Annotated in this window: 49 protein-coding genes (1 of these 49 cut by a window edge); 18 read left to right on the top strand and 31 right to left on the bottom strand. The window is 62.8% G+C overall.

The window, feature by feature from the left end:
* Window positions 1–312: 312 nt before the first annotated feature.
* Window positions 313–873, top strand: coding sequence for a type 1 glutamine amidotransferase domain-containing protein (locus tag J2858_RS13980; RefSeq protein ID WP_210105418.1), 561 nt, complete (start codon window positions 313–315; stop codon window positions 871–873).
* Window positions 874–971: 98 nt separating this feature from the next.
* Here J2858_RS13980 and J2858_RS13975 read toward each other — a convergent pair whose 3' ends face one another.
* The 3 genes from J2858_RS13975 to J2858_RS13965 form a co-directional block, all read right to left on the bottom strand.
* Window positions 972–2042, bottom strand: coding sequence for a DNA topoisomerase IB (locus tag J2858_RS13975; protein WP_210105417.1), 1071 nt, complete (start codon window positions 2040–2042; stop codon window positions 972–974).
* A gap of 66 nt (window positions 2043–2108) precedes the next feature.
* Window positions 2109–3803, bottom strand: a complete 1695-nt coding sequence (locus J2858_RS13970) for a sensor histidine kinase (RefSeq protein WP_210105416.1) — start codon at window positions 3801–3803, stop codon at window positions 2109–2111.
* Window positions 3804–4035: 232 nt separating this feature from the next.
* The gene (locus tag J2858_RS13965) at window positions 4036–4269 is read right to left on the bottom strand and encodes a hypothetical protein (protein ID WP_210105415.1); all 234 of its coding nucleotides are present in this window, start codon (window positions 4267–4269) and stop codon (window positions 4036–4038) included.
* A gap of 248 nt (window positions 4270–4517) precedes the next feature.
* Here J2858_RS13965 and J2858_RS13960 point away from each other — a divergent pair, with 248 nt between their 5' ends.
* On the top strand, window positions 4518–5579 hold the full coding sequence (locus tag J2858_RS13960; protein WP_245366073.1) for a LacI family transcriptional regulator: 1062 nt from the start codon (window positions 4518–4520) through the stop codon (window positions 5577–5579).
* A 42-nt stretch (window positions 5580–5621) separates the two neighbouring features.
* On the opposite strand, the gene J2858_RS13955 is transcribed toward J2858_RS13960, so the two are convergent.
* The 5 genes from J2858_RS13955 to J2858_RS13935 all read right to left on the bottom strand — a co-directional run bounded on the left by J2858_RS13955 (window position 5622) and on the right by J2858_RS13935 (window position 12163).
* Window positions 5622–7127, bottom strand: coding sequence for a tripartite tricarboxylate transporter permease (locus tag J2858_RS13955; protein ID WP_210105414.1), 1506 nt, complete (start codon window positions 7125–7127; stop codon window positions 5622–5624).
* Window positions 7128–7136: 9 nt separating this feature from the next.
* The gene (locus tag J2858_RS13950; RefSeq protein WP_210105413.1) at window positions 7137–7598 is read right to left on the bottom strand and encodes a tripartite tricarboxylate transporter TctB family protein; all 462 of its coding nucleotides are present in this window, start codon (window positions 7596–7598) and stop codon (window positions 7137–7139) included.
* 184 nt (window positions 7599–7782) lie between these two features.
* Window positions 7783–8766: a tripartite tricarboxylate transporter substrate-binding protein gene (locus tag J2858_RS13945; protein WP_210105412.1), complete on the bottom strand. Its 984-nt coding sequence runs from the start codon at window positions 8764–8766 to the stop codon at window positions 7783–7785.
* Window positions 8767–8976: 210 nt separating this feature from the next.
* Window positions 8977–10341, bottom strand: a complete 1365-nt coding sequence (locus J2858_RS13940) for a sigma-54-dependent transcriptional regulator (RefSeq protein ID WP_210105411.1) — start codon at window positions 10339–10341, stop codon at window positions 8977–8979.
* A gap of 10 nt (window positions 10342–10351) precedes the next feature.
* Window positions 10352–12163, bottom strand: coding sequence for a sensor histidine kinase (locus J2858_RS13935; protein WP_432443355.1), 1812 nt, complete (start codon window positions 12161–12163; stop codon window positions 10352–10354).
* Between the two features lie 366 nt (window positions 12164–12529).
* Between J2858_RS13935 and J2858_RS13930 the strand changes: the two genes are divergently transcribed.
* Window positions 12530–12739, top strand: coding sequence for a hypothetical protein (locus J2858_RS13930; protein WP_210105410.1), 210 nt, complete (start codon window positions 12530–12532; stop codon window positions 12737–12739).
* A 69-nt stretch (window positions 12740–12808) separates the two neighbouring features.
* Here J2858_RS13930 and J2858_RS13925 read toward each other — a convergent pair whose 3' ends face one another.
* Window positions 12809–13315: a ferritin-like domain-containing protein gene (locus J2858_RS13925; protein WP_210105409.1), complete on the bottom strand. Its 507-nt coding sequence runs from the start codon at window positions 13313–13315 to the stop codon at window positions 12809–12811.
* Window positions 13316–13496: 181 nt separating this feature from the next.
* Between J2858_RS13925 and J2858_RS13920 the strand changes: the two genes are divergently transcribed.
* Complete coding sequence (locus J2858_RS13920) at window positions 13497–13652, top strand: hypothetical protein (protein ID WP_210105408.1); 156 nt, start codon at window positions 13497–13499, stop codon at window positions 13650–13652.
* A 126-nt stretch (window positions 13653–13778) separates the two neighbouring features.
* The gene (locus J2858_RS13915) at window positions 13779–15314 is read left to right on the top strand and encodes a phospholipase D-like domain-containing protein (RefSeq protein ID WP_348635490.1); all 1536 of its coding nucleotides are present in this window, start codon (window positions 13779–13781) and stop codon (window positions 15312–15314) included.
* Here J2858_RS13915 and J2858_RS13910 read toward each other — a convergent pair.
* Window positions 15288–16235 (bottom strand): lysylphosphatidylglycerol synthase domain-containing protein, encoded by a 948-nt coding sequence (locus J2858_RS13910; RefSeq protein ID WP_210105407.1) that lies wholly within the window; start codon window positions 16233–16235, stop codon window positions 15288–15290. The genes J2858_RS13915 and J2858_RS13910 overlap by 27 nt on opposite strands.
* Before the next feature lie 95 nt (window positions 16236–16330).
* Here J2858_RS13910 and J2858_RS13905 point away from each other — a divergent pair, with 95 nt between their 5' ends.
* The 3 genes from J2858_RS13905 to cydB all read left to right on the top strand — a co-directional run bounded on the left by J2858_RS13905 (window position 16331) and on the right by cydB (window position 19747).
* Window positions 16331–17086 (top strand): endonuclease/exonuclease/phosphatase family protein, encoded by a 756-nt coding sequence (locus tag J2858_RS13905; RefSeq protein ID WP_210105406.1) that lies wholly within the window; start codon window positions 16331–16333, stop codon window positions 17084–17086.
* 215 nt (window positions 17087–17301) lie between these two features.
* Window positions 17302–18753 (top strand): cytochrome ubiquinol oxidase subunit I, encoded by a 1452-nt coding sequence (locus tag J2858_RS13900; RefSeq protein ID WP_210105405.1) that lies wholly within the window; start codon window positions 17302–17304, stop codon window positions 18751–18753.
* Entirely contained in the window at window positions 18743–19747 is a 1005-nt protein-coding gene (gene cydB / locus J2858_RS13895; protein WP_210105404.1) for a cytochrome d ubiquinol oxidase subunit II, read from the top strand. Before J2858_RS13900 ends, cydB begins: the two co-directional genes overlap by 11 nt.
* A 133-nt stretch (window positions 19748–19880) precedes the next feature.
* Here the strand turns inward: cydB and J2858_RS13890 are convergent, their stop codons facing one another.
* Window positions 19881–20471, bottom strand: a complete 591-nt coding sequence (locus tag J2858_RS13890) for a helix-turn-helix domain-containing protein (protein ID WP_210105403.1) — start codon at window positions 20469–20471, stop codon at window positions 19881–19883.
* Window positions 20472–20575: 104 nt separating this feature from the next.
* Here J2858_RS13890 and J2858_RS13885 point away from each other — a divergent pair, with 104 nt between their 5' ends.
* On the top strand, window positions 20576–21937 hold the full coding sequence (locus J2858_RS13885; protein WP_210105402.1) for an LLM class flavin-dependent oxidoreductase: 1362 nt from the start codon (window positions 20576–20578) through the stop codon (window positions 21935–21937).
* A gap of 127 nt (window positions 21938–22064) precedes the next feature.
* On the opposite strand, the gene J2858_RS13880 is transcribed toward J2858_RS13885, so the two are convergent.
* The 4 genes from J2858_RS13880 to J2858_RS13865 all read right to left on the bottom strand — a co-directional run bounded on the left by J2858_RS13880 (window position 22065) and on the right by J2858_RS13865 (window position 25276).
* A complete protein-coding gene (locus J2858_RS13880; protein WP_210105401.1) occupies window positions 22065–22877 on the bottom strand; it encodes an ABC transporter permease subunit in 813 nt (270 codons plus the stop codon).
* The gene (locus tag J2858_RS13875; RefSeq protein WP_210105400.1) at window positions 22877–23596 is read right to left on the bottom strand and encodes an ABC transporter permease; all 720 of its coding nucleotides are present in this window, start codon (window positions 23594–23596) and stop codon (window positions 22877–22879) included. Before J2858_RS13875 ends, J2858_RS13880 begins: the two co-directional genes overlap by 1 nt.
* A gap of 82 nt (window positions 23597–23678) precedes the next feature.
* Window positions 23679–24461 (bottom strand): transporter substrate-binding domain-containing protein, encoded by a 783-nt coding sequence (locus J2858_RS13870; RefSeq protein ID WP_210105399.1) that lies wholly within the window; start codon window positions 24459–24461, stop codon window positions 23679–23681.
* Between the two features lie 41 nt (window positions 24462–24502).
* On the bottom strand, window positions 24503–25276 hold the full coding sequence (locus J2858_RS13865) for an ABC transporter ATP-binding protein (protein WP_210105398.1): 774 nt from the start codon (window positions 25274–25276) through the stop codon (window positions 24503–24505).
* Window positions 25277–25485: 209 nt separating this feature from the next.
* Between J2858_RS13865 and J2858_RS13860 the strand changes: the two genes are divergently transcribed.
* The 3 genes from J2858_RS13860 to J2858_RS13850 are packed head-to-tail and all read left to right on the top strand — an operon-like array spanning window position 25486 to window position 28208.
* On the top strand, window positions 25486–26340 hold the full coding sequence (locus J2858_RS13860; protein ID WP_245366071.1) for a dimethylarginine dimethylaminohydrolase family protein: 855 nt from the start codon (window positions 25486–25488) through the stop codon (window positions 26338–26340).
* Window positions 26337–26978, top strand: coding sequence for a TetR family transcriptional regulator C-terminal domain-containing protein (locus tag J2858_RS13855; RefSeq protein WP_210105396.1), 642 nt, complete (start codon window positions 26337–26339; stop codon window positions 26976–26978). Before J2858_RS13860 ends, J2858_RS13855 begins: the two co-directional genes overlap by 4 nt.
* Window positions 26979–26993: 15 nt before the next feature.
* The gene (locus J2858_RS13850; protein WP_210105395.1) at window positions 26994–28208 is read left to right on the top strand and encodes a pyridoxal phosphate-dependent aminotransferase; all 1215 of its coding nucleotides are present in this window, start codon (window positions 26994–26996) and stop codon (window positions 28206–28208) included.
* A gap of 53 nt (window positions 28209–28261) precedes the next feature.
* Here J2858_RS13850 and J2858_RS13845 read toward each other — a convergent pair whose 3' ends face one another.
* The 6 genes from J2858_RS13845 to J2858_RS13820 form a co-directional block, all read right to left on the bottom strand.
* Window positions 28262–28945, bottom strand: a complete 684-nt coding sequence (locus J2858_RS13845; protein WP_432443354.1) for an ABC transporter ATP-binding protein — start codon at window positions 28943–28945, stop codon at window positions 28262–28264.
* Window positions 28945–29694 carry an ABC transporter ATP-binding protein gene (locus J2858_RS13840; protein WP_210105394.1) on the bottom strand — a complete coding sequence of 250 codons (750 nt, stop codon included), beginning with the start codon at window positions 29692–29694 and terminating at the stop codon, window positions 28945–28947. The genes J2858_RS13845 and J2858_RS13840 overlap by 1 nt, the downstream gene beginning before the upstream one ends.
* Window positions 29687–30658: a branched-chain amino acid ABC transporter permease gene (locus tag J2858_RS13835; protein WP_210105393.1), complete on the bottom strand. Its 972-nt coding sequence runs from the start codon at window positions 30656–30658 to the stop codon at window positions 29687–29689. The genes J2858_RS13840 and J2858_RS13835 overlap by 8 nt, the downstream gene beginning before the upstream one ends.
* 11 nt (window positions 30659–30669) lie before the next feature.
* Entirely contained in the window at window positions 30670–31590 is a 921-nt protein-coding gene (locus J2858_RS13830) for a branched-chain amino acid ABC transporter permease (RefSeq protein ID WP_210105392.1), read from the bottom strand.
* Between the two features lie 9 nt (window positions 31591–31599).
* Window positions 31600–32736: an ABC transporter substrate-binding protein gene (locus J2858_RS13825; RefSeq protein ID WP_210105391.1), complete on the bottom strand. Its 1137-nt coding sequence runs from the start codon at window positions 32734–32736 to the stop codon at window positions 31600–31602.
* A 163-nt stretch (window positions 32737–32899) separates the two neighbouring features.
* A complete protein-coding gene (locus J2858_RS13820) occupies window positions 32900–34528 on the bottom strand; it encodes an AMP-binding protein (RefSeq protein WP_210105390.1) in 1629 nt (542 codons plus the stop codon).
* 390 nt (window positions 34529–34918) lie between these two features.
* On the opposite strand from J2858_RS13820, the gene J2858_RS13815 reads away from it, so the two are divergent.
* Both J2858_RS13815 and J2858_RS13810 read left to right on the top strand, forming a co-directional pair.
* Window positions 34919–36694 carry an ABC transporter ATP-binding protein/permease gene (locus tag J2858_RS13815; RefSeq protein ID WP_210105389.1) on the top strand — a complete coding sequence of 592 codons (1776 nt, stop codon included), beginning with the start codon at window positions 34919–34921 and terminating at the stop codon, window positions 36692–36694.
* Window positions 36695–36835: 141 nt separating this feature from the next.
* The gene (locus J2858_RS13810) at window positions 36836–38701 is read left to right on the top strand and encodes a putative bifunctional diguanylate cyclase/phosphodiesterase (protein ID WP_210105388.1); all 1866 of its coding nucleotides are present in this window, start codon (window positions 36836–36838) and stop codon (window positions 38699–38701) included.
* 117 nt (window positions 38702–38818) lie between these two features.
* On the opposite strand, the gene J2858_RS13805 is transcribed toward J2858_RS13810, so the two are convergent.
* Window positions 38819–40723 (bottom strand): hybrid sensor histidine kinase/response regulator, encoded by a 1905-nt coding sequence (locus J2858_RS13805; protein WP_210105387.1) that lies wholly within the window; start codon window positions 40721–40723, stop codon window positions 38819–38821.
* Between the two features lie 43 nt (window positions 40724–40766).
* Window positions 40767–41519, bottom strand: coding sequence for a Crp/Fnr family transcriptional regulator (locus tag J2858_RS13800; protein ID WP_210105386.1), 753 nt, complete (start codon window positions 41517–41519; stop codon window positions 40767–40769).
* A gap of 125 nt (window positions 41520–41644) precedes the next feature.
* Here J2858_RS13800 and J2858_RS13795 point away from each other — a divergent pair, with 125 nt between their 5' ends.
* Window positions 41645–42376, top strand: a complete 732-nt coding sequence (locus J2858_RS13795) for a response regulator (protein ID WP_210105385.1) — start codon at window positions 41645–41647, stop codon at window positions 42374–42376.
* A gap of 15 nt (window positions 42377–42391) precedes the next feature.
* On the opposite strand, the gene J2858_RS13790 is transcribed toward J2858_RS13795, so the two are convergent.
* The 4 genes from J2858_RS13790 to J2858_RS13775 all read right to left on the bottom strand — a co-directional run bounded on the left by J2858_RS13790 (window position 42392) and on the right by J2858_RS13775 (window position 47034).
* Window positions 42392–42757, bottom strand: a complete 366-nt coding sequence (locus J2858_RS13790) for a hypothetical protein (RefSeq protein ID WP_210105384.1) — start codon at window positions 42755–42757, stop codon at window positions 42392–42394.
* Between the two features lie 152 nt (window positions 42758–42909).
* Window positions 42910–44691, bottom strand: a complete 1782-nt coding sequence (locus J2858_RS13785; RefSeq protein WP_210105383.1) for an adenine deaminase — start codon at window positions 44689–44691, stop codon at window positions 42910–42912.
* Entirely contained in the window at window positions 44688–45623 is a 936-nt protein-coding gene (locus tag J2858_RS13780) for a nucleoside hydrolase (RefSeq protein ID WP_210105382.1), read from the bottom strand. The genes J2858_RS13785 and J2858_RS13780 overlap by 4 nt, the downstream gene beginning before the upstream one ends.
* A 337-nt stretch (window positions 45624–45960) precedes the next feature.
* Window positions 45961–47034, bottom strand: coding sequence for a LacI family DNA-binding transcriptional regulator (locus tag J2858_RS13775; protein ID WP_210105381.1), 1074 nt, complete (start codon window positions 47032–47034; stop codon window positions 45961–45963).
* Between the two features lie 264 nt (window positions 47035–47298).
* Here J2858_RS13775 and cysG point away from each other — a divergent pair, with 264 nt between their 5' ends.
* Window positions 47299–48804 carry a siroheme synthase CysG gene (gene cysG, locus J2858_RS13770; RefSeq protein ID WP_210105380.1) on the top strand — a complete coding sequence of 502 codons (1506 nt, stop codon included), beginning with the start codon at window positions 47299–47301 and terminating at the stop codon, window positions 48802–48804.
* 9 nt (window positions 48805–48813) lie between these two features.
* Here the strand turns inward: cysG and malQ are convergent, their stop codons facing one another.
* Window positions 48814–50724 (bottom strand): 4-alpha-glucanotransferase, encoded by a 1911-nt coding sequence (gene malQ, locus J2858_RS13765; protein WP_210105379.1) that lies wholly within the window; start codon window positions 50722–50724, stop codon window positions 48814–48816.
* Entirely contained in the window at window positions 50717–52489 is a 1773-nt protein-coding gene (gene treZ / locus J2858_RS13760; RefSeq protein WP_210105378.1) for a malto-oligosyltrehalose trehalohydrolase, read from the bottom strand. Before treZ ends, malQ begins: the two co-directional genes overlap by 8 nt.
* A 323-nt stretch (window positions 52490–52812) precedes the next feature.
* Here treZ and J2858_RS13755 point away from each other — a divergent pair, with 323 nt between their 5' ends.
* Window positions 52813–53556, top strand: coding sequence for a ParA family protein (locus tag J2858_RS13755; RefSeq protein ID WP_210105377.1), 744 nt, complete (start codon window positions 52813–52815; stop codon window positions 53554–53556).
* A gap of 91 nt (window positions 53557–53647) precedes the next feature.
* Here the strand turns inward: J2858_RS13755 and J2858_RS13750 are convergent, their stop codons facing one another.
* Window positions 53648–54400, bottom strand: a complete 753-nt coding sequence (locus J2858_RS13750; RefSeq protein WP_210105376.1) for a hypothetical protein — start codon at window positions 54398–54400, stop codon at window positions 53648–53650.
* 131 nt (window positions 54401–54531) lie between these two features.
* Window positions 54532–55878, bottom strand: coding sequence for an MFS transporter (locus tag J2858_RS13745; RefSeq protein WP_210105375.1), 1347 nt, complete (start codon window positions 55876–55878; stop codon window positions 54532–54534).
* A 335-nt stretch (window positions 55879–56213) separates the two neighbouring features.
* Here J2858_RS13745 and cyoA point away from each other — a divergent pair, with 335 nt between their 5' ends.
* Window positions 56214–57056, top strand: partial view of a ubiquinol oxidase subunit II gene (cyoA, locus tag J2858_RS13740; protein ID WP_210105374.1) — the 5' portion only. 339 nt of this gene lie beyond the right edge of the window; only the first 843 of its 1182 coding nucleotides appear in the window; the start codon lies at window positions 56214–56216; the stop codon falls past the right edge of the window.

Genomic DNA, 57056 nt, shown 5'->3' with positions numbered 1-57056 from the left:
CACCTCGAACCCGGTTCATCGGGAGCGATACACCGGAGGAAGTGAAATGCACAATGTCATCGCCAAACTGAGGGGGCTGATCGGCCTTCGCACGTCAAAGCCCCTGCGTCCTGCTGAACGCGCACCCGACGCATTCCATGTCGTGATGCCGGACAGCGTTAAAATGCCCCTTCCAAGGGCTCCTCGGGAGGAAATGCGCGTGCCCGCCTCTATTAACGGGCGCGACCTCTCGACCGGTCGTCTCTGAGACGGCTGCCATCGACTGAACGCGCCGTCCCTGACGGTTCGAACTGAACGAAAGGACTTAAAATCATGACAGATATCAAATCCGCTCGCATCCTGATCCTCGCCACCGACGGCTACGAGCGCTCCGAGCTTCGGGTTCCGCTCGAAGAGCTGCGCAAGCAGGGCGCCGATGTGAAGATCGCGTCGCTCGAAGCCCGCGACATCAAGAGCTGGGACGAGAAGGACTGGGGCGACAGCGTGCCGGTCGATCTTGTCGTCACCGATGTGAAGGCTGAAGACTATCACGCCCTGGTCATTCCGGGCGGGCAGATCAACCCGGATATCCTGCGCGCAAACGCCGATGCAGTCCGTGTCGTGCGTGACTTCGTCAAGAGCGGCAAGACGGTTGCTGCCATCTGCCACGGCCCGTGGCTGCTGGTGGAAGCCGATGCCCTCCGCGGCCGCAAGGCAACCTCCTTTGCCTCCATCCGCACCGACGTGAAGAATGCCGGCGCCTCCTGGGAAGACAAGGAAGTCGTGGTCGACAAGGGCATCATCACCTCGCGTTCACCGAAGGATCTGCAGGCATTCGTGGCCAAGATCGTCGAGGAAATCGGCGAAGGCATTCACAATCGCCGCGCGGCTTGAGACCACATGCCTCAACCGAAAACTGGCCGCTCCTTCACCCGGGCGGCCTTTCTGCGTTCGGGATCTATCTGCATGAGAAACAATGGCCGGACGAGGCCTTATATCTGCTGAGAGGGTTCAACGATGGCGGCGTTCTTCAGGAAGGAGAGCATCCGCTGTTCGTCGCTCCTGAGGCCTGACAGCTGCGCATCTGCGCGCACAGGATTTTCGACAAGCGCATCGAGCGGACTGGCGTCTTCGGCAAGCTCCAGGATGAGCGGGTGGATATAGCTGTTGCGGCAAACGGTCGGCGTGTTCTGCAGCTCTTCGGAGGCAGCCGTCGTCAGGAGCTTGACCTTGATCCGCTCGCCAGCCTGATGAGCCCGGCGCGCCGCACTGAAGGCTGCAACGCTGCCGCCCCAGGTGCGAAACGTCTTGGCGGAAATCGGCAGGCCGGAGACCTCGGCCAGATAGGCGTTCAGGCGACCCGAATCTACCGCATGCGGCAGCCCGTCCTCGTCGGGAAACGAAAACAGCTGGCGGCCCGGCAGATCGGCGATCTCTTCGAAGATGCGCTGAAGGCGGGGTTGGCGAATGGTATGGCGCACGCGCTTGCCGCCCTTGGCGGTGAACTGCAGCACCACGGCATCATCCATCAGCTTCATGTGCCGCTTCAAAAGGGTGGTTGCGCCATAAGTCTTGTTTTCCTTGGCATAGGCACGGTTTCCCACGCGAAGATGCGTGGCATCAAGAAGAGCGACCAGCGCCGCGATGACGGCTTCCGGATGGTCGAGGCCGATGCCGAGATCCTTCTGCACACGGCGGCGGATGCGGGGCAGCGCCTCGCCGAAGCGGATCAGCTGATCGTATTTCAGCTCGCTGCGGAACAGCTGCCACTCGGCATGATAGCGATATTGCTTGCGACCGCGTGCGTCATAGCCGGTTGCCTGCAGATGGCCGCGCGGATCAAGGCAAATCCAGACATTCTCATAGGCCGGCGGCAGGCCGAGCGACTGGATGCGCTGCTTGTCCGGCCCCGCACAGACAAGCGTGCCATCGGGCATGCGGTAGCAGAAGCCGCGGCCCTTGCGCAGCCGGCGGATCCCGGGGACGGTATCGTTCACATAGGTGAGGCCGATGGTGGCAAGCGCCTCGATGGCCTCATCGGCGGGGGGAGCGGTGACGGTCATATCCATAGCCGCCAAACGCTGAAGACTTGCGTTCGTTCCTGTTGCCTTACGCAGGAAGACAAGAAGTCAACCGGGAACGTCCTTGCCAGGCTCGGCACTACACCGCTCGAAGAGGCGGCGGGGGCCCACAAGGCTCCAGCGGAAGCCGTCCACGGCATAATCGACCTCCACCTGCCCGTTGAAGGAGGCCGCCGCGTGACGCTTGATGATCGTGGTGCCAAAGCCTGTGGCGGCAGGCTCGGCAACCTCCGGACCGCCCGTCTCCTGCCAGGTGACCCGCAGGAACGGCTCGTCCGCGCCCTCCTTCTCGACAGGCGCCCAGGTGAGGTCGACTCGACCTTCCGGCACAGAGAGCGCACCGTATTTGACGGAGTTTGTCGCCAGCTCGTGCAGCACGAGGCCAAGGTTCTGCACCGCCTCGGCGCGCAGGACAAAATCCTCGCCCGACAGTTCGACGCGGTGGCGCGTTTCGGCAAAGATTTCCAGATGCAGCGCCACGACCCGCGTCATCGCGACACCGGCCCATTGCTCCTGCGCCAGCATTTCGATGGATTTTCCAAGCCCCTGCAGGCGCTCGCCGATGGCGCGCTGAAACTCCTCCATGGTAGTGCCGCGCCGCGCCAGCTGGCGCATCATCGCCTGCACCAGCGTCATGATATTCTTCGTGCGATGCACGAGTTCATGCATGACGAGATGCGCGCGGTCTTCCGCTTCGGACCGATCAAACGACGCATTCGACAGCGCAATGGCAATATGGTTCGCTTCCGTGATCCGTGTATTGACCGGAGAGACGATTTCGCCGCGTCCGATGCGATCCGCCATGGCGGCAATCTGGCGGATCGGAACACGCAGCTGGCGGGCGACCGCATAGGCAATGATCAGCCCGACGGCAAGGATGATGAGGCTGCCGGAGATGAGGTAGCGCGAAGCGGTGATGATGCTTTCTTGCGCTGTGGCGATCGGGCCCCAGACCACCACCTTCCAGGGCCAGTCCTGCAGGCGGGCGTAACCATACATTTGTCGGGGCTTGCCGCCGATATCCTCGATCGTGCCGCTGACCCCGCTCATCAAGGCTTGCGTTTCCTTTGCGAATGGCGGCGTCTCCCCAGCGCCGGCGGCCGTTGAGGTCACGATCCGGTTGTGCTGATCGAGAACGGCCACGGACCAGCCGTGAGGCAGGCTTTCGGCGCTGATCAGCCGCTGCAGGTCCTCGGCGTTCTGGGTGAGGACCAGCGCCGCCCCGACATTGGAGAGTTCCGCCGGCAACGGCATCACCACGTTGAACACCCAGCGCCTGGCATTTGCGCCGACGAAGACGGAGGACACCTCGATCCGCTTCGACGAGAGGGCGGATTGCAATCCCTCCTTATCCGCCATCGGGCGCAGGGGTTCGCCGAAATCGGTACGCGTGTTGAGCTTCTGGCTGCCATCGGCATTGGCAAGCACGATGAACCGGGCACTGCTGCGCAGACTGCTGCGGGTTCTTTCGTGGAAGGACTTGAGGTCGCCGGTGGTAAGTTCCGGTGCATTGGCGATCAGCCGCAGCGTGGTGACGGAATCGCGCAACTCCTGTTCGATAGAACGGGCGATGGCACGGGCATCTTCCTGCGTATCGCTGTTCAGAATAGCGCGCTGCTGGCTTTCCAGCTGCAGCATCAGGAAGACGACGAAGGCGACCAATGGCAGGGCGATAACGGCCGACAGAGCGACAAGGTAGAAGCCGATGGAGGCCGTCGGGAAATCGCGCGAAAGCCTGCCCATCGCGCAATCAACCCGGCAGACGTGACGATTGAACGTTCCTGGCCGTGGCCCTCATGCCCTTTCGCCCCCCGCTGCACTGCCGATCCTTATGTTCTAACCGACTTCGCCCTCGGAACCAAGTGATTATGCCCATTGCAGAAACGGATTGGCCGCCCCCTGCCCGGCTGGCTTGTCTAGGTCACGTCGGCCGTTGGGCAGCAGTCTCACCGCCACGTCAACGTCGCGCTCGCGCCTATTCCGGCTTGTGCTGCTTCAGCCCCTCATCATAATGCGGCGACCATTCCTTGCCGATGTGCTGGCCCGGTGGCTCCTTGTGGGCCGTTGCGTCCTCGGAGCCGGTAACGACGGTGGGCTTTGCCGAATCGACACCGCTTGCCTTGCGGTCGCCCTGATTCTTGCCGAACTGCCCCTTGGCGTCCTGCCTTATGGTCGCTGCGTCATTATCCTGGGGAATATCCTTGCGCATCGTCGCCTCCTGCCGGGTTTGTGCGCGCGCAGCGGTTGCTGCATGCCTATTCCCTTATGAACCAATGGTAACAGCGAAGGTTCCAGTTTTGCGGGGCCGGCTGTCGGCTTCATGCGCAAACGGGAGTTGCACCGACCGACCCATGAGCCGTGCCGCCGGCTTGCACGGGCAGAAACGACATGTTCCACCCCCATAAAAAGTATGATTTATATGCCGCCGGGATGAGGAACAGGGATAGCAGGAGGACGATGATGACGCTTGAGGAGACCGGGTGGCCGAAGCGGTTGCCGGGTGCGCGAGCCGCCGCCAGGGGCAGTGGCTCGGAAAAGCCCACGTTGCGCACGATTGCCGAGCTGACCGGGCTTGCCGTCACCACCGTCTCCCGGGCTCTGGCTGGCGCGCCACAGATTGCGCTCGAAACGCGCCTTCGGGTGGCCCGGGTGGCACAGGACATCGGCTATCAGCCCGACAGCGCCGCCCAGCGGCTTCGCACGGGCCGCACGCATGTCATCAGCCTCATTCTCGACCCGCACGAGGAAATCCTCGGCTATGCCACCTCGATGATCGGCGGCTTGTCAAAGGCGCTGCGCGATACGCCCTACCACCTGGTCATCACCCCGCATTTTTCCGATCGTCCGCAGGTCGAACCGGTTCGCCACATCATCCGCAACCGCACGGCGGACGGCGTGATCTTTACCCGCACAGAGCCGCAGGACGAGCGGGTGAAACTGCTTCTGGAAAATGATTTCCCCTTCATCTGCCACGGTCGCACCGAGCTTTCCACGCCGCATCCATATGTCGACTACGACAACCACGCCTTTGCCTACCGCGCCAGCCGCCGGCTGATCGAGAACGGCTGCCGCAAGCTTGCAATCATCCTGCCGCCTTCGCAGTTCACCTTTTCCCGCCACATGCAGGATGGCTTCATGGCCGCCGTGAGCGAGGCAGGGATCGCCTATGAAATCCCTGGCGACATCACCATCGACAGCCGTTCGGCCGCGATCCGTGACTGTTTCTTCGAAGCCTTTGGCAAACGCGACCGCCCGGACGGGGTGATCTGCGGCGGCGAGGTCATTGCCATGGCGGTGATGGCGGCAGCCCATGACCGCAGCCTGACGCTCGGGAGCGACGTGCATGTGGTCACCAAGCAGACATCCGGCCTCTTCGACCAGGTCCGGCCCCGCATTCCGACGATCCGCGAGGATCTCTTGGAGGCGGGCGTGCAACTTGGCACGCTTCTGATGGAACGCATCCTGCGCCAGACGCCGGTTGCAGACCTTCAGCACCTGCAGACGGTGGAGAATTTTTGAAGAAGGCCCCCGTCGCGCGACGGGAGCCTTCCAGCCCGCTTCTCAATCTTCGTCCTGGAACACCACTTCGCGCTTGGCCCGCACGCTCGGCAGCAGCACCACGATCAGCACGCCGAGCGCCAGAGCCAGAAGCGTGGCGCTGATCGGACGGGTGACGAAGGTCGACGGATCGCCGCGCGACAGGATCATGGCGCGCCGCAGGTTTTCCTCCAGAAGCGGCCCCAGCACGAAGCCGAGCAGCAGCGGCGCCGGTTCGCAGCGCAGTTTCACCAGCACGTAGCCGATGAAGCCGAAGAAGGCGACGGCATAGAGATCGAAGACGTTGGAATTGACGCTGTAGACCCCGATGGAGCAGAAGGCCATGATGATCGGGAAAAGCACGTAGTACGGGATCGTCAGCAGCTTCACCCAGAGCCCGATCAGCGGCAGGTTGAGCACCACCAGCATCAGATTGCCGATCCACATGGAGGCAATGATCCCCCAGAACAACGCCGGCTGCTCGGTCGCCACATTGGGCCCCGGCACGATGCCCTGGATGATCATCGCGCCGATCATCAGCGCCATCACCGGATTTGCCGGAATGCCGAGCGTGAGAAGCGGAATGAACGAGGTCTGCGCACCGGCATTGTTGGCCGATTCAGGTCCTGCCACACCGGCGATCGCGCCCTGGCCGAATTCCTGCGGGTTTTTCGAAACGCGCTTTTCCACCGTATAGGAGGCAAAGGCGGCAAGAATTGCACCGCCGCCGGGCAGAATGCCGAGCGCCGATCCGATTGCCGTGCCGCGCAGGACCGGGGCGACCATCTGGCGGAAATCGTCGCGCGTCGGCATGAGGCCGCTCACCTTGGAAATCAGCACCGAGCGGGTCTTTTCATTTTCCAGATTGCGCAGGATTTCGGCAATGCCGAAGACGCCGACGGCGACCGCCACGAAATTCAAGCCATCGGCATATTCGCGGATGCCGAGCGTGAAGCGCGGCGTGCCGGAATAGATATCAGTGCCGACAAGCCCGAGCAGCAGGCCGAGCACGACCATCGCAAGCGCCTTGACGATGGAGCCGGAGGCGAGCGCAATCGAGGAGACGAGGCCGACCACCATCAGCGAGAAATATTCGGCCGCGCCGAACTGCAGCGCAATCGAGGTGAGCGGCGGGGCAAAGACGGCAACCAGGAAGGTCGAGACCGTGCCGGCAAAGAACGAGCCCAAGGCCGCAATGGCAAGTGCGGCTCCGGCGCGCCCCTTGCGCGCCATCTGGTAACCATCGATGGCGGTGACCGCAGACGAGCTTTCACCGGGCATGTTGATGAGGATGGCGGTGGTCGAGCCGCCGTACTGGGCGCCGTAATAGATGCCGGCGAGCATGATCAGCGAAGACACCGGCTCCAGCTGGAACGTGATCGGCAGCAGCATGGCGATGGTTGCCGTGGCACCGATGCCCGGCAGAACGCCGATGAGGGTGCCGAGAAGCACGCCCACCAGGCAGAAGAACAGATTGGCAAGCGAGGTCGCCGTGGAAAAGCCGAGGGCCAGATTGTGAAAGAGTTCCATCGATGCCTCCTAGTAACCGAGCCAGGGGCCAAAACTGCGGAAAGGCAGGCCAAGGCCGTAACTGAAGACGAGCACGGAAAACACTGTGATGGCGGCCGACAGCACAACAGCCATGACCGGCGTCATCCGCGACGAGGCGAAGGAGGCAATGAACGCCGCAAGAAACAGCGCCGGCACGAAGCCGAGCCCGCGCACGGTAAAGCCGAACACGATCGGCGCCGGCAGGATGAAGAGCAGGCCGCGCCAGGCTATGGCGCCGACGCCTTCATGCACGGTGCGCAGAGACTGGATCACGATGATGGCGCCGAGCACGATGAGCGCGCCTGCGAGCAGCAGCGGAAAATATCCCGGCCCCATGCGAAACGCCGTGCCAAGCGTAAGGTCCAGCGACTGCGCGGCAAAAAACAGCCCGAGCGCCACGAAGATCGCGCCACAGAGCGCGTTTGTCCTGTCGATTACTATGGATTTCATGGTGTCCCCGTTGGTCCCCTGGAGATCTGCACGAGAGGTCCGCACTCGGCGCGCCGGCGGGTATGCGCCCGCGGTCACGCGGCCCGGCGCAGTGGGAGCCGGCGTCTCACCGGCTTTCCCACCTCTCAATGTCCTTTGAACGCATGGCCCCTTCCCTCAGGAAAGAGGCCATGCGGCCGGCGTCTCAGTCGGCGTACTGGCCGGCCCCTTCGATGACCGGCTTCCAGCGGGCGATCTCGGTTTCGAGCTTGACCTTCAGCGCAGCCGGCGTCGCGTCGGAAGCCGAAGACGGGGCCGTGCCGAGTTCGGCAAAACGGGCTGCAACGTTCGGATCCTTCAAGGCCACCTGCAGGGCCTTGGACAGCCGTTCCGTAACAGCTGCCGGCGTGCCCTTCGGCGCATAGATGCCGTGCCAGATGCCGACTTCGAAGCCGGCCAGGCCAGCCTCGACCGCCGTCGGTACATCCTTCAGCACATCCAGACGCTTGGGCGAGGTGACCGCATAGGCCTTGATCGTGCCGCCCTGGATCTGCTTGGTGGTGTTGGTGGTCTGGTCGCACATGATATCGACCTGACCGCCGAGAAGGTCGGTCATCGCCGGTCCCGTGCCCTTGTAGGGAACCGTGACAAGCGGCGTCTGGATGGCACTCATGAACAGCATGCCACACAGATGCGAGGCAGCCCCGATCCCCGCATTGGCAACGGTCACCGTATCCTTGTGGGCCTTGGCATACTCGATCAGACCCTTCAGATCCTTGGCTTCCAGATCCTTGCGCGCGACGATTGTCATTGGCACGTCGGTGACGAGACCGACATATTCGAAGGACTTCAGCGTGTCATAGGCAAGCTTGCGATAGAGCGTGGCGCTGGTGGCCATACCGATATGATGCAGAAGTAGCGTGTAGCCATCGGCTTCGGCGCTTGCCACGCGCCCGGCGCCCAGCGTGCCGCCGGCACCGCCGACGTTTTCGATGATGATCTGCTGGCCGAGATCCTTCGACATGGCTTCGGCCACCAGGCGCGAGACCGTATCGGTCGGGCCACCCGCCGAGAAGGGGACGATCATGGTGATCGAACGTTCCGGATAACCAGCCGCCTGAGAGACGGTGGACGACAGGGCAAGAGCGGCAAACGCGGTCGCACAGGCGATAGCCTTGATGATTTTCATCGACATCCTCCTCGAGATGAAATCCGGCCGGTCGCTGACGGCTCCTCCCCCAGCAACCAGATGACGCCATCTGTTCCCGTGCACGGCTTTCATGCAACAACCCGATGAAGGCCGCCGCCCTTCAAACCGCGATACCGCAGTGCGGCATGGGTCGATTTCTTCCCATCGCGGCGTTTTCATGGGTGGATTTCCACCCATCGGCGTCGCCGCTTAGTCTTCCCCCAGCTCCATCAGGCTTTCCGGCGACAGCAGCTTCTTGTCGAGGCCATATTTCTGCATCTTTTCGTAGAGCGTCTTGCGGCTGATTCCGAGCTGTTCGTAGACGGGCCGAAGGGCCCCGCCATGGGCGGCGATGGCACTCGCGATAATATTGCGCTCGAAGGCTGCAACGCGGTCGGAGAGCCTTCCGCTGTCCGGCTTCACCAATGCACCGCCATCGCCCGGGCGCATATCGAGGCCGAGCACAAGCCGGTCGGCGGCATTGCGCAGCTCGCGCACATTGCCCGGCCAGTCACGCTGGGCAACCGAGGCCACCACTTCCTGCGGCACGTCGATATCGTCGCGGCCATAGCGGGCGCAGGCTTCGCGCACCAATTGCAGGAAGAGCAGCGGAATATCCGCCCGGCGCTGGGCAAGCGAGGGCACACGAAGGGTTGCGACATTCAATCGGTAGAGAAGGTCGGCACGAAAGCGGCCGGCCGTCACTTCCGCCTCCAGATCGACCTTGCTGGTGGCGATGAAGCGCACATCGAGACCCACCGTCTCGTTGGAGCCTAGCCGCGTGATCACCCGCTCCTGCAGCACGCGCAGGAACTTTGCCTGCAGGTCGAAAGGCATGGAGCCGATCTCGTCGAGCAGGATCGTGCCTCCCCGGCCATGCTCGAATTTGCCAAAGCGCGGACGAAGCGCACCGGGAAAGGCGCCCGCCTCATGGCCGAACAGCTCGCTTTCGATGAGGTTTTCCGGCAGCGCCGCGCAATTGATGGCGATGAACGGCCGGTTGGCGCGCGCACTCACATCATGCAGCGCCCGCGCGACCACTTCCTTGCCCACACCCGTATCGCCGATCACCAGCGTGTCGGCATCGGCTGCCCCGATGGCGCGGATCTGGTAGCGCAGATCGACCATGCCCTGGGTGCGCCCCGGCAGCCGGCTTTCCAGATCATCGCGCTTGCCGGCCACCGCCCTCAGGCGCCGGTTTTCGAGAACCAGGCCCCGCCGATCAAGCGCGCGGCGGATGACGCCCGAAAGATGCGTCGTGGTGAACGGCTTTTCGATGAAATCATAGGCGCCTTCCCGCATCGCCTTCACAGCCAGCTGCACGTCGCCGTGGCCAGTCACCAGGATGACCGGGATTTCCGCGTCGAGCTCCCGGATCCGCTGCATCAGCGTCATGCCATCGAGGCCCGGCATGCGGATATCGCTCACCACGACGCCGTCAAAGGCATAGCCGATAAGTTCCAGAACGTGGTCGGCACTGGCAAGCGTCTGCACCGAAAGCCCGGACAACTCCAGCGCCTGCGCGGTGGAGCGGCGCAGTTCCTCCTCGTCGTCCACCAGCAAAACCCGCTGCATGCGTCCCAGCCTATCCTTGTGTCCGCTCGCCTGCCGGCTGCAGCCTGATGCGAAACAGCGCCCCGCCCTGGGGGTGATCGCTGACGTCCAGGCTGCCACCGAAGTCCTTGATGATGTTATAGGAGATGGAAAGGCCAAGTCCCAGCCCCTTGCCGACACCCTTGGTGGTGAAGAAGGGATCGAAGATGCGCTCGCGGATGGCCGCCGGCACGCCGGGCCCGTGATCGCGCACGAAAATGGCCACGAGCCCATCTTCCGGCCGAGCGGATATCTCGATCTCCCTCTCCTCCAGCCCTTCCATCGCATCGGCGGCATTGGTGATGATGTTGACGAGCACCTGCTGCAGGCGCACGAAGCCCGCCTCCACTGCAAGATCGGGTGACGACAGATCGACGACGAGCATCGCGTCGGCGGCTTTCAGGCGGGCGGCCACGATGTCCAGCGTGTCCCGGATCACCTCATCGAGCAGCACCGGCCCGAGTTTCTCGTTGGGTTTTCTGGCAAAGTTGCGCAGGTGCCGGGAGATCGACGCCATACGGTCGATGAGCGCCGAGATGCGGCGGATATTGTCGTTCGCCTCCTCCAGACGGCCGCGCTCGATGAGAACGGCGGCACTGTCGGTATAGGTCTTGGCGGCCGCGAGCGGCTGGTTGAACTCGTGCGACAGCGCCGCCGACATCTGGCCGAGCCCGGCAAGCTTGCCGGCCTGGATGAGATCGGCCTGGGTCTGACGCAGCTGCTGTTCGGTGAGACGCCGTTCGGCGATTTCCTCTTCGATGCGCGTATTGACGCGGGCAAGGTCGGCGGTGCGCTCCACCACGCGCCGTTCCAGCTCGCCCTGCGCTTCGGCCTGCAGCATCAGACGCTCGGCAAGACGCTGACGCCGCTGCAGCAGGATGGCAAGGCCAAGCCCGGCCAGGCACAGAAGCAGGAACCCGGCAATCACCACGGTCTGCGCCTGCGCCCGTGCCGATGCCGTATCGGTGAGCACATTCACCGTCCAGCCCGCCTCCGGCATGGCTTGCGACAGCGCCAGATATTCGCGCGTGCCCTGACGTTCAGCGATGCGCACGAGACGGTGGCCTGCCTCCATGACCTCCGTCGAGGGCAGCGGCTTCAGCACCGCATCGGCATAGCGGCGCGATGCGCTCGTGCGTGCCAGCCGTTCGGGTGTCAGCGGCAGCACGGCATTGTAGAGCCATTCCGCCGTGCCCGTCATGAAGATGATGCCTTCCGGATCGGAGACGAAGATGCGTGCGTCACCCCCCACCCAGGACGCCTCGATCATATCGATATCGACCTTGAACACCAGGACACCGAGGATGCGGCCGGAAATTTCGATGGGCGAGGAAAAATAGTAGCCGCGCTTGGCCGATGTGGTGCCGAGCGCATAAAAGCGGGCCTGAGCCCCCTGTGCCGCTTCCTGGAAATACGGCCGGTAGCTGAAATTCTGTCCGATGAAGCTGGTCGGCAATTCGAAATTGCTGGCAGCGATCGTCTGGCCATCCATGGTCATCATGTAGATGTCAGAGGATTTGAGAAGGGCATTGATCTCGCTGAGATAGCGGTTGGTCGCGTGGCGGATCACCACATCGCCCGGATGCTGGATCAGTGCCTCTATGGCCGGCTGGTCTGCAAGAAGCGCCGGCAGTGCCTCGTAGCGACGCAGATGCCCTTCAAGCGCAGAAACGGCCAGACGAAGCGTTGTCGCGCCTTGCGTTTCGGCCTCGCGCAGATAGCGCTTCTTGATGACCTCGCCGCCATAGACGACGAACAGGATGCCGATGAAGAGGATGGCAAGAACCGCCGCCTGTGCCGTCAAGAGCCGCCGGCGCGGTCGCGCGCGGTCCGCGATACCGTCCCCCTCGCCTCGTCGCATCAGACCCGCAAAGGCACCTGCAGGCTCGGCTCGCCCGTTTTCTGCCACCGTTTCCGATCCTCCCACTCTCCCCTTGGGGCAGTTGAGCCGATCTTTAGCGCGCACTCAAGTGCGTCGCGCCGTTTTGCGCGCCGACCGGACGCGCCGCCGTTTCAGCCCGGACACCAAGAGTTCAGACGATCGTGAGAGGGGATCGGTTGCAATGCGCCCGGATGGGCGTAGTCTTGCGATACCGCTGGCCATTGCACGGGGCGCCGGCGGCTGGAAGACGAGCAAAAGCTTTCGCCCTTTATGAAGGAGGTGGCAAACGTGACCATATCGGCTGCTGAAACCACACTCGAACCGCAGGAACTCGCATTTCTGCAGACCTGCTTTGATGTCTTGCGCCGGGAACGCGGCCTGGAGGGCGTGGCTCTCAGCGACAAGCGCGCGGCCGACAATCTGGCTGCCGAAATCATCGAGCTCTATCGCACCGGCATTCGCGATCCCGGTGAACTGACCGCCAAGCTGAGCTCCTGAGAGCCGGCCTGCAGCAAGCCCGCCGCACAGCCTGCCGGCGGGCTTTTCCGTGCACGTTCTTTGAGACGATCAGCGCTTGGCCAGAAGATCCCGTTCGTCGCGCATCAGGTAAAGGCGCGTGACGACATCAAGATGCGTTTCAAGCCAGGCTGCCATCGCCGCCTCCTGCTTGAGGATATTCTCGAACACGCCCACTGCTTCGGTGTCACCCAATTCGTCGGCGGCAGTGAGCAATACCCGGTAGAGCGCGATCTTTGAATGTTCGAAGCCATAGGCCGCCATGGCGATCCGCACCACCTCGTCGGCGGCCAGCATCCCGGTCATGCCCTGCGCCACGGCTGAGAGCCGACCGGCCACGCCCTTCAGCACCGAGCCGCTTCCCGAAGCGCGGTCGAGAAGCCGCAGCAGAACGTCCGCCTGTGCTTCGGTCTGCGTCAGGTGCTCCTGCAGGCGCTCGCGCAATTCCGGATAATTCTCGATGCGGGCGATCTGGGCGCGCAACAGAGCCGATGCCTGAACCTCCAGAGCGTGCGCCTCGCCCAGCCAGGCAATGAAATGGTCGACGGAATGGGCCATCAACAAACTCCTTCAATCTTCGTCAGTCGGCGCCGGTGAAAACCTCAGCCGGAGACAACCTCTCCTGCGGCTTTTGATCCTATCCCAGGATTCAGCCCTTTCCTTGACATAAATGCCGCAACAAAGATGGGAACGATCTCCCGGGCTTGCGGTTCAACAGTCAGCAAACGAGGAGATGATCATGCCAGCCCCGCGCGATCCGAGCGAACAGCCGCCGATGCCGTCCCCCGTCTGGGCTCCCGAGCCGCCGATCCAGGAACCTGAACCGGACCGGTTGCCCGATGAGACGCCCTTGCCAAACCCGGACGAGACGCGCGAGCCGCCAGCACAATTCTAGCGGGCCGGCGCGTGGCGGAACTTTCCGCCGCATTCCTGAAGTTTGATCGATCCGCAACTTGTCGTGCCCCGGACGGGAACCGGCGTGGCACCGGTGCGTTCTGTGCCCAGAGCAGGGATCCAGAAGGTGACGATCGTGGACGCGAGCATGTACAGCGCCGGCCAGAGCCAGACAGCGCAAGGCAACACAGCACAGGGCCAGACATCAAAGACGGCTTCCATCATCCGTCCCGGCCGCAATGCCTGGCGTGAAGCCGTCACAAGCCGCGCCGCCTTTCTTGTCGATGGCGCGGAATATTATCAGCGCCTGGCGCAGGTTCTGGCCAAAGCCGAAAAATCGATCTTCATCGTCGGCTGGGATTTCAATCCGCACATTCGCCTGACGCCGGAAGAGGACGGAAGCCCGACCCTTGGCGAAATTCTGCGCGCGCAGGTGGAGGCCCATGAGGGGCTGATCGTGCGCATTCTCGTCTGGGGCATGGGGCCGATCTATTCCGGCAAAAGCTTCAAGCTCTTCCAGAAAACCGGATGGAACGACCATCCGCGCATCAAGCTGGAATTCGATTTCCGCCATCCGGTCCGTGCCAGCCATCACCAGAAAATGGTGGCGGTGGACGATGCGGTGGCATTTCTCGGCGGCATCGACCTCACCGCCCGCCGCTGGGATGACCGCCGGCACGCCATTCCCAATGCGCTGCGCTGCTCGCCGGACGGCACCTGCTATGGACCGGTGCATGACCTGCAGGCCATTCTGGCCGGTGATGGCGCCGTTCTGGTGGGAGACGCTGCCCGCAAGCGCTGGAAACGCGCAACCGGCGAAGTGCTGAATGCCGATCCCGGCAATCCCGATTCACTCTGGCCGCAGGATCTGGCGCCGTCGCTCACCGATTGCCCGGTGGCACTGGCGCTGACCGAACCGCTTCTGTGGAACGGCAAACGTGGCCGCCGCGAGGCGGTGCAGCTGACACATGATGCGCTTCGCGCGGCACGGCGCCACATCTACCTGGAATCCCAGTATCTGGCCTCCTTTACCGTTGCCCGCACGCTGGCCGAGCGGCTGCAGGAGCCGGACGGCCCCGAGATCGTCATTCTGGTGACGCGGGAATCGCATGGGCTCCTCGAAAAACTGATGATGGGCCACAATCGCAACCGGCTGATCCGCCGCCTGAAGCGGCTGGACCGCTACAATCGGCTGCGTGTGTACTATGCCGTGACGCGGGATGGCGAGGGCAAGGAGACGGAGATTATCGTCCATTCCAAGCTGGTGGTGATTGACGACCGCTTTGTGCGTATCGGTTCCTCCAACCTCAACAACCGCTCGGAAGGGCTCGATACGGAATCCGACATTGCCTTCGAGCCGACGAGCGAAGAGGGCCGCCGGGCGCTGACTGCCTTGCGCGACGATCTGATCGCCGAACATCTGGAGGCAAGCCCTGCCGATATCTCGGCCTCGATTGCCGAGACCGGCTCGCTGATCCGGACCATCGAGCAGTTCAACAGCAGGCCGCGCGGTCTGAGGCCCTTCGTCATTGCAAGCAATGGCGAGACGGAGTCGCTGATCGGCACCTCGCTTGCCGATCCCCGCCGGCCGTTCTGGCCGTTCCGACAGCTGAAGGTCGGCACGCGCTGGGCGCTGTCACGCCTGACGCGCAGCTTCACCTGACGGTTCACGCTCCGGCGCCAGCCGGCGGAAATAGGCTTCCGACACGAGGAAGACCGGCACACCGATCAACAGCGGAATGAAGTAATAGAGCACGCGGAAAGCAACCAGCGCCCCGATCGAGGCGCTGGCGGGCAACAGCATCAGCATGGTTGCCTCCAGCACTCCAAGCCCACCCGGAACATGGCTCAGCATCGCGGCAATCGTTGCCGTCACATAGGACGCTGCCACCTGCAGATAACCGGCATCGGTAAAGGTGGCGAGCAACTGGTGGAGCGCGCCGGCCACACAGCCGAAATTGACGGTGCCGACGGCAATCTGCGCCAGACACATCTTCGTCTGCGGCATTTCCATGCGAAACGAGCGGAATTTGAGCGGCGGTCTCCCCCAGATGGAGCAGACGACATAGGCGACCGGATAGGCAAGAAACAGAAGTCCCAGCCAGAACCGAGCTGCTGGATCGAGATCAAGCATGCCGTCGCCCGTCGGCGGCATGAAGAGAAGGGTGATGGCTGCGAGCATGCTCAGGCCGAGAAGCACGGTTGCCCCGCAAAACAGGATGACCTTGGCCACTTCATCGCCCGAAAGCCCCCAGCGCGTATAGAAACGATAGCGAACCGCACCGCTCGACAGTGCTGCCCCTCCGACATTGTGGCCGATCGAGAGTGCCGTGAAAGACGCAAGTGCCGCACGCCGGAAAGGTTGCGGCCTGCCGACATAGCGCAGCGCCAGCCAGTCGAAGCCGGACAGGCAAAGATAGGAAGCCGCGACAAAAAGCGATGCCGTCACAAGCCGCCAGGGCGGGATCATGGAAAGCGAGCTGCGGATATCCTCAAGACTGTAGCGACTCAGACTTCGATAGACGAGTACGGCTGCAATACAGATGATTGCGGCCACGAGTAGTCGGATGATCTGCCGCGTCACGTCGGCTCCCTCGCTCTTCAGGTGGTTTCGGCCCGACGGCCAAAGTGAGTTTTGCGTTAAGGGAACGAAACGCGCGGATAGGGGTTCCCTGCCTCATGATCGAACCTGTCGAAGATACGGGCCCTGTGGCGCGCCGGACCATCCGCATCCTCAGCTATAATGTTCACAGTTGCGTGGGCACGGATAAACGGCTCGATCCGGGCCGGGTCGCCGACATGATCGCGCAGATTTCGCCCGACATTATCGGTCTGCAGGAACTCGATGTCGGTCGAAAGCGCAGCGGCGGCATTGATCAGGCCGAAGCGATTGCCAGCCTCTTGAAGATGGATTTCCAGTTCCACCCGGCGCTCAGCGTCAAGGAGGAGCGCTATGGCGATGCGCTGCTGACCGCCTTTCCGATGCGTCTTCGCCGCGCCGGCGCGCTTGCCTCGATCGGGGAGCCGCGCGGCGCCATCTGGGCGGACATCGATGTGGACGGCCAGCCCGTGCAGGTGTTCAACACACATCTTGGGCTGCTGCGCCGCGACCGGTTGCGCCAGGCCGAGGAGCTTGTCGGGCCGGGCTGGCTCGGTCACCCGGATGTGCAGGGAAAGCCGACCATCCTCATCGGCGATTTCAACTCGATCCCGTCCTCGGCCCCCTACCGGACACTTGCCGCCCGGATGCAGGATGTGCGCCATCACGCCGGCGGGCTTGCAAAACCGACCTTTCCCTCGCGCTTTCCGCTTCTGAGGCTCGATCACATTTTCGTCTCGGGCGGCCCGCGGATTTTAAACTCCGAAGCGGTGGAAAATCCGCTTGCCCGCCGTGCCTCGGACCATCTTCCGCTTCTGGCCACGGTCGAGATCTGACGCAGAACGGCAAACCGGCCTGCCACAAACAGCAAATTATCCAAGGGCACTTTACGGCGAAGCAACCCCGCCCATTTCATGGGGGTGTGACACTTTGCCTGCATGGATCCGCCCGGCTGCGGCAACGCCACGCATTGTGCAGCGCAGCAGATGCCATGAGACTGCCTTTACCAGCGCCCCGCAGCCACGGGGTCGGACAAAGAGCGAGTGCCCCCATGTTTGACAATTTCGATGCCACGATGCTGGCGCGAATACAGTTCGCCTTCACCGTTTCCTTCCACATCATCTTTCCGGCCTTCTCCATCGGGCTTGCAAGCTATCTTGCCGTGCTGGAGGGCCTGCACCTGTGGACGAAGAAACCCGTCTACATCGAGCTGTTCGACTTCTGGAAAACCATCTTCGCCATGGCCTTCGGCATGGGCGTCGTCTCCGGCATCGTGATGTCCTACCAGTTCGGCACGAACTGGAGCGTGTTTTCCGACAAGGCTGGCCCGGTCATCGGCCCGCTGATGGGCTATGAGGTGCTGTCGGCCTTTTTCCTCGAGGCCGGCTTCCTCGGTGTCATGCTGTTCGGCCGCAAGCGCGTCGGTCCGGCCCTGCATTTCTTTGCAACCCTGATGGTGGCGCTCGGCACGCTGATGTCGGCGATCTGGATCCTGGCGGTCAATTCGTGGATGCAGACGCCGGCGGGCTTTGCCGTCAACGATGTCGGCCAATTCGTGCCGGTGGACTGGTGGGCGGTGATCTTCAACCCGTCCTTCCCCTATCGCTTCGTTCATATGGTGATGGCGGCCTATCTCACCACGGCGCTCGTCGTCGGGGCGGTCGGCGGTTATCACCTGCTGCGCCGCACCGCGCCGCTTCGCGCCGGCACGATGTTTTCCATGGCGATGGGCATGATTTCCGTCGTCGCCCCCCTGCAGATCCTTGCCGGTGACGCACACGGCCTCAACACGCTGGAGCACCAGCCGGTGAAGGTCATGGCGATGGAAGGCCATTATGACAGCCATCCGGATGGCGCACCGCTCATTCTCTTCGGTCTTCCGAACCCGCAGGAGAAGCGGATCGACTATGCGGTCGAGATCCCGAAACTGTCGAGCCTGATCCTCAAGCACGACTTGAACGCACCGCTGTCGGGCCTCGACACGGTGCCGGACGAGCTGGAGCCACCGGTCACCGTGGTCTTCTGGTCCTTCCGCGTCATGGTCGGGCTCGGCTTTGCCATGCTGGGGCTTGGGCTCTGGAGCCTTTATTGTCGGTTCCGCCACACGCTTTACCAGGCAAGCGGGCTGCATCGGCTGGCTGTCGTCATGGGCCCCGCCGGTTTCGTCGCCGTACTCGCCGGCTGGATCACCACGGAAGTCGGCCGCCAGCCCTACACGGTCTATGGCCAGTTGCTGACGGCGCAGTCGATATCGCCGGTTTCGGCACCGGCCGTCGCCTCCTCGCTGATTGCCTTCATCATCGTCTATTTCCTCGTCTTCGGCGCCGGCACATTCTACATCCTGCGGCTGATGGGCAGGCTGCCGCGTGACCCTGACGGCCATCTTGGCCAGGGGCCGATCCGCACGGCCGGCATCACCCCGGCCTCCGGCCTTGCGGACGGTCACGCAGCCCATTCAGTTTCTCATGCCCATTCTCATGGAGGTGCCCGCCATGGCGCTTGATCTTCCCTTCATCTGGGCGGCCATCATTGCCTTTGCGGTGCTGGCCTATGTGATCCTTGACGGTTTCGATCTCGGCGTCGGCATCCTGTTTCCGTTTTTCGATGCCAAGCATGATCGCGATGTGATGATGAACTCGGTAGCGCCCGTCTGGGATGGCAACGAGACCTGGCTGGTGCTCGGCGGTGGAGGCCTGCTTGCCGTCTTTCCGCTGGCCTATGCCACCATCCTGCCGGCCCTTTACGCCCCGCTCATCACCATGCTGCTGGCGCTGATCTTCCGCGGTGTCGCCTTCGAATACCGCTGGCGCTCGAAACCGGCCGAACGGCTTTGGGACGGAGCCTTTGCCGGCGGCTCCACCGTCGCCGCCTTCTGCCAGGGCGTGGCGCTCGGCGCGCTGGTGCAGGGCATTCCGGTCGTAAACCGCGCCTATGCCGGCGGCTGGTGGGACTGGCTGACGCCCTTTTCCATTGCAACCGGCTTTGCGGTTCTCGTCGGCTATGCGCTTCTCGGTGCAACATGGCTGGTGATGCGCACGAGCGGGGATCTTGCCGCGCGTGCCCGGCGCTTTGCCTTTGCAACCGCGCTTCTCACCGTCCTTGCCATGGCATGCGTCAGCCTGTGGACGCCCTTCCTCAAGCCCGATTATCTCGACCGCTGGTTTCGCTATCCGACCGCGATCTTCAGCGTCATCGTCCCGCTTCTGGTGATCGGCTGCCTCATGGTACTGCTGAACGGGCTGAAGACGAAGCATGACAGCCGGCCGTTCCTCGCGGCACTCGGGCTCTTCGTGCTGGCCTATGCCGGCATCGGCATCAGCTTTTATCCCTATATCGTCCCGACGTCGGTCACGATCTGGGATGCCGCAGGGCCCGACAAGAGCCTTGCCTTCCTGCTGGTGGGTGCAGCCGTGCTGGTGCCGGCCATCCTTGCCTATACGGCCTATGCCTATTGGGTGTTTCGCGGCAAGGTGAACCCGGAAGAGGGATATCACTGATGGCATCGAAGATGGCCCGGCAGATCGGCTGGTTCGTCGCACTCTGGGCCGCCGGCGTTCTCAGCGTCGCCCTTGTCGGGCTGATCATCAAGCTGTGGCTTGGGGCGTGAGCCGCCCCGGCCGTCGTGAAGGGTTAACGCCGTGTCAGCGCCACGAGATACCGCGATGGCTCGGCACCCGGATTGAAGAACACGCAGGCGCTGGGCGGACCAAGCTCCAGACAATCCCCCGGCGCCAGATGGTGGAGCGTCTCGCCCTCAGAAAAATCCAGCTGTCCTGACAGAAGCCAGATCTGCTGGCGCTGGAAGGCAAAGGCAGACGCCGGATAGGGAATGCGCACGCCAGCCGGCAGCGTCACCTCGATCAGTTCCAGAAGCCCGCCATTCGGAACCGACACCGCCCGGCGCGTATAGCCGGTTTCCGGGTCGGTCCAGACCGGCTGATCGCTCACCCGCGAGAGGCGGTCGCCGGCGCGCTCGGCAAGCGCCAGCAGCACCGAGAGCGGCAGGCCGAAGGCGCCGGAGAGGCGGCCAAGAACCGTGGCTGTCGGGCTTGCCTCGCAGCGTTCGATCTTGCTGATCATGGCCTTGGAGACACCGGAGCGCTCGGCCAGATCCGACAGCGACCAGCCGCGATTTTCCCGCTCGATCCGCAGGCGCTCGGCAATCGCCTGCCCGCTCAGAATAAAGGCGCCAGACGCTGCCGGAAGATCCTCGCCGCCCATTCTTGCATTTCCTTAAAATCGTCTCTTATAGTGGACGACAGAAATCCTATACGAAACAGCTGGCGGGCTGCAAACCATTTAACCGGGAAAGCCGGAGGGGAATAATGCGCGAAATCCGCTTCAACGCCTTCGACATGAATACGGTCGGCCATATTCAGCAGGGTCTGTGGCGGCACCCGCGCGACCAGTCGTACCGCTACCATGACATCACCTACTGGATGGATTACGCCAAGCGGCTGGAGGAAGGCCTGTTCGACGGCATTTTCCTTGCCGATGTGTCGGGTGTCTACGATGTGCTGGGCGCAAGCGCCGATGCGGCAATCCGGGGAGCGGTGCAGGTGCCGGTCAATGACCCGATGATGCTGGTGCCTGCCATGGCCGCCGTCACCACACATCTCGGCTTCGGGGTGACGGCAAACCTCACCTACGAGCCGCCCTTCCTGTTTGCGCGACGCCTGTCGACGCTCGATCACCTCACACAGGGACGCATCGGCTGGAACATCGTCACCGGCTACCTGGACAGTGCCGCGCGTGCCAACGGTCTTGCGGGCCAGATGGCGCATGACGACCGCTACGATCTGGCCGATGAATACATGGAGATCGTGTATCGCCTGTGGGAGGAAAGCTGGGAGGACGACGCGGTGGTGTTTGACCGGGACGCCGGCCTCTATGCCGACGCCGCCAAGGTTCACAAGATCCACCATCACGGCCGGCAATACAGGCTGGAGGCAATGCATCTCAGCGCCCCCTCGCCGCAGCGCACGCCGGTGCTTTACCAGGCAGGCTCTTCGCCGCGCGGGCGAAAATTTGCCGCAACGCATGCCGAATGCGTCTTCGTCAACGGCCAGAAGATCGACGGCGTAAAGGCGATCGTCGAAGACATCCGCGCAAAGGCGGTCGAGGCCGGCCGAGAGCCGGATGATATCAAAATGTTCATGGGTGCGACCATCGTCACCGGCCGCACCGAAGCCGAGGCGCGCGAAAAGTTCGAGGATTACAGGCGCTATGTCAGTTCGGAGGCTGCCCTTGTGCACGCCGCCGCATCCCTGGGTATCGACTTTTCGAAATACGATCCGGACGAGCCGATCGAGACCGGCAAGAGCAATGCCATCACCTCCAATGTCGAGGCAATAACCCGCGCAGCCGGCCCGCAATGGACACGCCGCAAGCTGCTTCAGCAGATGGTGCTGGGCAGCCGGCAGGCCCCGATGGTGGGTGCCGCCGATGATATTGCCGGGCAGTTGATCGCCTGGAGCGAACAGGCTGGCATTGACGGGTTCAACCTGTCGCGCACCGTCGTTCCGGAATGTTTTGACGACATCATCGATCTGATCGTGCCGATCCTGCAGGAGCGCCAAGCCTACAAGACCCATTATGCTGAAGGCCCGATGCGGCAAAAACTGTTTGGAACGCCGCGCCTGCCGGACCGGCACGTGGGCGCAAGCCACCGCAGGAAGGCGCCCTGACCGGGTGCGGCAGGAAGGCGAGCAGCGCCTCCGCGCTGGCAAATATGCTCCTGGAGCTTCCAGATTGTTTCTGCCGTTCCCGTTGCTGTGGCTGCACCGCCGGAGACCGGCCGCCTGAAATGCGGCGTCAGGCGCCCCTGGTCGGGATACGGTTTTCCAGCTGCCGGAAGGCAAAGACCAGAATGCCGGTGAGGCAGAGATAGATGAGCGCCAGAAGCAGCAGCGGCTCATAGGTCAGGAAGGTTTCCTGGCGCACGCGCGAAATGATGGCGTAGACATCCACCACAGTGACCGTCGCCACAAGCGGGGTCGATTTGAGCTGCAGCACCGTCTCGCCGGTCAGTGTCGGCAGCGCGCGGTGAATGGCGCGCGGCAACCAGATGCGGCGAAACAGCGTGAACGGACCCATGCCATAGGCGCGCGCCGCTTCCAGCTCTCCGCGCGGCACGCCGGCAAAGGCGCCGCGCATCACCTCGCCCTCATAGGCGGCAAAGGAGATCATCAGCGCGGCAAAACCATAGGGCCAGGCCTGGCGCAGATAGGGCCAGAGGAAAGAGGAGCGGATTTCCGGATATTGCGCAAACAGCGAACCGAGCCCGTAATAGAGCAGCCAGAGCTGCAGAAGAAGCGGCGTGCCGCGGATCAGCGTGCAGAAGCCGCTCGCCGCCCAGGCCAGCGGCTTTGGCCCCGTCACCTGCACGAGACCGAGCGGCACGGCAAACAGGAAGCCGACGATCGCCGTTGAAAAGAGCATCAGCAGCGTTTCGCCGATGCCGTAGATCAGCCGTTCCTGATAGCGCGGCAGCCAGTCCCAGCGCATGAACCAGGCCACACAGAACACCAGCACGGCGGCAACCGCCATGAGAAACAGGCGGTGCGGCTCAAACAAGCTGCGCGCTTTCGGAGCCACATAGGTGGCCGGGTTTTGGGCCTCGCTCATCAGGCGCCTCCCTGACGGACAAGGCCGCGGCGGGCGCGTTTTTCCAAAAGGCCGATCAGCAGGTTGGAGAGAAGCGTGACTGCCAGATAAAGCGCACCGGCAGCGAGGAAAAAGGTGAGGTAGGCCTTCGTCGTGCCGGCCGCCTGGCGCGTCACCAGCGTCAGCTCGGCAAAGCCGACGACGGCCAGCAGCGCGGTATCCTTGGTGGCGATCATCCAGAGGTTGGACAGACCCGGCAGCGCATAGGGCAGCATGGCCGGCAGCGTGATGCGCCGCAGCGACAGAAGCGGCGACATGCCATAGGCGCGCGCCGCCTCAAGCTGCCCCTGGGGGACGGACAGGATCGCGCCCCGCAGCACCTCGGTCGAATAGGCCCCCTGCACCACGCCGATGACGAAAATGCCGGCGGCAAGGCCGCTGATATCGACGGACGGCAGCCCGATCAGCGCCGTCAGATGGTTCACCGCATCGGTGCCGGCATAATAGAGAATGAGGATGAGCACGAGTTCCGGCACGCCGCGCACGACGGTCGTATAGACTTCTAGGAGATCGCGCAGGATCGGCCCGCCCCACAGCTTGCCGGCGGCGCCGCCGGTGCCGATGAGGAGGCCAAGCAGATAGCCGCCGAACGCCACCTGCAGCGAGTGGAGAAGACCGGTCAGGAGCACGCCGCCCCAGCCCGGAGACCAGAGCGAGAGAAGTTTGAGAGTGGCGTCCATGAAGAGGCGCTTTCAGAGCCGGAGAGGCACATCCGGCCCGACACGCGAGCGTGAAGGGCCGGACGAACGGATCTCTGTCGGCTTAATTGCCGTAGATGTCGAAGGCGAAATACTTCTTGGAGATCTTGTCGTAGGTGCCATTCGCACGCACGGCCTTGATGGCGGCGTTGAACTTGTCCTTCAGCGCCGTATCTTCCTTGCGAAGGCCGATGCCGATCCCGGTGCCGAGAATTTCCGGGTCGTCCTTCACATTGCCCTTGGATTCGCAGCAGGCCTTGCCCTGCTCGCTGTCGAGGAACGCCTGCAGCGTGATGAGGTCAGCCTGGGTGGCATCGATGCGGCCGGCGGCCAGATCCTGGTTTGCCTCGTCCTGCGTCTGGTATTCCTTGATCTCGGAAACGACCGGCGCAAAATACTTCTTGGCGTAGTCCGCCGAGACGGTGGACACCTGAACGCCGAGGATCTTGCCCTTCAGGCCTTCCGGCGTGGCGGTGAACTTCTCGCTCTTCGGACCGATGACGGTCGCCGGCGTGTTGTAATACTTGTCCGAGAAGGCGATCGTCTTTTCGCGTTCTGCCGTGATCGACATGGAGCCGATGATGGCATCGATCTTCTTGGAGGTCAGCGCCGGAATGATGCCATCCCAGGCAACCGGGGTGACGACGCATTTTTCCTTGGCTTCGGCGCACAGCGCGTCGATGAAGTCGATTTCCCAGCCAACCCACTTGCCGCTCGCATCCGGCGAGGAAAAGGGCGGATAGGGTTCCGCGGCAACGCCGATCTTCAATTCCTGGGCGGCAGCCGAGCCGAAGGCTGCAGCGCTGACGGCAAGCGCAATGGCGGTGGCCTTGAGCAGATCTTTCATGATTTTCCCCTTTCGGTGATGCTTTGCGTTTTTGGTTCTTGTTAGTGGATGGAGCTGATGAACTTCTTCAGGCGCTCCGACTGCGGGTTCTCGAAGATTGCCTCCGGCGAACCCTGCTCCTCGATATGGCCTCCATGCAGGAACACCACATGGTTGGCCACCTGGCGGGCAAAGGCCATTTCATGGGTCACCAGGATCATCGTGCGCTTTTCGCGCGCCAGATCGCCGATGACGGAGAGAACTTCGCCGACCAGCTCGGGATCGAGCGCGGATGTCGGCTCGTCGAAGAGCATCACCAGCGGCTGGATGGCAAGCGCGCGGGCAATGGCTGCACGCTGCTGCTGGCCACCGGACATGAACGCTGGATAGGCGTCACGCTTCTCGTAAAGACCGACGCGGCGAAGCAGCGTCTCGGCGGTTGCAATCGCCTCATCGCGCGGCTGTCCGAGCACATGCACCGGCACTTCGATGACATTCTGCAGAACGGTCATATGCTGCCACAGGTTGAAGCTCTGAAACACCATGCCGAGTTTGGTGCGGATGCGCTGAACCTGACGACGATTGGCCGGCAGCAGGCCACCATGGCCATCCTTCTTCATCTGGATGGTTTCGCCGTGGATGGACACTTCACCGGAGGTCGGCAATTCCAGGAGATTGATGCAACGCAAAAATGTGGATTTGCCCGACCCGCTGCCGCCAATCAGGGCAATCACATCACCCTGATTTGCACTCAGAGACACACCCTTTAAAACCTCAAGCGGACCAAAACGCTTAAAAAGGTTTTTTACTTCAATGGCTTGCGCCGTTTCCGCCATGTTACCTTCACCGCCGGACGTTCATCGCCCGGTCTGCTCTGCCGACTATTCCCCCAGCATGTTGTTCTTCTTGCGCGGTGCTGGCGCCGCATGATCAGGACTTAGTTTTGCACTTGTCTAAAAATTACTCAAGCGTATAATAAGAGCAGTCCAAGGTTTTCATCCCGAACTCATCGAGGTTATTCATGAACGGATACGGCTGCCAGGCCATGTCAACGACGCTTGCGCGCGTGCTGATGCGCCGCCCGGGCGCCAGCCTTCGCGCCGCCAATGCCCGGGAATGGCATTATGGCCCCGGCTTCGAGGCGGAAAAGGCGATTGCACAGCATGCGCAGTTTGCCGGTCTCGTAGCAGCCTCCGGCGCCGAAATTCTCTGGGTGGAAGACGATGGCGACGGGCTTGCCGATTCCATGTTCACGCATGACCCTTCGCTGATGACCGACAAGGGCGCCGTGATCCTGCGCATGGGCAAGGTCTTGCGCGCCGGCGAACCGGCGCTGCATGCCAAGGCCTATCGCGAGGCCGGCATTCCGATCCTCGGCACCATCGAGGCGCCAGGCACGGTGGAAGGCGGCGATTGCGTCTGGGTGGATGACAAGACGCTCGCCGTCGGGCGCGGCGTGCGCAGCAACCAGTCGGGCATCGAACAATTGCAGGCCATTCTCGGCCCGATCGGCGTCACGGTTCTCGGCTATGACCTGCCGCTCTGGCAGGGCGAAGAGGCCTGCCTGCACCTGATGTCGGTGATCAGTCCGCTTTCCGAAACCATGGCGCTCGTCCATGCGCCGCTGATGCCGGCCGCTTTCTATCTGATGCTGAAAGAGCGCGGCTATACGCTGATCCATGCGCCGGAAGCCGATTTTGCCGCCAGCAACGGCCTCAATCTCAACGTGCTGCCGACGAGCCCCGGACAGGTGATCATGGTCGATGGTTTTCCGGCGACCAAGGCTGCCATGGAAGCCCATGGCTGCACCGTGACCACCTTCGAGGCGGATGCGCTCTGCATCGCCTGCGAGGGCGGCCCGACCTGCCTCACCCGCCCGATCCTTCGGCAGGCGGCGTGAACCGGCGGACCTTTCATCGGGCCCCAGAGGCCGAGCGGCGCGAGGATCTGATCAACGCGACGCTCGACTGCATTTCCGAGCTTGGCATCCAGGGTGCCACCGTGCGCCAGATCGCCACCCGCGCCGGCGTGACCGGCGGTCTCATCCGGCATTACTTCGCGAGCAAGGACCTGATGATGCAGGACGCCTATCGCGAGGTGATGCGGATGATGAGCGCGCCCGCATTTGCCGCGGCCGACAGCCCCGGCACGGCGCGTGAAAAGCTGATCCGCTTCATCGTCGGCAACCTGACCCCGCCGGTCACCGATCCGCGCATGCTGTCGCTCTGGGCCGCCTTCATCGGCCATATCCGCGTCGAGCCGGCCTTTGCCGCCATTCACCGCGAAAATTACGTCGCCTTCCTGTCAGTGCTGCAGGATCTGCTGCAGGCCTTTTTCGAGGAACAGGGAAAGCCGCTGGCTGCCGATACCTGCCGCCACCATGCCATTGCATTGAACGGCCTGATCGACGGGTTGTGGCTGGAGGGAACGCTGGTGTCCGACATGTTTGACGACCACGAACTGGCCGATACCGCCATACATTCGGTCGAGCGATTGCTGGGGCTTAACCCCGGCGATCTTGCGACGATCCGCACCTGAACTGGAGAATTTTCCGTGCGCTACGCTTCCATCACCGACCGCCTGGCCGATCTCGGTTCCGGCCGCTGGGCCCTTCATTTGCAGGCCCGCCGCATGAAGGCTGCCGGCGAGCCGATCATCGAACTGACCATCGGCGAGCCGGACCTGCCGCCGGACCCGGAGCTTCTGGCCGAGTGCGCCCGTGCCATGCATGCCGGCCGCACCCGCTATTCCAACGGACGCGGTGAACCGCCGGTCTTGAAGGCATTGGTGGAAAAATATGAAAAGCGCCGCCCCGGCGTCACGGAAAAGAATTTCCTCTGTTTTCCCGGGACGCAAACCGCGCTTTATGCCGTGATGACCGGGCTAGTGGAAGCCGGCGACGGCGTGCTGGTCGGCGATCCGCTTTACGCGACCTACGAGGGCGTGATTGCCTCCACCGGCGCACACTTTATTCCGGTCCCGCTTCGCCCGGAAAACCGCTTCCACATGCAGGCGGAAGATCTGGAGCGGGCGATCACGCCGGAAGCGCGTGTGCTGCTGTTGAACACGCCGCACAACCCGACCGGTGCCGTGCTGACCGAGGCGGAAATTGCCGCCATCGGAAAGATCTGCCGCAAGCACGATCTCTGGATCGTCTGCGACGAGGTCTATGAACAGCTGATCTTCGGCGAGGATTTTGCCTCGCCCTTCGACATGGCCGAGCTTGCCGAGCGTACCATCGTCGTGTCCTCCATTTCCAAATCGCATGCAGCACCCGGCTTTCGCAGCGGCTGGGCGGCAGGCCCGGAGGAATTTTGCGAAAGGTTGCTGCCGGTCTCGGAAACCATGCTGTTTGGTGTGCAGCCCTTCATTTCCGACATGACGGCGCTGGCACTTTCCAAACCGTTTGAGACCGCGGGCATCATGCGGACAAATTACGAGCGCCGGGCCAAGATCGTGCGCGATACACTTACCGGCAGCAATCTCTTGAAGCCGATGATGCCGGAAGGCGGCATGTTCGTGGTGGTGGATGTGACGGCAACGGGCTTGGCCGGCGCCGATTACGCGCTGGAACTGCTGCAGAGCGAAAAGGTCGCCGTCATGCCCGGCTCCTCCTTCGGCCATCAGGCGGCCGGCTTCATCCGCATTTCGCTGACGGTGCCTGACGAGGTGCTGGAAGAGGCCGTGAAGCGCATGGCAAACCTTGCCGGGCGGCTCGCTGCACTGCCGGCAGACCAGAAGGCGACCTCCACCCCACTGGGCGCCTGACGTCCTTTCTCATGAAAGTGCGGCTCTTGCGCCCCGACGCCAGAGCCGCATTTCTACACACCGAGATAACGATCCTGCAGATCCGGCGTCAGCCCGTCCGGCGGCCCGGCCCACACCGTCTTGCCGTTTTCCAGCACGACGCAGCGATCGGCCACCGGCAAAAGTTCCGACAGCGTCTTGTCGACCACCAGGATCGACAGTCCGTCGCCCTTCAGGGTGCGGATCGCCCGCCAGATGTCCTGACGGATGACGGGGGCGAGACCTTCGGTCGCTTCGTCGAGGATCAAGAGGCGCGGATTGGTCATCAGCGCGCGGCCGACCGCCAGCATCTGCTGCTCACCGCCCGACAGTGAGCGCGCCATCTGATCGCGCCGTTCGGCAAGGCGGGGAAAGAGGTCGTTGACCCGCTCCAGCGTCCAGCGGCCCGGCCGTGCAGCGGCAACCAGGTTCTCGTAGACCGTGAGGTTGGGAAAGCAGCGGCGGCCTTCCGGCACAAGCCCGATGCCGAGGCGTGCAACCTTGTGCGGCGGCAGGCGCCCGGTCGCTGCGCCATCAAACAGCACCTCGCCGGATTTCGGCGGCATCAGGTTGCAGATCGATTTGATGGTGGTCGATTTGCCCATGCCGTTACGCCCCATCAGGGCCACGACCTCGCCTTCGGCGATGTGAAGGTTCACGCCGAACAGGGCCTGGCTTGCGCCATAGAAGGTGGCGATATCCTTAACATCGAGCAGCATCAGGCGTGATCTCCAAGATAGGCCTGACGCACGGCCGGATCGTTGCGGATCTCGTTCACCGTGCCGGTCGCGATCACCCGACCGTAGACCAGCACCGAAATCCGGTCGGCCAGCGCAAAGACGGCATCCATGTCATGCTCCACCAGCAGGATCGGCGCCTCCTGGCGCAGGCTGTCGAGAAAGCCGGTCAGCACCTTGGAGCCTTCCGGCCCCATGCCGGCCATCGGCTCGTCGAGCAGGAAGGCCTTCACATCGAGCGCCAGCGCAATGGCGATTTCCAGCTGGCGTTTTTCGCCATGGGACAGTTCGGATGCCGTCACATTGGCACGCGCCGCCAGCCCCACCCGCTCCAGCCGGTCCATGGCGGCATCGGTGAGCGAGCGATCGCGCATCACCGGCTTGAAGAAGGCAAAGCTCGAGCCCTGCCCGGCCTGAACCGCCAGCATGACATTGCGCAGGGCGGAAAATTCACCGGCGAGCGACGAAATCTGAAACGTGCGGCCAAGCCCCAGCCGGGCGCGTTCGGCAACCGGCAGACGGCCAATCTCGCGGCCTGCCAGCGTGATCGTTCCGGAATCGGGCTTCACCGTGCCGCAGATCTGGTGGATCAGGGTCGACTTGCCCGCCCCGTTCGGGCCGATCAGCGCATGGATTTCGCCGGGGTGAAGATCGATGCTGACACCATCGGTCGCCTTCAGCGCGCCAAAGCTCTTGTGGAGGTTCTGGATGGAAAGGACCGGATCAGCCATGACGCACCTTTCCGGCAATGAGCCCAATCAGCCCGCCGCGCGCAAAGAGCACGGTTGCCAGCAGGATGAGGCCGAGGAAGAACTGCCAGCGTTCCGTCAAGCCGCCGAGCAGGTGTTCGAAGATGACATAGAGCGCTGCCCCCGCCACCGGTCCCATCAGTCGGCCGGTGCCGCCCAGAATGATCAGCACGATGAGTTCGCCCGACATGTGCCAGGAGAGCATGGAGGGACTGACGAAGCGGTTGAGATCGGCATAGAGCGCGCCGGCGACCGCCGTCAGCATGGCGGAGAGGACGAAGGCGGTGAGGCGGATCGGCATCGGCGAAATGCCAACGGCTGCCACGCGCACATCGTTCTGGCGCACGGCCTGAAGTGCTGCCCCGAACCGCGACGAACGGATGAGCGCCGACAGCACGATGCCGACCAGAAGCACGCCGTAACAGATCATGAAAAAGTTCATCGGCCGCATGGTGTTGACGCCGGGGAACTGGTTGCGGACGACGATCGACAACCCGTCCTCGCCGCCATAGGCCGGCCAGGACATGGCGAAGTAATAGACCATCTGCGCAAAGGCGAGCGTGATCATGATGAAGTAGACGCCCGACGTGCGAAGGCTGATCACGCCGATGGCAAGCCCCAGAAGCCCGGCTGTCCCCATGGCGACGAGCCAGACGACGAGCATCTGCTTCGAACCGGGCAGGCCGAACAGCATCGGATCGCCGGAAAAGGCATGCGAAGACAGGATGCCGGCCACATAGCCGCCGACGCCGAAGAAGGCCGCATGGCCAAAGGAAACGAGACCACCAAGGCCAAGCGCGATATTGAGCCCGGTTGCAGCAAGCGCGAGGATCGCGATGCGGGTGGCAAGCGTGATGGTGAAAGGCTGGCCGGCGGCCTGCGCGATGTAAGGCACAGCCAGAAGCGCCAAGGCCAGCACGAGATTGAGGATGTTTTCGCGGCTCATCAGAAAACTCCTCATGCCTGCGCCGGAAACAGGCCGCGCGGTTTGACCGCAAGGATGACCGCCATCAGGATATAGATGAGCATGGAGGCAAGCGCCCCGCCGATGAGGCCCGCCTGAGCCGGGGGAACCATCAGCGACAACACCTGCGGCAGAAGCAGCCGGCCCATCGTATCGACGACGCCCACCAGAAGCGCGCCGATGAGAGCCCCCTTGATCGAGCCGATGCCGCCGATGACGATGACGACGAAGGCAAGGATCAGCACCGGTTCACCCATGCCAACCTGCACCGATTGCAGCGCACCGACCATGCCGCCGGCAAAACCCGCAAGAGCCGCGCCGAGAGCAAAGACCAGCGTATAGAGCGTGCGGATATCGACGCCGAGGGCGGCAATCATCTCACGGTCGCTTTCGCCGGCGCGGATGCGCATGCCGAGCCGTGTGCGGGAAATCAGCCCATAAAGGCCAAGGGCAACAAGAGCGCCGGCGAGAATGATGGCCAGCCGGTAGAGCGGATATTGTCCACCACCCGGCAGGGCGACGGCGCCCTCAAGCAGCGGCGGGATATCGAGATAGAGCGGGAACGAGCCGAACAGCCAGCGCATTCCCTCCGAAAAGATCAAGATGAGGGCAAACGTCGCCAGCACCTGATCAAGGTGATCGCGGGCATAGAGCCTGCGGATCACCGTGATTTCGATGAGGGCGCCGGCCGCCGCAGATGCTGCAAGGCTTGCGACAAGGCCAAGCCAGAACGATCCGGTGAAGGCGGCCACGGTTGCGCAGGCAAAGGCACCCACCATGTAGAGCGAGCCATGGGCCAGATTGATCAGGCCCATGACGCCGAAGATCAGCGTCAGCCCGGCGGCCATGAGAAAGAGCATGACGCCGAGCTGAACACCGTTCAGCAGCTGCTCGATTGCAAGCGCAAAGGTCACGAACAGCCCTTACTTCTTGCAGGCCTGGGCGTAGGCATCGCCATGATCGGTGAAGATCTTCTCGATGATCTTGTTGGTCAGCACGCCGCCGTCCTTCACCACTTCCGTCACGTAGATATCCTGGATCGGGTGACGGTTGGTGTTGAACTTGAACTTGCCGCGCGGCGACTGGATGTCGGCCTTCTTCAATTCGGCGGTGAAGGCGGCCGTATCCTTGACGCTTGCCTTGGACGCGGCAGACAGGATCAGCTGGGCCGCATCATAGGCCTGCACGGCATAGATCGACGGCAGGCGGCCATATTCCTTCTCAAAGGCCGGGACGAACTTCTTGTTGGCCTCGTTGTCGAGATCCTTTGCCCACTGGCCCGACGCCTTGGCGCCAAGGGCTGCATCGCCGATGGCCGGCAGCACGTCCTGGCTGAAGGAGAAGCCCGGGCCCATGACCGGGATTTTCACGCCGGACTGCGCATATTGCTTCATGAAGGCAATGCCCATGCCGCCCGGCAGGAAGGCGAAGACGCCATCGGCGCCGGAGGCACGGATCTGGGCGATTTCTGCGGCATAGTCGGTCTGGCCGACCTGGGTATAGACTTCGTTCGCCACAGTGCCCTTGAAGTAGCGCTTGAAGCCGGTCAGCGAATCCTTGCCGGCCGGATAGTTGGGCGCCATGATGAACATCTTCTTGTAGCCCTTGTTGGCATATTCGCCCATGGCTTCATGAAGGTTGTCGTTCTGGTAGGCCGCGTTGAAATAGAGCGGATCGCATTTTTCGCCGGCAAGCGCTGCCGGTGCGGCATTGGTGGACACGTAGATCTTGCCCTGCGCCACGGCGCCCGGCACGACCGCCATCAGAAGGTTCGACCAGACGATGCCGGTCAGGATATCGACGTCTTCGCTCTGGATCATCTTGTCGGCGATCTGCACGGCCAGTTCCGGCTTCTGCGCATCGTCTTCGGTGATCACCGTCACGTCCTTATTGCCAGACTGCTTGATGGCGAGCATGAAGCCGTCGCGCGTATCAAGGCCGAGGCCGGCACCGCCGCCCGACAGCGTGGTGATGAGGCCGATCTTGACCGGCTCTGCCATGGCAAGGCTCGATGCCCCAAGCGACAGCGCAAGGGTGGCGGCTTTCAGGAAAGTCTTCATGTCATGCACTCCCGTTTTTATCTGATGTCCCACGTTTATTCTTGGTCAGGCCCGCTTCTGCGTGCGGGCTTCTGGCATCTGCGCAAAACCCTGGCGGTCTTTTCGCCAAACTTTCACAACCCGGGCAAAACATCCACTGGCTGCAAGGGCAAATTATGCGGTCTTACGCGGCAGAGGCGGATTTCAACCGGAAGCGCTGGATCTTGCCGGATTCGGTTTTCGGCAGCGCCTGCGTAAACACAATCGAGCGCGGATATTTGTAAGGTGCGATGATCGCCTTCACATGGTCCTGCAACAGTTTGGCAAGCGCATCGCAGGCCTGACCATGATCAGTCAGCACCACATGCGCCTCGACGATATGGCCGCGCGCCTCATCCGGCACGCCGATCACGGCGCATTCCAGCACCGCCTCGTGCTTCAGAAGTGCGGCCTCCACCTCGGGTCCGGCGATGTTGTAGCCGGCCGACACGATCATGTCGTCGGAGCGGGCGGCGAAATGGAAATAGCCGTCCTCGTCCTCGAAAAAGCTGTCGCCGGTGAGGTTCCAGCCGTCACGCACATAGTCCTTCTGGCGCTCGTCGGCCATGTAGCGGCAGCCGATCGGCCCCTTGACCGCAAGCCGGCCGATCGTGCCGCGCGGCACCTCGTTCATCGCCTCGTCGACCACCTTGGCCTGGTAGCCGGAGAGCGGCCTGCCGGTACAGGACGGCCTTGCTTCGCCAAGGCGATTGGAGATGAAGATATGCAGCATTTCGGTGGCGCCGATGCCGTCGAGGATCGGAATGCCTGTCTTTTGCGTCCACTCCTCGAACACCGGTCCCGGCAGCGTCTCGCCGGCGGAAACCGCAATGCGCAGGGACGACAGGTTTGCCTTGCCCTCGCCGGAGGCCGCAAGCATCGCCCGATAGGCGGTCGGGGCAGTAAAGCAGATGGTGGCGCGGTAGGTCTCTATGATCTCCATCATCTTCGGGGGCGTCGCATGTTCCAGCAGCGTCGCCGCCGCCCCGAAGCGCAGCGGGAAGATGGCAAGACCGCCAAGGCCGAAGGTGAAGGCCAGCGGCGGCGACCCGACGAAGACATCATCCGGCGTGACGCTCAGCACTTCACGGGCATAGGCATCGGCAATGATCAGCAGGTCGCGGTGAAAATGCATCGTCGCCTTGGCAATGCCCGTGGACCCGGACGTAAAGCCCAGAAGCGCCACATCGTCGCGCCCGGTCTTCACCGCCTCATAGCGCACCGGCTTGTTCAGTGCTGCGCGGTCGAGTTCGGCATCGTGATTGGCCGTGCCGTCGAAACCGATCACCTGGGTGAGATAGCGGCTTTCCTTGGCCACCGCCACCAGCTCGTCCATCAGGCGCGTGTCGCAGAGCGCCATCGAGATTTCGGCCTTGTCGATGGTCTTGGCAAGCTCGCCGGCGCGCAGCATGGGCATGGTGTTGACGACGACGGCGCCGGCCTTGGTGGCCGCCAGCCAGCAGGCCACCATGGCCGGATTGTTGGCCGAGCGGATCAGCACGCGGTTGCCCGGCTTCAACCCGTAGTCCTCAGTCAGCGCCCGCGCGATGCGGTTCGTCCAGTCGGACAGTTCCTTGTAGGTGCGCCGGCGGCCATTGCCGATGAGGGCGGTGTGATCGCCGAAACCTTTTTCCACCATGCGGTCCGTCAGTTCGACCGCAGCGTTCAGATAGTCAGGGTAGTCGAAGCCCTCAAGCAGCAGTTCCGGCCATTGATCCAATGGCGGAAGATTATCCCGGGCAAACGTATCCACATGGCCGGTGGGTCCCAGCATGGCTCTTGTTCCCTTTCGTTCCTCAAACGCTCAAAACCGGTTTCCTCGCCGGTCCAGGCGCCTTTGCGAGGCTGTTTCCGCCTCTTGTTGAGCCAAGAATTGCACCGGAGGTCGCCCGTGGCAAGACAGAAATTTTAAGTTTGTAATAATTTTGGAAACGCACACCGGCCGACGGTCTTCCTGGCCCTTGGTGGCGTCAGGCTCGGGCAATCGAAATGGCAAACAATGGGAAGAGGTCGCTGAAGGCACAGTTTCAGGAAATCTTTCCCGTGCTCCCGCCGTCCGGTAGCAAGGGGGCCGATTTGCAGTATAGCTCTGTTGAAAGACCTCGCCCGACGACACAAAGCTGATCGCGCGGCAGATCGCGCAAGATCACATGCGGAACGAACCATGGCAGCACTGACGGATCAAAACGGCAAGGACCCCTCCGATTTCGAGATCGGCAATGCCAGTTTTCGCTTCGATGCCCAGTTGCGCATGATGATCAGCGCCTTCTGGACGTCGGCGGTGCGCGTGAAAGTGCTGCTGCTCATCGTCGGGCTGCTGGCCGTGATCCTCACCACCGTCTATGGCCAGTATCGCCTCAACCACTGGAACACGCCTTTCTACAATGCACTGGAGCAAAGGGATCTGCCTGCCTTCTTCCAGCAGCTGAAAGTCTTCTTCGTCATTGCCGGATCGCTTCTGGTGCTCAACGTCATACAGGCCCTGCTGAACCAGATGACTGCGCTTTACATGCGGGAGGGCCTGTCGCGTGACCTTGTCGACCAGTGGATGAAGCCGCGCCGGGCGCTGAAGCTCGCCAGCTACGGCAAGATCGGCATCAACCCGGACCAGCGGCTGCACGAGGACGCGCGAAACCTTGCGGAACTGACGACCTCGCTTGCGATCGGCCTTGTCAATTCCACGATTCTTCTGGTGAGTTTCATCGGCGTGCTCTGGGCAATTTCGGCCGATTTCAGCTTTACCATCGACGGAAGGCAGATCGCCATTCCCGGCTACATGGTCTGGGCGGCCCTTCTTTATGCGGCCACCGCCTCCCTCATCAGCAATGTCGTCGGCCGCCATCTGCCCCGCCTCAACACCGAGCGCTATTCCAAGGAAGCGGACATGCGCTTCACGCTGATGCATACCAATGAAAACCTCATGGCCATCACGCTGACCAATGGCGAAGACAGCGAGCGCCAGCGCATCCAGCTGTCGATCAGCGCCGTTCTGGCGGTCATCCGCAAGCTCGCCTTTGCCTATACCAATCTCACATGGATTTCCTCAGGCTTCGGCTGGTTGACCACCATCGCGCCGATCCTCATTGCAGCGCCTGTCTATTTCAGCGGCAGCATTTCCTTCGGCGGGCTGATGATGGCAGTCGGCGCCTTTAACCAGGTGAACACGGCCCTGCGCTGGTATATCGACAATTTCCGCCCGATCGCCGACTGGAAGGCCGCTCTGTACCGGGTCTCCGTGTTTCGCCGCGCCCTGATCGAGTTGGATAAGGCCGAAAGCGACAGTTCGCCGCTCATCCGCCCCTCGCCCACCGGACAAATTATCCTCAAAGACCTGATCCTGCGGGCAGGACCTGCCATGACGGCGACGGAACGCGGTCTGCAGCTTGCCGGTGAAACCGTCATCGAACCCGGCGCGCGGGTCATGATCAATGGCGACCCGAAGGCCAACCGCCACCTGCTTTTCCTGGCCATGGCGGGCCTGTGGCAATGGGGGCAAGGCGAGATCCTGATGCCGCCGCTCGAGGACATCCTGTTCCTGTCGCAGAAAGGTTATTTTCCCGATGCAACGCTGCGCGAGGCCATGACCTATCCGAAAAAAGCCACCGATTATTCCGACGCCGCGATGGTGGCGGCCCTTTCGGAGGTCGGCCTGGAGCGGCTTGCCGGACAGCTCGATACGCGCGATCGCTGGGAGCGCGTGCTGGATGAGGAAGACCAGGCACGGCTGCGGCTGGCCAATGCCCGCCTGATGGCGCCCAAATGGATCATACTTGATGATGCGCTCGAACTTCTGGATACCCCCGCGCAACAGGAGCTGACACAGATTCTGGACACGTTTCAGCACACGGGAATTGTCTATATTGGCCGCTCAGAGGTCTTTTTGACGATAAATCCGACACCTATACATCTTTCGGCATTGCAATCGGCCAAAAATGCGTAATATAGTTGAATTCGAAACAAGTATGACCGATTGCACATCTTCTATAAATCATTAAATATTAGTTAAAATGCACCGGACCACCCATGGTCAAGCCCCGGAGCCATGATGCAACCGACCCGAGACATGGACATGCAACCGCTCATGCAGTCTGAAGCTGGCACGCTCGGTGACAGCCATGGCAGCATGGCGCAGGGCATAGGCCTGTCTGTCGCGTCCTCCAACAGCGGTTTGGAAGAGATCATACCACCCGGTGGCGGGAATGAGCCGATGGCAAAGCGGGTGAGCGGCCAGCAGGAAACGCCGTCTGTCGGCGATGCGGCGCTCATGAATGCGGCAGCCTTTGCCAATGCCACGCACCTTCCGCTCCTGTCGATGGCGACCGCCGGCGTCATCGAGTTCGTCAATGACGCCGCCTTGCAGCTGTTTGGTTACCGCCGTGACGAACTGGTCGGGCAGTCCGTGCTCCTGATCGTTCCGGAGCGCCTGCGGGAGGAATGCCATTACAACCTCACGCGCATGATGGATGTCAGCACCGGGATCCTGAGCGGCAAAATCTTCGAAATACTCGCCTGCGACCGCAACGGCCGAGAATTTCCCCTCGAAGTCACATTGACCGCCTGGGATGCCGACGGGGATCGACATCTCGGCATGGCCGTCGCCGACATTTCCGAGCGGCATCGGCGGCAGGCGCGTCTGACGCGTCTCAAAGACCAGGCCAATCTCACCGGCCTCCACAACAGCCACGGTTTTCAAGAACTCTTGGACGAACGGTGCGAGAGCGGGCATGTCGGTGCGCTCCTCATGCTCGACATCGACGGCCTGCGCGACATTCACGACCATCTGGGGACGCAGGTCCATGAGACGCTGATCCGGAGCATCATCGTGCGTATAAGCCTGCCGCTGGGGCTCCATACGGCACTGGCACAGCTCGCCGCCAATCGCTTTGCCATCCTGCTGCCGCAGCAGGCGCGCGGTGACACCACCCCTCACCTCGCCGGGCAGCTACTCGAGGCGCTGGCAGTTCCCTTCATGATCAACGGCCACCGTCTGCGGGTTATCGGCAGCATCGGCTATGCCCTCGCCTCCGATGAGGTCGATGCGGAAGAACTGGTGGCGCAGGCTGATTTCGCCCTTCTGCACGCCAAGCGATCCGACACACAGAAGGCGCTGGCTTTCGATGCCTCCCTTCAGGCGGTGGCGCAGAACCGGCGTGCCGTCCAACGCGATCTGCTGCGGGCGCTGACGAAGCGCGAATTTGTTCTGCAATACCAACCGCAGGTCAACCTTCGCAATGGCAGCCTTTGCGGCATGGAAGCGCTGATCCGCTGGCAGCATCCCGAGCGCGGCCTGTTGCCACCCGGCGAATTCCTGCCGATGCTGGAGCAAAGCGCCCTGAGCGTCGATGTCGGCTGGTGGGTGCTGGACGAAGCGCTGCGGCAGCTCTCCGAATGGGCGGCCGCCGGCCTGCCGCTGGTGAAGATGAGCGTCAATCTCTTCCCCTCGCAAATCCGTTGCGCCGATCTGGCGGCCGAAGTGGCAGACCTGCTCAATCGCTACCACATCGATCCGGCCTGGCTCGAACTGGAGATTACCGAGACGGCGACGCTCCAGGACGGGGACCAGTCGTTCAAGGTGATCAGCGAGTTGCGGGATCTGGGCGTGGGCATCGCCTTTGACGATTTCGGCACCGGCTATGCGTCCTTGGGCACCCTGCAACGCTATCCGATCACCACGCTCAAGATCGACCGCGGCTTCGTGCGCGATCTCATCACCAAGCAGCGGGATGCTGCCATTACGCGCGCCCTGATCATGCTGAGCAAGGATATCGGGGTTACCACGATCGCCGAAGGCATCGAGACGGCCGAACAGGAAATCACACTCAAGATCATGGGGTGCGATTGCGGCCAGGGCTATCTCTACGGCCGCTCCATGCCACCGTCTGAGATTGCCGCCCAGCTGTCACGCCTTTTGCCGCAACCGGCCCAGCCCGTGGCACGTGCAAGCTGACGGGCCGCTCCGGCACTCCCACGCCGAGGCAGAGACTGTGGCAGACTGCGTGACGGACGCCATGGGGCGCACCGACGCTCGCACTGAGGCTCCCAAAATTTCCAAAAGAGGCTGATTTCAGTCCAGCAAGAGGCGCAGCTGCAAGGCCAGTTCGCGGGCCGTATAGGGCTTTTTAAGCCAGCTGCCATCGGCCGCCAGCTGCTTGCCGGCAATTTCCGGTTCAGCATAGCCGGAGGTGAACAGGATGCGGATCTGCGGATGTCGTTCGCGCACGACCTTGGCGAGCTGGTCACCCGACATGCCGGGCATGGCAATATCGGTAAACATCAGCGCCACGTCGGGATGCGCATCGAGAACGGCAAGCGCCTCGATGCCGTTTGCGGCCTGGTGGACCGTGTAGCCGCTGTTTTCCAGTCGTGCGACCGCGACCCGGCGCACGCGCGGATCGTCTTCCACCACCAGAATGGTTTCCGTGCCGCCCGGAATATCCGGCATAAGGGGCAGCCGGTCTTCGTCCGCCTTCAGCGCCGATGCATCAAGGACGCCAGGCAGGAAAAGCCGGACGCTGGTGCCCTGACCCTGCTCGCTGTAGATCTGGATATGCCCGCCGGACTGGCGCACGAAGCCATAGACCATGCTGAGGCCAAGCCCGGTGCCGGCACCGGTCGATTTGGTGGTGAAGAAGGGCTCGAACGCGCGCTGTTTCACCTCCTCCGTCATGCCGGTTCCGGTATCGGTGACAGCAACGAGGATGTAATCGCCAGCGCGGACCTGCGGATACATCTGCGCATAATCCATGTCGAGATGCACCCGGCTGACGTCTATGGTCAGCTGGCCGCCGCCGGCCATGGCATCGCGGGCATTGAGCGTCAGGTTGAGCAGCGCATTCTGCAATTGCGGACCATCCACCAGCGCTTCGTTGCTGCCGCCGCGGATCGTCGTGCGCAACTCGATGCGGTCACCAATGGTGCGGCGGATAAGTTCGGAAAAGCTCGACACCATCTGGCCGAGATCGGTCATGCGCGGGTTGAGCGGCTGACGGCGCCCAAAGGCCAGCAGTTGCCCTGTAAGCTTGGCACCGTCATCGGCGGCCCCCTGCGCTTCCTTCAGAAGCGTCAGGGTCTTTGGGTCCTGTAGTTTCATCTCAAGCATTTCGAGATTGCCGCTGATGATCGTCAGAAGATTGTTGAAGTCGTGCGCCAGACCGCCGGTCAGCTGGCCGATGGCCTCCATCTTCTGCGCTTGGCGCAGCTCCTCCTCGATGCGGTGACGGCTGGTGAGGTCGCGGATGAAGCCGGTGAAGATGCGCTTGCCATTGGAGACCGCTTCGCCGACGGCAAGTTCCATCGGGAAGGTCGAGCCGTCTTTGCGCAAGCCCTTCACCACGCGGCCGATGCCGATGATGCGGCGCTGGCCGGTGGTCATGTAATGGCGAATGTACCCGTCATGGCCGTCCCGGTCCGGCGATGGCATCAGGATCGACACATTGCGCCCCTCCACCTCCTCCGCGTCATAACCGAAGAGATCTTCTGCCGTGGAGGAAAACGACGTGATGATGCCGGTCTCATCGATCACCACCATGGCTTCCGGCACAGTCTGCAGAATGGACCGGAAATGCGCCTCGCGCACCGCGAGATTTTCCTGGATGGTGGCGGCAGCGCGAAAATCCTCGTTGATCTGGACGATCAGCGGACCATCGCTACCTTCGGCCATCACCCAGCGGCTGAGCACGGAAATCGTGTGACCGTCCTTGTGGCGGTATTCCAGATTGCCCTTGAACGCCCCCTCCGCGCGGATGGTGGCAATCGTATCCTCAAGGGACAGGGTCGGTGATGGCTGCAACAGCGCCAGCACATCAAGCCCGTCCACCTCATCCGCCGTCCAGCCGAACAGGCTTGCGCTGCCGGCGCTCCAGTGAGAGATCAGCCCCGTTGCATCATGCGCGATGACATTGATCGGCCCGAGAAGGGACAGCAGGCTCGACACATCGACCGCTTGCCCGGCATTGACCTTCTCACCCATGGGGTTCCCTTACAGACGTCCAAATTTTGGCGTGAGACCGCAATCAGTGCGGCCAGACAGCCTGTCTGGTCTTTGCGCCACGCTCGCCGATGTCCTCATAACTATCGCCATCGCCGCACAGCGCAAGCAGTTTTCCGGGCTTGCCGATATCAAAGGCGTGGCGACCATTGGGGACGATCACGCCGCGGGCAATCAGCTTGGTGATGGTGCGCGAAACGGTCTCAATGGTGAGGCCGAGATAGTCTGCCATGTCCTGCCGGCTCATCGGCAACTGCACCGTGCGGCCGACCTGCCTGTCGCCCTGCATGCGCCGCGCCGTCAGCATCAGGAAGCTGCACACCCGCTCCTCGGCGCTCTTGCGGGACAGAAGCACCATCTGGTCCTGGGCGGCGGCCATTTCGTCGCACATCAGGGCAAAAAGCCGCGGGCGAAGCTCCGGAGAATGCTCGATGGCATCCTGGAAAGCCTTCTTCGTGAGGCGGCGCACCTTGACCGGCGTCACGGCTTCGGCGCTGTAGAGATAGACATCGCGCAGCGTCAGCCCCACCATGTCGCCCGCATACAGAAAGCCGGTAATGACCCGGCGCCCATCGCCTATGATCTTGAAAATCCTCAACACTCCCTCCGAGACCTCGAAGATGTGCTGTGCCCGGTCCCCCTCCCAGAACAGGCCCGCGCCGATATCCAGCGTCTCGCGCGGCACCGCTGCGAAGAGTTCGTCAAGCGTCTCCAGCTGCGGTTTCATCATCGCCACGGCGGCGAAATTGGACTGTGCGGTTGAGCCTGTCGAAAGCATTGTGCGTCCCTCTGTCTTGATGGCCAAACTATGGCGGGGAGCGGTGACAAGAGGATGCCGGGCATGTTACGGTGGGTTGAAATGTGTAACAGTCTGTAACAGCGCATGAGCAGTCGGGTGAGGACATGACGAAACTCGAGCGGCGGGCCGAGCGAATCCTCATCGTTGATGACGATCCGCGCATCCGCCAGATGGTGACCCGCTATTTCGAGGACGAAGGCTTCATCGTCACCGGCGCGTCCGACGGTTCCTCCATGCGCAAGGCGCTTGCCGATTACACCATCGATCTCATCCTGCTCGATCTTGTGCTGCCCAACAGCGAAGATGGGCTGGCGCTCGCCCGCGAGGTGCGGGCAAGCTCCGACGTGCCGATCGTCATGCTGACCGGTCGCGACGACGTGGTGGATCGCATCATCGGTCTCGAAGTCGGTGCCGACGACTACATCCCGAAGCCCTTTCACCTGCGCGAAGTGCTGGCGCGGGTGCGCAGCATTCTGCGCCGCCGCCGCCCGGTGGAGCCCCCGCAGGTCGAGATCGGACAGGTCTTTGCCTTCGACGGCTGGCGCCTGGAAGTCAGCCGTCGAAGGCTGCTCAACCCGAACGATGAGGAAGTGGAGCTCACCACCGGCGAATTCGACATGCTGACGGTGATGATCCGCAATGCCGGCCGGGTGCTGACCCGCGACATGCTAATGGACCAGACGCGCGGGCGCCAGATGGAAGCCTTCGACCGCGCCATCGACGCCCAGATTGCCCGCCTGCGCAAGAAGATCGAGAGCAATCCGACCCATCCCGTGCTGATCCGTTCGGTGCGCGGCGTCGGCTACATTTTTACAGCAGAAACCAGCGCTTCCTGATATCGGCCAAAGGGCCTACTCCTCTATCGGCATCAAAGTGCAGCCGGCCTCGCTGGCCAGCGCCTGCAGGCTTTCGCGCAGGGCCTGGCGAACCCCCTCCTCGTCTGCGACCGTCAGCACCACATGCAGAGGCACATCGAGCACGCAGGCCTCCGGATCTGCACGTCGGCGCACGAGGCAGAGGCCCTTCAGATAGCCATTGGCATTTTCACAGACCAGAAGGCGCTGCGAGGCGGCCTCCCCCCGCTCGGCAGAAAGGACGTCGGAACAGGTGCGCCGCCAGTCGGAAAGCTCTGTGCGGGCATCTGCGGCATGAACCAGTGCAAAGGCGCGGTCCACTTGCGCTCTGGTGATATCGGCCACCCGGTATGCGGAAACCATGAACCTCCCCCCGGAGGGTTGCCCCTCTCTTCCTTAGCCGTGAGCTATGCTCCGACCGGCTGTCAATGCGTCACCGGAGAGCCTAGCGCAAAAAGAGCAAGGCGCTTTGAGCAGGATCAACCGCCGGCAGCCGGACGGGCGAGGGACAAGGATCAGACGGTTTCGAGGACGGGGCTTGTCAGAAGGCGTCCACTAGCCACATCGGCAATGCCAAGATCGGTCTGGTGCGGGCCGGCATTGCAGGCAAGCGTTGCCCCGAAACAGGCCTTGAACACCAGATAGGGCGGCTGCCAGTCGACGATACGATCCATCTCGGTCTTGATGGCGGCAAATCCTGCCGCGATTTCCGGGACGCTGCCCTCGGCGACGAGGCCGGCAAGCGGCAGCGGCAGCACGGCCTTGACCACGCCGCCTGCGGCAACGGCCAGTCCGCCGCCTGCCGCAATCACCGCATTGGCTGCCGCGGCCATATCGTCGGGATCCTTGCCGAAGACCGTCAGATTGTGGCTGTCATGCGAGACGGTGGTGGCAAAGGCACCGCGCCACCTGCCCCAGCCGGTCAGGAAGCCGATGCGCGGGCTGGCGGGCGCGCGGCCATGGCGATGAACGACGGCAATCAGCGTCGTCTCTTCCGGCGGCACCACATGGCCATCGGCGATCTCGGCGGATGTTTCGCCCCATTGCGTGAAGCGCGGCTTGTCGATGGTGGCAATGCGGGCAGAGGAGCCGGTCGCCGGCACGCGAAAATCATCGGCTGTCAGGGCGCCAAGCTTCATCGTGTCGCAAAGCGTTACCGTTTCGCTGGCAGACGGTGGCGACAACAGCGCCCCGCCGGCCGCCACCTCGCGTCCCGACACCAGCACGCGGCGTGCTTCAAAAGCTTCAAGATCTTCAAACAGAACGATATCGGCGCGACGGCCGGGGGCGATCAGACCGAGATCCGGCCGGCCAAGCCGGCGCGCACCATTCAGCGTTGCCGCCTGCAGTGCCCATTGCGGCTTCATTCCATAGCGCACCAGGCGGCGCACTACATCGTCGAGCCCGCCCGCGCGCGCCAGATCATCCGGGAAGACGTCATCGGTGCAGAGTGTCACGGTCTGCGGCAGGTGGCCAAGCCCATTCAGGGTCTCGACGAATTCCGGCAGGAGATGGTCGTGGCTGCCGCGAAGCTCGATGGTGAGGCCGGCGCGCAGTTTTTCCAGGAGATCGGCCCCCGAAACCAGCTCATGGTCCGAGGTGACACCGGCGGTGATGAAAGCCTGCAAATCGGCGCCGGAAAGGCTTCTGGCATGGCCGCAGATCAGCTTGCCCGTCTCGAGCCCTGCCCGCAGGATGCCCTCCATGTTCTGCTCGCCTTCGATGATGCCACGCATGTTCATCATTTCGGCAATGCCGGCGATATCGGCACGCGCCAGCAGCGTCTGCAACACGTCCGGGCCGAAATCGGCGCCAGCCAGTTCGAGGCCCGGTGCCGAGGGAACCGATGACGGGGCAAGCAGGATGACACGCAGCGGCAGGTCGATCACCGCATCGGCGGCCCAGTTGACGCCGGCAAGGCCCAGTACATTGCCGAACTCGTGCGGATCCCACACCACCGTCGTCACGCCACGCGGCACCACGGCCTGCGCATAGCCGGCGGGCGTCACCATCGAGCTTTCGATATGCATATGCGTATCGATGAGACCCGGCGACAGGAAAGCGCCGGCGGCATTGATGAGGGTTGCGGCATCGGTGCGGCTGCCCGGCGCATGAACGCTTGCGATCATCGGACCCACGATGCCGATATCGGCTGCGCGAAGTTCGCCGGTTGCGACATCCACCAGCGTTCCGCCCTTCACCAGCACATCGAACGGCATGTCCCCGCGCGCCGCCTGCACGGCGCGACGACGCAGTTCCGGCAGGTTGAGATCGAAGAGTTCGAAGGGACGGGTCATCGGGATGCTTCACTTTCAAGAACGTCGAGTATGATCCGTCGTGCCGCGTCCACGTCGATATCGACGGCGTAATCGGCGTTGAACGGAGCGCGGCCGTCACGGGTTTCGATGACGGTGCGGCCGCGTGTATGCGTGCCGCACAGTTCCACATCGAGCCGTGCGCGGCAAAAGGTGACGAGGTCGTCGCGGATGAAGGCGACCGCTGCAACGGCATCGTAGAGCGACATGGCGGGGCGTCCGCGCTGGATGGCGATATCGATGAAGCCGGCAAGCAGATCGGCAATGAGGGTCGCATTGCGCCCGCCGGCCCGGCGCACGGGTGCGACATCGGCGGGCGTGGCGAGAACCTTGCGGCAAAGATCCAGATCGACCATGCGCAAGGCAACGCCATGGGCAAGAACGATGGCCAGCGCTTCCGGATCGGCAAAGGCGTTGAATTCTGCCGATGCGGTGTGATTGCCCGTCGTCACGCCACCGCCCATCCAGACGATCTCATCGATCTGTGCCGCCAGATCGGGGCGGGCAAGGGCAAGGGCTGCGAGATTGGTGAGCGGCCCGAGCGCCAGGATGCGGCGTGGCAATCCGTCCGCGTGCTTGCCCGAAAGCCAGCCGCACAGCGCCGAAAAAGCATCCTCGGCGTGCAGGACCACGGGTGCCTCGGGTAGGCGCTCGCCCGCACTTGGCATTCCGTGATCGCCGAGGATGCTTTCTGCCGTCTCCAGACGGCCGAGCACGGGAGCAGAGCGCCCCCGAAACAGTGGGAAGGACCAGCCAAAGGCAGACCTTGCGCCGCAGGCATTGCGTTCGACCTGCGCAAGCCCCGCATTGCCGAAGACCAGCGACACGCCATCGACCGGCTCGCCGCCCCGGCTTGCCACCAGAATGGCGGCGATATCATCAAAGCCCATGTCGGTATCGATCCAGACGCCCATCACGCCCTCCTCAAAAGAGCATGGCCGTCCGGGGCGCAGCTGTGACTGTAAAAGATCCGATTTGAAAATTCGCCGCGCGCAACGACCTGGAAAGGACCTGAGACCAGGCACATCACGCGCGGCTGACGGACCTGCTCCGCCGCTATCGGAACATGGCCGGTCATCTCTAATTTCCTGTCTGGGGCTTCCGGGTGAGCACCTGCCTTCGGTGCCCGCCCATCGGCTCCACCAAACGCTCGAAGCAAGGCGGAAATGGGGCTGTCGCACAGCTTTGCAACATCCGGGTTACGAATGTTGCGACGGGCAGGCCTGCCCGCCATGGAGGACGCGACCATCGTCATCGAACGATCCCTTCCACGGCCTTGGGCACAATGGTGCGACAGGGGCCGGTCGACTGGCGCACAACCAGCATCATCGGCACGCTGGAGCGCTCGGCCGTCACCGTGCCGGAGGCCGCCACCCGGGCGCGCGGCAGCCCTTCAATGACGGCGGTGAGAGCCGAAACAGCCAGCCGGGCGATCTCGGCCATGTCCATGCGCAGCGTGGTCAGCGACGGCGTCACGACGGAGGACCAGATCAGATCATCAAACCCGGCAACGCTTGCAGCCTCTGGCACGGCAATGCCCGCGCCCTGCAATTCGGTCAAGGCGCGAACGGCGGTCAGGTCCGACAGCGCCGCAAAGGCGGTGACCCCCTGCTCTACCCGCGCGGCGAGATTGAGCGAATGCTCGGGCGCACGATCGGGTGCTAGGTCGGGCGCATTGGGTGACGCAAGCGTTTCCAGCCAGACGACCTCGACGTCGGCGCCCGGCCCAAGCCCTGCCTTCAGCCCGCCGACCCGGTCGTTCTGGACAGTCGACAAGGGACTGCCGGCAAGGATCAGCACCTTGCGATGCCCAAGCGCGCGCAGATGCGCACCCATCTGGCGCCCGCCATCCCAGTGATCGGACGAAACGGTATTGCCGGGCGTGGAGGGCGTATCGATGACAGCAACCGGGCAGCCGATATCGGAAATGCGCGTGCCCCGGCGCGGGATCACCACCATTCCGTCAACGCCCCGGTCGATCAGCCGCTCGATCGTCTCGGTCTGGACGCCCGTATGGCCGCGCGAGTCACCGATCAGCACGCCGTAGCCGGCCGTGGAGGCTGCCTGCTCGATGGCCTGGGCAATCTGCGGGAACAAGGGATTGGAGATATCGGGCAGAACGAGCCCGAGAACGCCGCTTCTGCCCGTGCGCAGTGCCCTGCCCGCCATGCTCGGCACATAGGCAAGCGCCCGCGCCGTCTCCCGGATGCGCTCGGCCAAATCCGGCGAAACGCGCCCCTTGCCCGACAGGGCATTGGACACGGTGGCAACCGAGACGCCGAGCGTTTCGGCAATCACGGCCAGTTTCGGTTTTTCGCTGCGCATCGGCAATGCCATCGTTGCTTAATCGTTTAAGCGAATACGTCGATCCCATGCCTCTTGTCGAGGAGTTTCTGCTGCGCTTGCTTCAATTGCTTCAGCCGATGCGGCATGACAGGAGAATAAGCCGCATTTTTCCTGTCCCCGCCGTTTTTCGAAGGATTATTCCTTGCGTCTGAACCTTAGTAAGTGGCACGGAACATGCATGTTTTGTCACATGCCTGCCGCCAAGCGTGAGCGGGACGACCAAGAGAGACCGGGAGAACGGTGATGCAGGTCATGCAGCCGCTGAAGAACGACAGCCGCCGGGGAACGCCCGCCCGCATGGAGCCGCTGGCGAAGCTTCCGGTGTTCTTCAATCTGGCCGACAAGCGTGTCGTGCTGGCCGGCGGTTCCGATGGCGCGGCGTGGAAAGCCGAGCTGCTGGTGGCCTGCGGTGCGACCGTGCATGTTTTCTGTCCCCGGCACGAACTCTCCGACACATTTTCAGGCATGATCGACGAGCAGGCGCGCCGCGAGACGCCCTTGATGGTGCATCACGATCACCCCTGGCACATCCATATCTTCGAGAACGCGGCTCTGGCGCTGGGCGACTGCGAGACGGACGAGGAAGCCAAGGCGTTCTACTGCGCGGCAAAGGCTGCGGGCGTGCCGGTCAATGTCATCGACAAGCCGGCCTTTTGCGAATTCCAGTTCGGCTCCATCGTCAACCGCTCGCCGGTGGTCATTGCCATTTCGACCGATGGGGCCGCGCCCATCCTGGCGCAAGCGATCCGCCGACGCATTGAAACGCTTCTGCCGCCGGCGCTCAAAGCCTGGGCCGAAATCGCCCAGAGCATTCGCGAGGCGATCAACGAAAAGCTGAAGCCAGGCACGGAGCGCCGCAGCTTCTGGGAAGGGTTCGTCGACCGGGTGTTTCGCGAAGCGCCGAGCGAGACAACGGCTGCCGCGCTGGTGACCGACGCCGGACGCATCGCCCATGGAACCGGCGAACAGGCGGTGGGCCGCGTGACGCTGGTCGGCGCCGGCCCCGGCGATGCCGAACTTCTGACGCTGAAAGCCGTGCGCGCCCTGCAGGCTGCCGACGTGATCTTGTTCGATGATCTTGTTTCCGGCGACGTGCTGGAGCTTGCCCGGCGTGAAGCCAAGCGCATGCTGGTTGGCAAGCGCGGCGGCCGCGAAAGCTGCAAGCAGGAAGATATCAACGCCACGATGATTGCTCTTGCCAAGAGCGGCAAGCGCGTGGTGCGGCTGAAATCCGGTGACCCGATGATTTTCGGTCGGGCCGGCGAGGAAATCGAGAGCCTGGAAAAAGAAGGCATTCCGGTCGAGATCGTGCCCGGCGTCACCTCTGCCACCGCCATGGCGGCCCGGCTTGGCGTATCGCTCACCCATCGCGATCACGCCCAGTCGGTGCGGTTCGTCACCGGGCATTCGCGCAAGGGCGAGCTTCCGGCGGATCTCGACTGGTCAAAACTTGCCGATCCGACCGTCACCACCGTCTTTTACATGGGTGGACGCACAGCCGCCGCCATCGCTGCCAAGCTCTGCGCAAACGGCATGGCGGCAACGACCCCTTCCGTCATTGTCAGCGCCATTGCTCGCGAGGATGAGCGCCGCTGGGTTGGAAAGCTCATCGACATGCCCTCTGCCATGGCAGAGATCGGCTACGAAAACCCGGTGCTGATCGGCATCGGGGACGCCTTCATCAAGGCAAATTCAGGGTCCGGCCTTGCGGTAGAAGACGGGCACGAAAAGGCGCAGCAGGCCGTCTGACGCCTGTTATCAGCGCTGATCGCCCGGGCGCCGATCGCCCGGCATTGTCTTCTGCCGTTCCTCCCGCAATGCACCTGCGACCGAGGACAGAAGGTCGAGATCCTCCAGCGCCTCTATCGGCACCGACAGCTTGGGGCGCCAGTTGGGATGGCTGTCGCTGGTGCCCGGGATATTGGTCGGCTGCGCTTCCTTGGTGAGATCCGCCAGCCGAACGGCAAGAAGCATGGACGGCGTGCGAGCCAGAAAACGGTGCAGCGACAGGACCAGTTGATCGAGGTCTTTTCCCTTCAACACGGCAGCAGCCGCATCCGGCACGGGAAGACCTTCCAAAGCCAGCGCCCGCACCAGGTCGGATTTTTCCTTCGCGCGGGCGGTGAGATCGGCCTTGGCTGTTTTCTGCGGCACGAGGCCATGCTCGGCCCGGGCCTTGATGTCGGCACCGGACCACCAGCCGCCCAGCGTCTGGTGGTCTTGGGTGGAAACGCAGGCGAGCGACAGAGCCGGATAATCGGCCGGCGCAACAAAACCCTCTTCGTTCAACTCATAGGAGAAGATGCGGTAGGAGAGCAGCGAGGCGCGTGCCAGATCCTCCCGCAGCCCCTCCGGCAGGTTGCCGAGATCCTCGCCGATGACCAGGCAATGATGATCGTGCGAGGCCTCGGCCAGAACCTGCAGCATATCCTCCTTCGGATAGGCGACATAGGCGCCGTCAGCCGGTGTGCCATCAAAGGGCACGAGAAACAGCCGCGCAAGCGCTGCCGCGTGATCGATGCGCACGGCGCCCGCATAGCGCATGGCCACGTCCAACATGCGCCGATAGGGCGACGGATCGCCCTCGGCAATTTTCGACGGGAGAAAGGCGGCAAGCCGCCAGTCCTGCCCGTCCACCGCCCAGGGGTCGGGCGGGCCGCCGATGCTGGCGGAAGACACATAGATGCCCGGCTCGCTCCAGGTGGCGGATCCATCCAGCGCCTCGCCGACGGCAAGATCCAGATAAAGCCCGATGCGCAGGCCCGCCTGTTCGGCCGCCCCCACCACATCGGAAAGCTGCACATGCGCCACCCATTGCAGCCACATGTGAAATTCGATCTCATCCAGTCTGGACTGGGCAAAGGTCACCACAGCCGGGCTGTCCGGTGCCTGCATGTCACTTGGCCAGTTCCGCCAGCCGGCCGGCAGACCACGCGAGACCATATCGGCAGAGATCACCTCAAACAGCGCGTGGCGGCGCAGGCTTTCGCCGGATTGTTCCAGAAAGCTTTCAAAGGCCGATGCCCCATAAGCCCCGGATGACAGGTTCGCCTTCCGCCATGCCTGCCACAGACGCCGCAGTTCCCGCAGTTTGGCCGTGGCCACCGCCGGATAATCGACAAGCTTTGCCTGCCGGAGCTTTTGCAAAGCCTTGTCCAGATCGGACCGCGGCGCAAAACCCGGCACCTGATCGACAGCGATGTAAAGCGGATTCAGCCATTGGCGGCTGGACGGCTCATAGGGGCTGCACCGGGCCGGATCTGCCATGAAGGGTGCATGCAACGGGTTGAGCCCGATGAAATCAGCACCCACCCGGCCGGCAAGACCGCAGATGGCGCGCAGATCGGCAAAATCACCGATACCCCAGTTGCGATCAGACCGAAGCTCATAAAGCTGCAGGCTGAGGCCCCAGAGACGATCCTCAGACAGGACATCCGGCAGGAAGCAGACGGGCGCGGCCTCCATCAAGGCCGCGTCCCCGACTGTCACATTGAGCGCCGAAAGTATTTTCCGCTTCGTGTCGCGGGAAATCGCGACCTCCCGTCCATCCGGGTCGGGGCGGGTGAACTCGATGCCGTGCTGGCGCGCCAGTTCGTCCAGGGTGGCTGTATGTCCCTGCGTGACGGATGGGGTCGAGGGGCTGGACGCAAGAGTGGTCGGGTCATCCATCGGTCAGGCTCCACACCACCGACCATGGCGCCCCCTCGCCCGCCTCGACAGTGCCCAAGCGGAAAATCACCTCGCCCTCCGACACCTCAGGCACCCGACCGGCTTTCGCGGTGAGGTTGGCCCGCAGGCTGAGGTGCTTGTTGCCCAAGGTCCATTCCACCAAGAGGCCATCGCCTTCGTGTTCAAACCGGGCACTGGTGCCGGTCGACTGGGCAAGAAGCGGCACGACATGGTTTTGCCGGATCTCGATCAGCCGGCGGTAAAAGCCGAGCATGTCCTGCGCTTCCTGCTGCGACAGCTTTGTCCAATCGAGCTTGGCGCTCTCAAAGGTTGCACGCGCCGTTGGATCCGGCAGATCGTCGCCATCGAAGCCCGGCAGGCGCGACATTTCCTCGCGACGGCCCTTGCGCACCTTCTCGTTCAGCTCCTCATCGAAATCGCAGAAGAAGGGAAAGGGTTCGCGCGCACCCCATTCCTCGCCCATGAACAGCATCGGCAATTGCGGCGCCAGCAGATAGACGGCAGCCACCGCCTTCATGGCCTCCAGCGGCTGCGAGACGATCATGCGATCGCCCAGCGCGCGGTTGCCGATCTGGTCGTGGTTCTGGATGAAAGAGATGAAGGCGGTGGGCGGAAGGTGGCGGCTCGGCTTGCCTCGCGCCTCGCCGCGATACGGCATATGTTCGCCCTGGAAGACAAAGCCTTCCGCCAGCGCGCGGCCGACCTTGGCGGGGTCGCCGGCGTAATCCTGATAATAGCCGAAGTCCTCGCCGGTCGCGGCGATATGCAGGACGTGGTGGATGTCATCGTTCCACTGGGCCGAAAAATGCACCGGCCGACCATCCGCGTTGCGCCGCAGGAGGTCGCTGTTGTTGTCCTCATTCTCCACGACCAGATGCACATGCCGATCGCCGGCTTCCGCCCGGACGCGGCGCGCCAGTTCATGCAGCAGATGTTCGCGCGTATCATCCTTGATGGCATGCACTGCATCGAGGCGCAGGCCATCCAAGCGGAACTTGCCGATCCAGTAGAGGGCATTTTCGATCACGAATTCACGCACCGGGCGCGAGGAGGCGCCATCATAATTGATGCCGCTGCCCCACGGCGTCTTGTGCTGCTCGGTAAAGATCGGCGCATAGGCCGGCAGGTAATTTCCGTCCGGGCCGAAGTGATTATAGACGACGTCGAGCAGAACACAGATGCCGCGTTCATGCGCGGCATCGATGAGCGCCATCAGATCCTCTGGCCTGCCATAGCTTGCCTCCGGCGCATAGGGCAGGACACCATCGTAACCCCAGCCGTAGCTGCCGGGAAAATCGCTGATCGGCATGATCTGCAGGGCCGTGACGCCTAGGGCTGCGAGATGATCGAGCCGTTCGATGGCAGAGAGAAAAGTGCCTTCCGGGGTAAAGGCGCCGATATGCATCTCGTAGATCACCAGTTCCTCGATCGGGCGACCGCGCCATGCGGGTGTGCGCCAGACATAGGCGTCGAGATCGATCACCTCGCTTGGACCATGGACATCCTCCGACTGGTGGCGCGAGGCGGGATCCGGAACAACGAGGTCATCGGGCAGGACGAAGGAATACCGGGTGCCGGCCCCGGCTCCCGGCACCGTTCTTTCATGCCAGCCATCGCTCACAGGCGTCATGGAGATAGGGTCCTGACCTTCAAGCTTCAGCCGGACGCTGTCATGGAGGGGTGACCAGAAGCGGAACCGGGTTTCGGACGGGGAAACGACTGGGCCGAACAGAAATTCAGACACGTAGGAAACCTTTTGCAGGAGGGGTCGACTGTTCAACTCGTCAAAGCGGGAAAGGTTTCGCGCGGCCTGCGCTCAAGCAGACGAATAAACCGAACCCAGTCAAAGACATAGTCAGTCAGCGGATGGAGGCGCAGGGACATAGCGCGAAAAATTGCGTCAAAAAGCCCGCAAATGCGGGGTTCCTGGCGCTCTCCACCAGCGTCACGCAAGCTTCATCCGGGAATATGACACGTCATCTCTGCGAAAGCCCATCACCAGAAAAAGCCAGACGAGCGCGCCACCGCACGAGGATGAACCACCCCATTTTTGCTTGAAGGTTAGCCATGGCTACAATCACATTTGCAAATACCAAAGGAGGCGCCGGCAAGACGACCGTCGCTCTCATTCTTGCCGCAGAACTCGCCGAACGCGGACACCGCGTTGCCATTCTCGATACCGATCCGCAACAGTGGATCACCCGCTGGCAGGGCCTCGACGCCGCTTCTGCAAAATTCACCGTCGTTTCCCATATAACCGAGGGGACGATCGAAGAGGACGTGAAGGCCCTGTCGAAGAAGATGGACTATGTCATCGTCGATGTTGCCGGCGGCATGTCCCCGCTTCTGGCCAAGGCGATCGGCCTGTCGGACCGGGTGATGATCCCGGTACAGGGCTGCGCCATGGATGCCGTGGGCGGCGCGCAGGTGCTGGAGATCCTTCAGCAGCTGGCGATCCAGTGCGATATCCGCATTCCCCATTCGGTGGTGCTGACGCGCATCAATTCCATCATCACCACCCGCGCGCTGACCGCCGTGAAGGCCATCCTGGCCGAAAAGCAGGTGCATATGCTGGAAACGGCCCTCATCGAACGGGCTGCCTATCGCGACATGTTCGTCACCGGCGGCACGCTGCATACGATGGAAGCGGAACGGGTCAGCAATCTCGACAAGGCGCGTGACAATGCCCGCCAGTTTGCCGAGGAAGTCATGAGCCTTGTGCCGCTGAAGGCTGCCAAGCCGAAGACGAGCAAACCGAAGGCCGAGAAGGCGCCGAAGACCACGGCAACCCGCCAGCGCAAGGCGGCCTGACAACCGCTATCGGCAGCCCGATCCACCGCCCCGACTTCCGGCAGAAGGCACCCGCAAACCCTGCGGGTGCCTTCTGCCGTCTTCAGTGCCGTCACGCCGTCAGCGTGACCGTGATCGATTGACCGCCAAGGCTTGCCGTGAAATCGGACGCCGCGGGGATAGCGGGTGCGCCGCAGAGCGTGCCGGTGGTCACCACAGCGCCCTTCGTCAGATGGCCGCCCATCGGCAAGCCGCCATTGGCGGCCGCGATGACGGCCGCCAGAGGATCGCCGTCCGGGTGCCGGGGGGCTCCGTCAAAGAGAACCGTCTCGCCATTGGTCAGAACAAGGGTGCCGAGATCTGCCCCTTCCGCCAGAAGCGCCCGGTCGAGTGCCGGCCCGACGATATACCCGACATTGCTCATCATGTCCGACAGGAGGAGCGGCAGCGAACTGCCGGGGCCTTGCGTATAGCGGCTGCGCACGAGTTCGACCCCGATTGCGACGCTTTCGATGGCATCGACGATATCCTGCCGGCTGTAAGGGTGAGAGCGCGGCGGCAGGTCACGGCCAAGCGTCAGCGCCAGTTCGATTTCCACCTTGATGCCGGCGCAGAACGGTGATTCCGGAACGGTGCTGACAAAGATGAGGGGCGCACCGTAGAGGCCGCCATCGCGCAGCGAAAACTTGTAACCCTTCGGCGCACCTGCCCCGAGCCGGTTCAGGATGTCGGCCTGGATGGCATAGGCGCCGGAGACATCCGGCACAACAAGGCCCTCCGTACCGATGGTCTGCCCGTCGCGCATGGCCTGTGAAAGCTGGTCGGTAAGCTTTGTCGTCCCGGCCGCGTCGTTGATGTCCGTCATGTCTTTGATCTCCCGATGATGTGCATGCCTTGCATGTCTTTTGGCCGGCAGCAACCGGCAAGCCGACAAAACAAAAAACCGGCCGTCTGTCGACGGCCGGGATGTCTGATGCCAGAGGTGCCGGAGGGCGCTTAGCGGTTTGCCGCGGCCTGATGCTCGGAGGAATCAAGGATCCGGCTGAGGCTGAGCGCCGCAAGCGTGCAGATGGCGCCGGAAATCAGGTAGCCACCGATGAAGATGATGCCGAAATTGCTGGCAAGGCCGAGCGCCACAAGCGGCGCAAAGCCCGCGCCCACCAGCCAGGAGAGGTCAGACGTGAGCGCCGAACCGGTATAGCGATAGGGAAGCGAGAAGCGCGAGGAGACCGCGCCGGACGCCTGGCCGAAAGAAAGGCCGAGAATGCCGAAGCCGATGATGATGAAGGCATCCTGCCCCTTGCCGCCGGCATCCAGAAGGAAGGGCGCCGAAAAGCTGAAGAGGGCAATAATGCCGGCACCGACCATCAGCTGCTTGCGCCGGCCGATGCGGTCGGCGGCAAGCCCGGACACGACGATTGCCCCGATGCCGACGATCGCGCCAAAAATCTGCACGAACAGGAATTCGCCCGCCGACTGGCCGCCATGCAGCGTCACCCAGCTGAGCGGGAAGATCGTCACGAGGTGGAACATGGCAAAGCTTGCAAGCGGCGCAAAGGCGCCGAGCAGGATATCACGACCATGGACGCGAATGGTTTCGAGAACCGGCCGCGGCTGCAACTCGAGCGTTTCGAACAGCTGGCCGAATTCGCGGCTGGCGACGATACGCAGACGGGCAAACAGGGCGACCACGTTGATGGCGAAGGCGACGAAGAACGGATAGCGCCAGCCCCAGGTGAGGAAATCCTGATCGGTGAGGCTGACGGCAAAATAGCCGAACAGCGCGCTTGCGAGCGCAAAGCCGATGGGCGCTCCAAGCTGCGGGATCATGGCATACCAGCCGCGATGCTCCTTGGGCGCATTGAGTGCCAGAAGCGAAGCCATGCCATCCCAGGCACCGCCGAGCGCAAAGCCCTGGCCGAGACGAAACAGCGCCAGAAGCGCCACCGACCAGACGCCGGCGGATTGGTAGCTCGGCAGGAAGGCAAGAGCGGCCGTCGAGCCGCCGAGTAGGAAGAGCGCGATGGTGAGCTTGGATCCGCGGCCATAGGTGCGGTCGATCCACATGAAGAACAGCGAGCCGACCGGTCGCGCCAGGAAGGCCAGCGAAAAGACGGCAAACGACATCAGTGTCGCCGTCACCGGATCGCCGGCGAAGCTGAAAACAAGGCGCGGGAAAACCAGAACCGAGGCAATGCCGTAGACAAAGAAATCGAAGAATTCGGACATGCGGCCGATGACCACGCCAATGGCGATGCTGCCGGGAGACAACGGCTTGCCATCGTGCATCTGCCGGGCGTCGCGCTCGAACTCGGACGATGTGGGGTTGGTTGTAATGCTCATGATGCGGTCTCCTCCTTTGCGGCGAATAGTCGCCTCCCCAAAAGATAGGATGATGCATATTTGCGTGTTATCAAGCCCGGTCTCGCTTCAATGGCAAAGAATTTGCTCCAAACGGTGCAGGTGCCGTATATTGTTGCAAAGTCTTTACCGTTTCGGGTGGAACTCTGGCGTCGTGCGGGACTTTTGCACACACCCGCTCCATCATCGGCGAGGCGGTCCCCGGTTTCTTGTTGCGTTGCACGAAAATGTTTTGCACTGCGACGAAAGACCTCATAGGGAGCCTTGCTCTCATGCTTTAGTCGCAGAGTGACAAAACGCAAATTTCGAACTGAAAGATGCCACGGTTGATGAAGCTCATTTGCCGGCTTAGTGCCCTCATCCTACTTCTCGCGCTCTCGGGCTGCGATCTCGTCGTCATGTCGCCGTCCGGTGACATCGCCATGCAGCAGCGCGACCTCATCATCATTTCGGTGGTGCTGATGTTGCTGATCATCATTCCGGTGATCTGCCTGACGCTCTATTTCGCCTGGCATTACAGGCGGTCGAACACCAGCGCCCAGTATGACCCGGAATGGCATCACTCCACGCGCCTGGAAGTGATCATCTGGGCCGCACCGCTGGCGATCATCATCGCGCTCGGCGCCGTCACCTGGATCAGCACCCACAAGCTGGACCCGTATCGCCCGCTCGACCGCATCGATGCGGCCCGTCCGGTCACGCCCGAGACCAAGCCGATCACCATCGAAGTGGTGGCGCTCGACTGGAAGTGGCTGTTCCTCTACCCGGAACAGGGCATTGCCACGGTCAACGAGATCGCAGCGCCGATCGATACGCCGATCGAGTTCAAGATCACCGGTTCGACCGTGATGAACTCCTTCTACATCCCCGCCCTTGCCGGCCAGATCTATGCCATGCCCGGCATGCAGACCAAGCTGCACGCGGTGATGAACAAGGAAGGCGTCTACGAAGGCTTTTCCGCCAATTATAGCGGTGACGGTTTTTCGGGCATGCGCTTCAAGTTCCATGGCGTGAGCAACGAGGGCTTCGACCAGTGGGTCTCCCAGGTCAAGAACCAGGGCTCCCCGCTCAACCGCGACGCATACCTGAAGCTGGAACGTCCGAGTGCCCGCGTGCCGGTCACCTATTATGGCCAGGTGGAGAACGGTCTGTACGAGGCC

This window comes from Neorhizobium galegae (genome assembly GCF_017877135.1).
GTDB classification, from domain to species: Bacteria; Pseudomonadota; Alphaproteobacteria; order Rhizobiales; family Rhizobiaceae; genus Neorhizobium; species Neorhizobium galegae_A.
Note: the sequence above shows the minus strand (reverse complement) of the source record. Positions and strands in the feature narration are given on the sequence as shown.

Excerpts from the sequence above, each read along its gene's own strand:
- J2858_RS13900 (WP_210105405.1), top strand. The coding sequence starts at position 17,302 with ATGTTTGACAATTTCGATGCCACGATGCTGGCGCGAATACAGTTCGCC.
- J2858_RS13975 (WP_210105417.1), bottom strand. The coding sequence starts at position 2,042 with ATGACCGTCACCGCTCCCCCCGCCGATGAGGCCATCGAGGCGCTTGCC.
- J2858_RS13865 (WP_210105398.1), bottom strand. The coding sequence starts at position 25,276 with ATGGCGGAAACGGCGCAAGCCATTGAAGTAAAAAACCTTTTTAAGCGT.
- J2858_RS13750 (WP_210105376.1), bottom strand. The coding sequence starts at position 54,400 with ATGACGGACATCAACGACGCGGCCGGGACGACAAAGCTTACCGACCAG.
- J2858_RS13970 (WP_210105416.1), bottom strand. The coding sequence starts at position 3,803 with ATGGGCAGGCTTTCGCGCGATTTCCCGACGGCCTCCATCGGCTTCTAC.
- J2858_RS13950 (WP_210105413.1), bottom strand. The coding sequence starts at position 7,598 with ATGAAATCCATAGTAATCGACAGGACAAACGCGCTCTGTGGCGCGATC.
- J2858_RS13840 (WP_210105394.1), bottom strand. The coding sequence starts at position 29,694 with ATGGCTGATCCGGTCCTTTCCATCCAGAACCTCCACAAGAGCTTTGGC.
- cysG (WP_210105380.1), top strand. The coding sequence starts at position 47,299 with ATGCAGGTCATGCAGCCGCTGAAGAACGACAGCCGCCGGGGAACGCCC.
- J2858_RS13795 (WP_210105385.1), top strand. The coding sequence starts at position 41,645 with ATGACGAAACTCGAGCGGCGGGCCGAGCGAATCCTCATCGTTGATGAC.
- J2858_RS13755 (WP_210105377.1), top strand. The coding sequence starts at position 52,813 with ATGGCTACAATCACATTTGCAAATACCAAAGGAGGCGCCGGCAAGACG.
- J2858_RS13790 (WP_210105384.1), bottom strand. The coding sequence starts at position 42,757 with ATGGTTTCCGCATACCGGGTGGCCGATATCACCAGAGCGCAAGTGGAC.
- J2858_RS13815 (WP_210105389.1), top strand. The coding sequence starts at position 34,919 with ATGGCAGCACTGACGGATCAAAACGGCAAGGACCCCTCCGATTTCGAG.
- J2858_RS13825 (WP_210105391.1), bottom strand. The coding sequence starts at position 32,736 with ATGAAGACTTTCCTGAAAGCCGCCACCCTTGCGCTGTCGCTTGGGGCA.
- J2858_RS13845 (WP_432443354.1), bottom strand. The coding sequence starts at position 28,945 with ATGCTGCTCGATGTTAAGGATATCGCCACCTTCTATGGCGCAAGCCAG.
- J2858_RS13800 (WP_210105386.1), bottom strand. The coding sequence starts at position 41,519 with ATGCTTTCGACAGGCTCAACCGCACAGTCCAATTTCGCCGCCGTGGCG.
- cydB (WP_210105404.1), top strand. The coding sequence starts at position 18,743 with ATGGCGCTTGATCTTCCCTTCATCTGGGCGGCCATCATTGCCTTTGCG.
- J2858_RS13820 (WP_210105390.1), bottom strand. The coding sequence starts at position 34,528 with ATGCTGGGACCCACCGGCCATGTGGATACGTTTGCCCGGGATAATCTT.
- J2858_RS13920 (WP_210105408.1), top strand. The coding sequence starts at position 13,497 with ATGCCAGCCCCGCGCGATCCGAGCGAACAGCCGCCGATGCCGTCCCCC.
- J2858_RS13875 (WP_210105400.1), bottom strand. The coding sequence starts at position 23,596 with ATGGACGCCACTCTCAAACTTCTCTCGCTCTGGTCTCCGGGCTGGGGC.
- J2858_RS13945 (WP_210105412.1), bottom strand. The coding sequence starts at position 8,766 with ATGAAAATCATCAAGGCTATCGCCTGTGCGACCGCGTTTGCCGCTCTT.
- J2858_RS13965 (WP_210105415.1), bottom strand. The coding sequence starts at position 4,269 with ATGCGCAAGGATATTCCCCAGGATAATGACGCAGCGACCATAAGGCAG.
- J2858_RS13980 (WP_210105418.1), top strand. The coding sequence starts at position 313 with ATGACAGATATCAAATCCGCTCGCATCCTGATCCTCGCCACCGACGGC.
- J2858_RS13940 (WP_210105411.1), bottom strand. The coding sequence starts at position 10,341 with ATGCAGCGGGTTTTGCTGGTGGACGACGAGGAGGAACTGCGCCGCTCC.
- J2858_RS13785 (WP_210105383.1), bottom strand. The coding sequence starts at position 44,691 with ATGACCCGTCCCTTCGAACTCTTCGATCTCAACCTGCCGGAACTGCGT.
- J2858_RS13775 (WP_210105381.1), bottom strand. The coding sequence starts at position 47,034 with ATGCGCAGCGAAAAACCGAAACTGGCCGTGATTGCCGAAACGCTCGGC.
- J2858_RS13885 (WP_210105402.1), top strand. The coding sequence starts at position 20,576 with ATGCGCGAAATCCGCTTCAACGCCTTCGACATGAATACGGTCGGCCAT.
- J2858_RS13805 (WP_210105387.1), bottom strand. The coding sequence starts at position 40,723 with ATGGGTGAGAAGGTCAATGCCGGGCAAGCGGTCGATGTGTCGAGCCTG.
- J2858_RS13860 (WP_245366071.1), top strand. The coding sequence starts at position 25,486 with ATGTCAACGACGCTTGCGCGCGTGCTGATGCGCCGCCCGGGCGCCAGC.
- J2858_RS13925 (WP_210105409.1), bottom strand. The coding sequence starts at position 13,315 with ATGGCCCATTCCGTCGACCATTTCATTGCCTGGCTGGGCGAGGCGCAC.
- J2858_RS13880 (WP_210105401.1), bottom strand. The coding sequence starts at position 22,877 with ATGAGCGAGGCCCAAAACCCGGCCACCTATGTGGCTCCGAAAGCGCGC.
- J2858_RS13960 (WP_245366073.1), top strand. The coding sequence starts at position 4,518 with ATGATGACGCTTGAGGAGACCGGGTGGCCGAAGCGGTTGCCGGGTGCG.
- J2858_RS13890 (WP_210105403.1), bottom strand. The coding sequence starts at position 20,471 with ATGGGCGGCGAGGATCTTCCGGCAGCGTCTGGCGCCTTTATTCTGAGC.
- J2858_RS13780 (WP_210105382.1), bottom strand. The coding sequence starts at position 45,623 with ATGGGCGTCTGGATCGATACCGACATGGGCTTTGATGATATCGCCGCC.
- J2858_RS13955 (WP_210105414.1), bottom strand. The coding sequence starts at position 7,127 with ATGGAACTCTTTCACAATCTGGCCCTCGGCTTTTCCACGGCGACCTCG.
- J2858_RS13905 (WP_210105406.1), top strand. The coding sequence starts at position 16,331 with ATGATCGAACCTGTCGAAGATACGGGCCCTGTGGCGCGCCGGACCATC.
- J2858_RS13810 (WP_210105388.1), top strand. The coding sequence starts at position 36,836 with ATGCAGTCTGAAGCTGGCACGCTCGGTGACAGCCATGGCAGCATGGCG.
- J2858_RS13745 (WP_210105375.1), bottom strand. The coding sequence starts at position 55,878 with ATGAGCATTACAACCAACCCCACATCGTCCGAGTTCGAGCGCGACGCC.
- J2858_RS13870 (WP_210105399.1), bottom strand. The coding sequence starts at position 24,461 with ATGAAAGATCTGCTCAAGGCCACCGCCATTGCGCTTGCCGTCAGCGCT.
- J2858_RS13835 (WP_210105393.1), bottom strand. The coding sequence starts at position 30,658 with ATGAGCCGCGAAAACATCCTCAATCTCGTGCTGGCCTTGGCGCTTCTG.
- malQ (WP_210105379.1), bottom strand. The coding sequence starts at position 50,724 with ATGGATGACCCGACCACTCTTGCGTCCAGCCCCTCGACCCCATCCGTC.